The organism is Cupriavidus phytorum (genome assembly GCF_003254285.1).
Lineage (GTDB): Bacteria > Pseudomonadota > Gammaproteobacteria > Burkholderiales > Burkholderiaceae > Cupriavidus > Cupriavidus phytorum.
Genome location: NZ_QKZN01000001.1, coordinates 267392 through 324848, shown reverse-complemented (window position 1 = coordinate 324848; position 57457 = coordinate 267392). Strand labels below are relative to the sequence as shown.

Sequence of the window (57457 nt, the reverse complement as noted above, 5' to 3'; positions counted from 1 at the left end):
CCCAACCAGCAGGGCATCGCGATCATGGCCAATGTCAGCCGTGAAACCGTGTCGCGCGCGATCCACGCCCTGGTCAGCACCGGTATCGTCCAGAAAGACCTGCGCCGGCTGATCGTGCGCGAGCCGGTCATCCTGGAAAAGCTGGCCAAGGGCGAAGCCGAGATTCAGGTACGCAAGAAGCCCGAGGCAAAGGCGGCGTAGCGCTCGCCGATCTTGCGCCAGTCGCCGCTCGCGGCGACCTTGGCGCGCGCCGAGCCGACCAGCGCGTCCTGGCGGGCGGGGTCGAGCGCGCGCGCGGCGCACAGGGCGCCGGCAAGGTCGTCGGCCTCGATCGGCACGAAATCTTGCCACGCCGACAGGCCGCTGCCGCGCGCGCCGAACGCCGTGCTCAGCACCAGCAGGCCGCTGGCCGCGTACTCGGCCAGCTTAAGGTTGGTGCCGGAGCCGGCCCGCACGGGATTTAGCCCGTAGTCGGCCAGGCCGAGCCACAGCGACTTCTCGGCCGCATCGACCACCCCGAGCATGGCGACATTGCCGGGTCGCGCCTCGGCGTCGATCATGCCGCAGACCGAACCCATGATGGCAAAGTCGAGCGCCCGGCTGCGCGCGGCCGCCGCCAGCACCAGCATGGCGGCTTCAAGATTGGGGCCGTGCGCACTGCCCATGAACAAGGCCAGCGGCCGCTCCTTGCCCAGGCGGCGCCCGCGTGCCTTGCGTTCGGCGAGCGCCACGAACGGCGTCTCGGCAATCTCGATGCCGTTGGCCAGCACCGCCACCGGCGTTCGGTCGAGCTGGTACAGCTCGCGCAGCCGCTCGGCGTCGAGCTCGCTGCAAGCGGTCACGCCGCACGCCTGCTCGGCACACTGGCGCTCGAAGTGCCGCACCAGCTGTGCCGCCCACGCGTGCCGGCCATACATGCCCGCCTTCAGGTCGTACTCGACATTGTGCGCCTCGTACAGGTGCGGACGCGGCGCGCCGGCAGCCTGCAAGGCAGGGAAGCCGTACGGATGCGCGCAAACCGCCAGCTCCGCGGTGCGCAGTTGCTCGCGCAGCGCCTCGAGCCACTGCGGCACGCTGTCGGGGTGCATCGCTGCGGCCAAGTCGCCCGCCGACACGCCAAGCTTTTGTTCGAGGTCCCGGGCCTGCTCGCGCAGGCGCGGCGTCACCGGCACCACCTCCTCCACCACCCCCGGTGCCAGCGGCCTGGCATGGCGCGGCATGGCGGTGTCCGCCAGGTTGACGAAGCGCACCTCGAATGCCTGCGCCAGGTGGCGGTACAGGCCGAACAGCCGCAGCTTGCCGCCGCTGACCACCGGTTCGACCGGGAACGTGTTGACGACCACGATGCGTGGCTTGGCCGGCCGTGCCACATGCGCCGCGCAGGGCGCCGGAGCGCACGCCGACGCAGCAGCGGGGGCAGTACCTGACAGCAGCCAGTCGCCAAAGGCCTGCCAGTGAATCGCCGCCGCGCATTCGCGCGCGCGCCCGCCCATGGCCGCGACACCGGCCGGGTCCGCTGCCAGCCGCGCGATGGCCGCGCCGAGCGACTGCGCGTCGGGGGCCGCGATCACGCCATTGACGCCATCCTCGATCAGCTCGGTGGGTCCGCCGCTGTCGCTGACGGTCAGCACCGGCCGGCCGCACAGCATCGCCTCCAGCGTGATCAGGCCATAGTCCTCCTGGTACGGCACGAAAGGGACGAATGCCGCGCGAGCATAGGCCTGTGCCAGTTCCGCATCGGTGAGCCTGCCCAGAAACTGAATCCCGTCGTGACTCGCCGCGCGCGCGCGCAGAGCCTTTTCTTCCGGGCCGGCGCCGGCGATGCGCAGCGGCAGCGTCGCACCGCTGCGCAGATAAGCATCGATCAGCAAGTCGATACGCTTGCCCCCCACCAGCCGACTCGCGGTAAAGATGCCGGCGTCTTCCGGCAGCGCGGCGGGCGCCAGCCCCTCCAGCCCGGACGGGTGATGGCACACCTCGACATGGCAGCCGGCAGGAAAATGCGAAGCGCGCTCGCGCACCGTGCGCGAGATCGCCGCGTAGCGCCGGATATGGCCGGGCTGCATGCCGATGCGGTCGAGCAGGTGCACTACCGCGCGCGCGAACGTCCCGGGAAAATGCAGCAGTTCCGGCGGCGCATCAGCGCGCGTCAGCGCGGCCAGCAGCGTCTCGGCTACCTCCGCCGCATCCAGGCTTTCGCCGCCGTGGCCCGCCAGCAAGGCGGCCTCGAGCACCGGCGGCAGCCGCAGGCGCGCCACTGCGGCGGCGTCCGGCGGATGCGCCAGGTGCGCCGGGCACGTGTCATAGAGGCCGCGCAGCTTGTGCTGCAGGTAGACCATGTGGTTAGGGTGCCGGACCATCCACGCCGGGTACTTGGTGCTGATGACCAGGTCGAAGTGGCTCAGGTCCAGCCGCGCGAAGGTGCGGTAACTGCCGATCAGCTCGACCAGGTTGCGCTCCGGGCTTGGCAGCTTGATCAGCTCGGCCACCACGCCCGCGCGCCGGTTCAGCTCGCGCAGCATGCCCCACCACAGGTTCTCGGCGCCGCCGATGATGAAAGGCACCGGACTCGGTGCCACGATCGCTACTCTCATGTGTTCCGCCCTACCATGATGTGGTCAGTTGTCTGCGCGGCGCGCCGCTCACGACGTCAGCGTCGCGACCACGTGTTCCCAGCCGATGCCGCGCGCCAGCAGCATCTGCCGGCCCGCCACGCCCATCTCGGCGGCCTGCGCCGGGCGGGCCGCGATGGCTTCCAGCGTCGCGGCGAGCGCGTCCGGATCCGGCGGTACCACCCAGCCGTTCTCGCCATGCCGCACGAACTCGAGCGGTCCGCCGCCGTCGCTGCAGACCACCACCGGCTTGGACGAGAGCATCGCCTCGAGCGGCACATAGCCGTAGTCTTCGTCGCGCGCGGGGAAGCACACGGCCAGCGCGCGCGCATAGAAGTGCAGCTTTTCCTGTTCGCTGATCTCGCCCAGCAGCGCCACGCGGTGGCCAACGCCCAGCGCCTCGATCCGCTGGCGCAGCATTTCCATCTGCCCGCCGGTGCCGGCCAGCACGATCGACAGCCCGGCGCGCAGCCGCGCCGCGGCCTCGACCAGCAGCGCCTGGCGCTTGAGGGTCTCGAGCCGGCTCGGCATGAAGATGAACGGCAGCGCCGCTTCGCAGCGGAACTGCCCCGCCAGCGGCGGCGGGTGATAGAGCGGCTCGGCCTCGATCTGGTTGTACTGCCACAGCCGCTGCGCCACGCGCTGCGAGTTGGCAAAGCGCCGGCGCGCGCGGCCCAGGCCGGCGTTGTCGAAGGCAATCACGCGCTCGCGCAGGCGCCGCAGCGAGGGCGTGGCCGCGGCTTCGGTGTACAGGTCGTACACGGCGCGATGCTGGTGCATCACCCACACGTGGTGCTCCGGATGCGCGAGTCCCCAGCCCGGAAACTGCAGGCTGATCACGCGGTCGATCTCCACGCCGTTAGGGCGGTGCATGTCGATCGCCGCGGCATGCGCCATGGCCTGCTCGACGGCATCGTCCGGCCCGAAGCGGAACGGCAGCCGCAGCACCTCGAGCGCGTGGCCGGCTTCGCGCAGCGCGGCGGCGAGATTGGCGATGTGGTATTCAGCGCCGCCGTGCAGGAACGGCACCAGGTTCGCGGTCAGCAGGATCTTCACGATGCGGCGGCTGCGTGCAGCGTCGTCGGCGACGCCGGCGGCAGCAGCGGCTTGCGCGCGATCAGCGCGTAGTCCTGCGGTCCGCACAGGTGGCCGTTGACGCGCTCTGTCAAGGGGTCGTCGCCCGGCACCTTGGCCGATGCCGGATAGGGATTGAGCCGCAGCACCTGCGGCGCCTCGAAGCCATGGAAAGCCAGCAGGAACGACAGCGACGTCGGCGTGACCGGGTTGCGATGCGAGAAATCATGATAGAAGGTGTGGCTGCCCACCAGCAGGTTCTCGGGATTCGGCGTCTCGAGCAGGATCGAACCGCCCGGCGCCAGCACCCGCGCCGCATTGGCGATCATCGCGTACAGCACCTCGAACGGCAGGTGCTCGACCACATGGAAGGCCGTGATCGCGCCGAGAGCGGCGGCCGGCATGCGCGCCAGCGCTTCGACGCCGTCACAGGCGTCCACTTCCAGCCCGCGGCCGCGGCAGAACGCGACCATCGCGCTGTTGAGGTCGACGCCGCGCGCGGCAATGCCGCGTTCGGCCAGCAGTTCCAGCCATTCGCCCCGTCCGCAGCCGATATCGAGCACCGGGCCGGCTTGCGCCTCGCGCAGGGCCGCGATCCAGCCGTCATAGGCGCGCAGCTTGCGGCGGATCTCCTCGCGCGAGCCCCGGTTCGCGTCCTCGAAGGCCATGTAATAGGCCTCGATCTGCGCGCGCAGGTCCGCGCCGGATGCGGCCTCGCCGCGCGCGTCCGTGCCGGCGCCGTAGTGCGGCAACAGGCCCGGCGCCGGCGGCGCGGTACGGCGCTCGCCCATGCGCGACAGGCGCTCGTGGGTCAGCTCGGCCGAGAGCTTTTCCAGCTGGTCTTCCAGCGCGTCGATCCGCGCGCGCGCGTCGCGCTGTTCGCGCAGCGCATTCAGCACGCTGCCCGCAATAGCCTCGATCGGCTTGCGCCAGCCACGCTGCGCGCGCAGCATGCCGTCGCGTTGCCGCTGCAGCGCGTCGGCAAGCCAGATGCCCGCCGCCTCGCGCCGCGCCAGGCGCTGCTCGTAGCGGCAAAACGCATGCCGCGCCAGGGTGCCCAGCCCCAGTCGCTGCGCCAGCCGCGCCGCCAGGTACCGTGCCAGCAGCCCGCCGCCGCCGGCCAGGCGCACGCCGCGGCGGCGGCCCTCGGCCGAGCTGCGCAGCTGTGCCGCGATCCACAGCCGGCTGCCGGTAAGCGCCAGCACCGCGGCGTAGTGGGCGGCGCCGGCATCGTCCGGCTCGCGCCCCAGCAGCACCCGGTAGGCGTACCCGACAAACTCGGCCCGCGGGATCGAAAGCAGGTGCACCGGATGCAGCGCCCCGTCCGCGCCGGCATAGACCAGTTCGGGCAGTGCCGGCTCGGGCAGGCTCAGGTAGTCAGCGGACAACGGATCGAGCGCGCTTGCCTTGCCGTCGGCCGCGGCGGCCTCGGCGCGCACCCGTGCGACCAGCGCCTCCAGCGCCGCGCGCGCCTGCGCTCGCGCCTGCAAAGAGTCGGCGTCGCTCGCGGCGTGCCCGGGCCCTGCCGGCGCGCGCGGTTCGGACGGCTCGGATAACGCATGATGCTCATGAGGCAAAGGGAATCTCCTTGTCGGCGTCGGCACCGGCACGCGCGCGCTGCGGCGTCGCGCTGAAGCTGACCGGCAGCTCGCACAGCCCCGCAAAAGCGCGGGTGCCAAATGCCGACACTTCGAATTCGAGCGCGTTGTCCAGCCAGTGCTGGCAGTTGTGAAGGTGGGTCAGCTCCGAATGGACCGCGAGCGTGACCGAATAGTTGCCCGGCGCCAGCCGCACCGGGAAGTCAAAGCGGCATTCCGATACCGTGCTGCGGCTGAACGCGACACGGCGTCCCAGCAGGCCGGTATTGGTGCCGAAGATGTCCTGGCCGAACCGGTCGCGCAGCAGGAAGCCGACATTGAGCGCCACGTCGTCATCCGAGGCCACGGCAAGCCGCAGGCTGACCGCGTCGCCGCAGACGAACTTGCGCGTGTCCCGGCCTTGTCCGTCATGCAGCGTCGCGGCTACGATGCGCGTGCGCCGTTGGCCGTAGTCACCATCGCCATCGCCCTCGCGCACTGACATCTGCATGCCGGCGGGAACCCCGGCAATCAGCCGGAAATAGCGGCTCACGGCCTGCTCCGGCGGGCCATCGAACAGCAGCCGCCCCGCTTCCAGCACCACCGCGCGGTTGCAGACCAGCTTCACCGCGTTGACATCGTGCGAGACAAAAAGGATGCCACCACCCTGCTCACGGAACTCGCGGATCCTTGCGATGCACTTCTGCTGGAAGCGGGCGTCGCCGACCGACAGCGCTTCGTCGACGACAAAGCAGTCGGGGTCGGCGTGAATGGCGATGGCAAAGCCGAGTCGCATCGTCATGCCCGACGAATACGTGCGCACCGGCGCATCGATGAACGGCCCCAGCTCGGAGAAAGCGACGATGGCGTCCAGCTTGCGCCGCACTTCCGCCGCACCCATGCCCAGCAGCCTCGCATTGACCTCGATGTTGTCGCGCCCCGACAGGTTGGGGTCGAAACCGGTGCCCAGCTCCAGCAAGCCGGTAACGCGGCCCGCATGCCGGATCGTGCCGGCATCGGGCAGCAGCACCCCGGTCACCAGCTTGAGCAGGGTGGACTTCCCCGCACCGTTGCGCCCGATCACGCCGACCGCGTCGCCGGGCCTGACCTCCAGGCTGATGCCGTCGAGCGCCTGGTGGTCGCGATGGCAGGCGCGGCGCAGCAGCGCTTCCCTGAGCCGGTCCGCGGGCGATGCGTAGAGGCGGAACGCCTTGCTGACGCCCGTCAGCGCGAGCAGAGGCGCGGTGGATGCAGTGCCAGGCATGTCAGAGCAAATCCCGTAGTTCGCGTTCCAGCCGCCGCTTCATCCAGCGCGCGCCCAGCAGCAGAGCAGCCGCCAGCAGCGCCAGCGCCGCGAGCGGCGCCGGGGCCGGCAGCCGCGCGCCAAGGATGATGACGTGGACCGCGTCGATCGCCCAGTACGCCGGGTTGAGCGACAGCAAGCTGCGCGCCCACGGCGGCAGGATTTCGGGCAGGTAGACCACCGGCGTCATCCAGAAGCCGAACTGCAGCGCGACGGCGACGATATTGCGCACGTCCGGCAGGAACACCTCGAGCATGCCCAGCACGATGCCGGCGCCGTAGGCGAACGCGCCCAGCAGGCCGATCACCGCCGGCAGCGCCAGCCATGCCGGGTTGAACGGAAAACCGATCACGGCCAGGTACGCGGCATAGAGCGCCATCGATATGCCGTAGACCGCCAGCTCCACCGCAACCACGTGCAGCGGCATCAGCCCCAGGCTCACCGGGACCTTGCGGATCAGGTGTGCCTTGGCGGTATAGACCGTGGACAGGCGCGACAGCGTGTTGGCGAACAGGTTCCATGCCAGCATCCCGCCGATCAGATAGACGGTATAGGCGTAGGGGCTGGCATCGTTGCCGAGCCGCGCCCGCATCAGGTGCGAGAAAACGGTGCTGAACACGACGATCAGGCACAGCGGGTGAATGATCAGCCAGCCCATGCCGAACAGCTGCCCCTGCTGGCGGTCCACCAGCTCCTGCCGCGCGAACAACAGCATCGTTGAAAGTGCCTGGCGCCTAGCCATGGTATCGGTTCCCTCGTCTGCGATTGGCCGCTTCAGGCATGGCGAGCCGAGGCCTGCGCCGGCGCACGGCCATAGTTGTCTTCGAAGCGCACGATGTCGTCCTCGCCGAGATAGTTGCCGCACTGCACCTCGATCAGCACCAGCTCGCCGCTGCCGGGGTTGTGCAGCCGATGCTTCTGCCCCGCTGGAATGTAGGTGGACTGGTTGGCCAGCAGCCGCGCGCGCTGCGTGCCGTTCTCGACCAGCGCCTCGCCCGACACCACGATCCAGTGCTCGTAGCGATGCGCATGCAGCTGCAGCGACAGCGACTGGCCGGGCGCGACCACGATGCGCTTGACCTTGAAGCGCTCGCCCTCCACCAGCACGGAGTAGGCGCCCCAGGGCCGCCTGACCGTCCGATGGTGACGGTAGGCGTCGTGCCCCTTGCGCTGCAGCGCCGCGACGATATGGCGCACGTCCTCGGCATGCTCGCGGTGCGCCACCAGCAGCGCGTCCTCGGTGTCGACGATCATCAGGTTGTCCAGGCCGACGGCGCCGACCACGCGTTCGCTGCGGATATAGCAGCGGCGGCTGTTGTGCAGCACGGCGTCGCCACTGACGCTGTTGCCGTCGCCATCCTGCGGCAGCAGCGCGCTTACGCTCGACCACGAGCCGACATCGCTCCAGCGCATGGTATTGCGCACCACGGCAACGCGCTGGGAGCGCTCCATCAAGGCAAAATCCAGCGACTGCGCACGCACGGACTCGAACGCCGCCGGGTCGAGCTCGAGCGAAAGCTGGTCGCCGGCGCGCAGCTCGCGGCCGCTGCGGACGCTGCCGGCGGCCTGGTCGGCGATATCCGAGGCGTAGCGCTGCAGTTCCGCCAGCACGGCGCCGGCCGAGAAGCAGAACATGCCGGAATTCCACAGGTAGTCGCCACTGGCCAGATAGGTCCTGGCCAGCTCCAGCGCGGGCTTCTCGACGAAGCGGCACGCCAGGTGCGCCAGCTCGCCCGCCGCGCCGATTGGCGGTCCGGCCTGGATGTAGCCGTAGCCGGTCTCCGGCGCGGTAGGCGCCACGCCGAAGGTTGCCAGCCACCCCTGGCGCGCCACCTGCGCCGCCGCGGCCACGGCCTCGACAAAGCTCTCCAGCGGCTCGATCAGGTGGTCGGCGGGCAGCACCAGCATCAGCGCATGGTCGCCGTGCCGGCGCGCGACCCAGCTCGCGGCCGCGGCAATCGCGGCGGCGGTGTTGCGGCCCACCGGCTCGAGCAGGAAGCTGCACGGCATGGCGCGCGCCTCACTGCGCGCCAGGATGTCGCGTGCGAGAAAGTAGATTTCGCGGTTGATGACCGTCACCACCTCGCGCACGCCAGGCAGCGCCGCGACGCGATTGAACGTCTTCTGCAGCAGGCTCTCGCCATCCGCCAGCGTCATCATCGGCTTGGGGAAGGTTTCGCGCGACACCGGCCAGAGCCGGGTGCCGGCACCACCGGAAATCACCACCGGGACCAGTACCGGCAGGTCAGTGTTGTCCATGTCTGGGGTCTCCAAAGGGCTTCGTTCCTGCTGATACGTCCGGCAACCGGTTCGCGGCCACGCGTTCGCGCCGTCCGGGCCGCTCCGGCTGGGCCACGACGGCGTCGCCCGAAAACTGCCCACTGGCATCGCGCACGTCCTGCTCGGTCAGCTGGCCCGCCGCAAACAGCAGCCGCAATCGCGTGACGACGTTGGTATAGCGGGCGCGGGCCAGGTTGCGGCGCGCGGTATGGAGCTGCTGCTGCGCATTGAGCAGGTCCAGGTTGACGCGCATGCCCGCCGCGATGCTCAGGCGCGTCGCGCGCAGCAGTTCCCGCGCGGCCTGTTCCGCCTGCTCGTAGGCGCCGACCTTGACCACGCTGCTGAGGGCCAGGTCGAACTGCTTGCGCACCTCGTCCGTGACCTCGGTACGGCGCCCGTCGAACTCGGCCATCGCCTTGCGGTAGTTGGCTTCGGCCTGGCTGACCTGGGCGCTGACGGCACCGCCGCTGAACAGCGGCAAGGCCACCTGCAGTCCGACGTACGCGGTGTCGTATTTGGTATTCAGCGTGTTGACGGTTTCCGACTTGTTCTCGCCGTAGCTGGCCACCAGGTCGACCCTGGGCAGGTGGCCGGCACGCGCGCGGCCGATATCCTGCCGCGCCGCTTCCACGCCGTGCTCGCGCGACTGCAGCTCGGGATTGTTGGCGACGGCGGCATCGGTCCAGTACCCGATATCGGCCGGCGCCGGTCCTTGCGCGCGGAACCCCGGCGACAATGTCGCCAGCAGGCGGTCCTGGCCGCCCTGGCTGGCACCGAGAATCGCGTCCAGGCGCTTGCGCGCGGCCGTCAGGCCGTCGCGTGCCTCGATCACCTGCGCCGCCGCGAGGTCGAGCCGGGCCTGCGTCTCGACGATGTCAGTGCGGGTGCCTTCGCCCTTGTCGAAGAAGCGCCAGTTCTGTCTCAGCTGCTCTTGCAACGCGTCGCGCTCCGCCTCGGCCAGCGCGATCACGTCATGGGCCTCGAGCACCTCGGTGTAGGCTGTCACCACGCGCAGGGCCAGCTCCTGGCGGCGGCTGTCGAACAATGCCGCGCTGGCCTGCGACTGCGCTTCGCCCTGGCGGAAGCGCGACCAGTAGTCCCAGTTGAACAGCGGCTGGCGCAGCTGCACCGCGCCGCTGTAGCTGCGATAGAACTCGGTGGTGGTCTGGTCGCCGAGGCGTGGGCCGGCGTAGCGGGTGATGTCCGAACGGTTGCGCGCCCAGTTGTAGGTGAACTGGACCTGCGGCAACAGGAAGGAGCGCCCGATCACCCGGTACTGCTCGCCGGCGGCGGCCTCTTCAATCGCCGCGCGGTAGCGGGGATCCTGCGCGAGCGCCAGCTGATAGGCATCGAGCAGCGTCATGGCCTGCGCCGCGGCAAGCCCCGGCGCGCACAACAGGCAAGCGGCGGCGAGCGTGGCAAGCACGCCGGTTCCAGCGCGAACGACCCGCATCATTCCTCCGTCAGCGCCGTTCTCGCGCGATCGGCTACCGGCTTGAACAGGTAGCTGAGCATGGTGCGCTCGCCGGTCTTGATAAACACCTCCACCGGCATGCCGGGCCGGACCTGGTGGCCGGCAAGCCGGTTCATGCCATCCGGCGTCACTTGCGCGCGGATCTTGTAGTACGGCGCGCCCTCTTCCTCGGTCAGTCGGTCCGCCGAGACGACCGAGACCGCTGCCGGGATGCGCGGCGTGCGGCTCTGGTTGAACGCGGTGAACATCAGTTCCACCGGCAGGCCGCTGTTGACCTTGTCGATCAGGTTGACCGGCACCCGGGCCTCGACTTCGAGCGGCTCGCCGTCAGGCACCACATCCATCAGCCTGGCGCCGGGCGCGACCACGCCGCCCTGGGTAAAGATGGCAAGCCCCACCACCGAGCCGGACACCGGCGCACGCACCTGTGTGTTGGCCACGTCGAAGTCGAGTCCCTCCAGCCGGCTGCGCAGCATGCGCACATCGCGCTGTGCTTCGCCCAGCAGCGTCCGCACTTCCTTCTGTTCCTGCTCGCGGCGCAGGCTCGCGCGGATGCGCAGTTCGGTAAGCTGGCTCTGGGTGCGGCCGATGGTGCCCAGGTCCGCCGAGATTTCGCCGTTGACCTGCGCGTAGAGCCGTTCCGTGTCGAGCAAGCGGTTGCGCGGCAGGTAGCCTTCGTGCGCCAGCTCGCGCATGTTCTGCAATTGCTCGCGCAGCGCGGCCAGCTGCTGCTGCTTGTTCTGGCGCGCATCGCGCAGCCCGTTGAGCTGGGATTGCAGGCCCGTGATGCCCTCGGCAATGGTACCGAGCTCCTTCTGCAAGGCCTGCCGGCGCGAGGCAAAGAGCTGCCGCTGCACGGCGACCACCTCGGCCACGCCGGAATCCGATGCGGCCTCGCGTTCGAGCCCGCCGAAGTCGATCTCGGCAAGGCCGTCGCGCTCGGCCAGCAGGCGCGCCTCGACTGCAAGCGTGGTCAGCAACTGCGCCCGCGTCGCCTCGGCCTGGGCACGCGCCTGCGTATGGTTCATGGTGACCAGGACCTGCCCCGCCATGACCTTGTCACCGTCCTTGACCAGGATCTTCTCGACGATGCCGCCGCTCGGGTGCTGCACCACCTTTCGATTGCCCGAGACGATGACCGTGCCCGCCACCGGCACGCCCTTGTCCAGCGGCGCCAGCGCCGCCCACAGCAGAAAGCCGCCGAGGCCGCCGGCAATCACGGTCCAGCCGATGCGGCTGTAGCGGCGTGCCGGCGCCGCGGGTGCGGGTGCAGGCGGGAATGGCTGCGCGGCGGCGGCCGGCGGCAGCGACGATGCATGGTTGGAAGACATAGCGATTCAGATCAGGAATGGGTGCCGGTGGCGCGCGCGGGCTCGCCCTGCGCCGCCGCAACCGGCTTGCCGGCGTGTTGCGGCTGCGCGCGCTGTTGCATTGCGCGCAGCACCTCTTGCGTCGGACCGAACGCGTGCGAGGTGCCGTCCTGCAGCACCAGCAGCCGGGTCGTGACGGCCAGCACGCTGCTGCGGTGGCTGACGATGACGACGGTGGCGCCGCGTTCGCGGCACAGCGTGATCGCGCGCGCCAGCGCCGCCTCGCCGGCTTCGTCCAGGTTGGAGTTCGGTTCATCGAGCACGACCAGCGCCGGCGAGCCATACAGCGCACGCGCCAGCGCGATGCGTTGCTTCTGCCCGCCCGACAGCCCCGCGCCATCCGCGCCAAGTTCGGTGCCGTAGCCCTTGGGCAGCTTCAGCACCATGTCGTGCACACCGGCGAGGCGGGCGGCCTCGACCACCGCCTCGGCATCGATCTCGCCGAAGCGTGCGATGTTCTCCGCCACCGTCCCGGCGAACAGTTCGATGTCCTGCGGCAGATAGCCCACGAACGGTCCCAGTTCATCCTTGTTCCATTGCCAGACATCGGCACCGTCCAGCCGCACCTCGCCCGCGAACGGCGGCCAGACGCCAACCAGCAGGCGCGCCAGCGTGGATTTCCCCGAGGCGCTGGGGCCGATCACGCCAAGCACCTCGCCCGGCGGCAGTGCGAAGTTGACGTTCTTCAGCACCGGCGCCGTGCCCGGCGCGCCGGCGACCAGGCGCGACACGGCCAGCTGCCCGCGCGGGCGCGGCAGCGACATGGCGCTGCGCCGCGCCGGATTGGCCGCCAGCAGCTTGTGCAGGCGCTCGTGGGCCGCGCGCACCGCGCTCCACTGCTTCCACCCGCCGATCACGCCTTCGACCGGGCTCAGGGTCTTGCCCATCAGGATCGACGCCGCGATCATCATCCCGGCCGTGATCTGGTTATCGAGCACCAGCAAGGCACCGACGCCCAGCACCATCGACTGCAACGCGATGCGAGCGAAGCGGGCCCAAGCGCCGACCATCGACGCCTTCTCGCTCGCCTCGCCCTGCTTGCCGAGGAAGGCTTCATGAATGCGCAGCCAGCGCGCCTGCAACGGGCCCAGCATGCCCATCGCCTCGATCGCCTCGGCATTGCGCAGCGTCACCGTGGCAGACTCCGCCGAGCGCAGCGACAGGCGGCCGGCCTCGTCGAGCGGCTGGCGCGAGATGCGCTCGTTGACCACCGCCAACGCGATCAGCACGGCGGCGCCGCACAGCGCGAACATACCGAGATGGAAGTCGAACAGGAAGATCACGCCCAGATAGAGCGGGAACCAAGGCGCGTCGAAGAACGCAAACAGCGTCGAGCCGGAGATGAACTGACGCAGCGTGGTCAGGTCGTTGAGCGCCTGGCCGGCGATGTAGCCGCCCTGGCGCAGGTTGGTCTCGAAGGCGGCGGTATAGATGCGCCGGTTGAGCTGGGCATCGAGCTGGGCACCGACATGGATGGCAACCTGGCTGCGCACATACTCCAGCACCGAGATCAGGGCAAACAGTCCCAGCGTGATGGCGCTCAGCATCCACAGCGTGGTCTCGCTGCGGCTCTGCAGTACGCGGTCGTAGACCTGCAGCATGTAGAGCGACGGCACGAGCATCAGCAGGTTGATCACGGCACTGAACACGCCGATATTGCGCAAGGCACTCTTGTGCGCGCGCAGGGCTGTCAGGATTTCACTGCCGGGATGCGCGGATTGGCTCATATGGATTTGCGGATACACCTTAAGCACTGCGGGAGAACGGCACCTGCGGCGCCCGATCGCTTTGTGACGTGGTGTCACAAAGCAGGTGCGAATTCTGGATGAGGGCCGGGGCGGTGCTTGTGATGTCCATCACAAAATTGTGTGAGGTGGGTCACGGTGGCCCTTTGTCCTGCGTACGCTATTTCCGCAGCTCACCCGTACTCACCACCCCCGGAACTCCGGCTCCCCCGCGGGCGCGGCGGCGGCGCCGTCGCGCAGCACGCTCTCGTAGAGGGCGTGATAGCGTCGCCGCATCGTGCCGGCGCTGAACTTCTCGACAAAGCGGGCGCGGGCGTTGCGGCCGAGGGATTCGGCCAGCGCGGGGTCGGCATGCAGGCGCGCCAGTGCCGCGCGCAAGGCGTGCGGATCGGACGGCGGCACCACGTAGCCGGTGTGGCCATGCAGGTTGACGTAGCTGCTGCCGGTGCCGATCTCGGAAGACACCAGCGGCTTGCCGAACATCGCGCCTTCAAGCAGCGTGACGCCGAACGCTTCCGAGCGCAGGTGCGAGGGAAAGACGACACCCCGGCAAAGCGACAGCAGCGCATGCTTGTCGGCGTCCGGCAGCACGCCGAGGAAGCTCACGTTGTCCAGCCCCAACGCCGCCGCCTGCTGCCTCAAGGCGTCTTCCTGCGGCCCGGTGCCGAGGATGACGACGCGGAACGCGGCGTCGCGGCATGCCTGCATCAGGATATGCAGGCCCTTGTAGTAGCGGATCACGCCGACGAACAGGAAAAATCCCTCCCCCACCCGGCCGCGCCACATGTCGACGCGGCCGGGGTCGGCCTCGCACTCGGTCGCGTCGAGCCCGATCGGGATGGTATGCACGCGCCCGCGATGGCGGCGCAGCACGTCGCTGGTGTCGAGATAGTTGGGCGAGGTGGCGACGATGGCATGCATGCTGTCCAGGAAGCGATGCATCAGCGGCGCGTACACGGGCATCAGCAGCCGCTGGCGCACGATGTCCGAGTGATAGGTCACGATCGCCGGCACGCGTACGCCCGCGGCAAAATGCAGCACATCGCCGAAGGGCCAGGGGAAGTGGTACTGCACGACATCGGCCCGCGCGACCGCGCGCCTGAAATGCGCCAGCGCGCTGAACGAGATCGGCGTCGACGCCGGCGCCAGGTGCGTACGCGCGCGCGTAATGCGGACCCCGTCGATCTCCAGTTCGCGCTGCGCGCCGCGGGCGTGCCGGCTTAGCGTGAACACCTCGTGCGTGACGCCGTGGGTCTGGCTGCGCGCCAGTTGGCGGATGACCTGTTCGATGCCCCCGTACGAGTCCGGGTAATACACCTTGAAGACGTGAAGGATATGCATGGGCGTGGCTTGGCATCCGGCCTGGTCGGCGCTGGTGGCAGAGTCTCTCGTAGCACGCGCGGGCGCAGTGTGATGGCCGTCACAGAACGCCGGGGGCGGGATCGCTATGGTTGCGCCTCATGCCCCAGTCCTCTTTCCTCCTGGCCGAGCCGTTGCGCGTTGCGGTAGGCGCCGTTTCGCTGTCTTCCCCGCTGACCGGGATCGGCCAGTACACACGCCACCTGGTGCGCGAGCTGGCGGTGCTGGGCGCGGCACCGCACTGCTTCCTCGGGGCAGGCTGGAGCGAGCCGCCGGCAGCCGGCCCGCAACCCTGGGCCGATGGCCTGGCATCGTCCCACACCGGGCACGCGCCGGCGTGGCGCAGCGCGGCGCGCTGTCTGTTGCGGCGGTCCGGAGTGGCGCACCTGGCCTCGCGCGCGTGGCAGGCGCACCGGTTCCGCGCCGGCTTGCCGCGCGATGCGGCGCTCTACCATGAAACCAATTTCCTGCCGTTCTGCTTTGGCACGCTGCCGACCGTGCTCACCGCGCACGACGTGTCGTGGCTGCGCTATCCGGAGACCCATCCCGCTGCGCGGGTGAGCCTGCTGCACCGCTACTTCCCCCGCGCACTGGCCCGCGCCGACCGCGTCATCGTGGTGTCCGAGTTCGTGCGCGCCGAGCTGCTGGCGCTGTGCGAGATCGATCCCGGCAAGATTCGCGTGGTCCACAACGGCGTCGCGCCTGTATTCCAGCCGCGCGCCGCCGACGCGCTGCGGCCGGTACTGGCACGCCATGGGCTGCTGCCCGGCGGCTACCTGCTGGCACTGGGCACGCTGGAGCCGCGCAAGCGGCTATCGACCGCACTGCGTGCGCACCAGCGCCTGCCGGCCGCGCTGCGGCGCCATATGCCGCTGGTACTGGCCGGCATCAAGGGCTGGCTGACCAGCGCGCTGGAGCGCGAGATGGCGCCCGCCGTGGCGCGCGGCGAGGTGCGCGTGGCGGGCTACATCTCGGATGCCGATCTGCCGAGCGTCGTCGCCGGCGCCTGCGCCATGGTCTACCCGTCCATCTACGAAGGCTTCGGCCTGCCGCCGCTTGAAGCCATGGCCTGCGGCGTGCCGGTGATCTGCTCGGACCGCTCGGCGCTGCCCGGCGTGGTCGGCGATGGCGGCGTATTGCTGGACCCGGACGATATCGATGGCTTCAGCGCGGCGATGCTGCGCGCCTGCGAGGACACGCACTGGCGCTCCGCCATCGGCGCACGCGCGCTGCGCCGCGCCGCCGGCTTCAGCTGGCAGCGCTGCGCGCGCGAAACGCTCGATGTCTATGGCGAATTGCTCCGCACCAGGCGCGGGTGACGGCACGCTGAGGAATGTGACAGCCGTCACGGAGCAGGAAGAGTCTGCCAGCTACGCTTGCCGCTTTGACCCAGTGAGAAAGCAAGGCAGCCAGAGCATGAGCCACGCCATTCAGTTCGACATCGTCGTGGACGGGTTCCGCATTCCCTGCACGGCTTCCGCCGAGGCTGGCTCGCAGGCGCGCCGTTCGGCCGGCGGGCCGGCCGCGGACATCGATGCCGCGCTGGAACGGCTCCGGCATGCCGCGCGTTTGCGCTTCCTGCAGGGCGCAGCACCGCCGGTGGTGGTCCTGCGCGAGCACCTACATGCCACCGGAGCTTGTCTGTGACGGGTCAGCGTGGCCACGGCGGCGCACAAACGCTGCTGGTGCGCACGACGTTCGGCCGCTACGTGCTGACGGGTTGTGCCCTGTTGCTGGCGGATCTTGCACTGTTCCTTTTGCTTGCGCATGCCGGCATCGCACCCGCGGCAGCGCAGGCGGTGAGCCGCGGCGCCGGCGCGATCGTGGGCTTCATCGCGCACAAGCGCTATTCCTTTCGGCACGGCGGCGTCGATGCCCGCAGCCTCGTTTCCCAAGGCAGCGGCTATGGCGCGCTCACGCTCGCCGGCGTGGCGCTTTCGCCTTTGATCCTCACCTTGGCGCTGTGGCTCAGTGGCGAGCGCTTGCTGGTCGCCAAGCTGGCCGTGGAAGTCGTGCTGGCGGGCCTAAACTTCGTGGCGATGCGCTGGCTGTTCCGTCCGCACCCGCATCCCGCCGCTACGTCATGATGGCCAGCGTCATGCGCGTGGCTGTCCGGCATGTGTCCGCCGAACTGCCACTCGGCCGGCGCGTCGCCCTGGCGCTGCTGCTGGCGCTGATCCTTGCCCCCGCGGTATGGTCTCCGGCGGTCATGCTGGGCACGGATCCCGCGTTGCGCTTTCCGCAGGGGGACCAGGCACAGGCGCTCGCCGGCGCCTGGTATTACTACACCGATAGCCTGCGGCTCCCGTTGTTCTCGATGCGCGTGCCCGGCATCGACGGCCTGCGCAGCGTGATCTTCACCGACAGCATTCCGCTATTCGCCCTGGCCGGCAAGCTGTGGTACCGGTTGGGCGGCGCGGCGCCGGAACTGATGCCCGCCTGGCTGTGGCTCTGCGTGCTCGCGCAGGCCTGGGCCATGACCTTGCTGCTGGACCAGCTGGGCCTGCGCCATGCCATTCCCGTGGCCGCCGGCACCGTGCTGGCCCTGGTCATGCCTGCCCTGTTGTTCCGATACTGGATGTGGCATCTCGCGCTATGTGGCCAGTTTGTACTGATCCTGGCACTGGCGCTGGCACTGCGCCCGCCCGAAGCCATGGCGCGCGCCCCGCTGGACTGGCGGTGGCCCACGCTGCTGGTGGTGGCCCTCGGCATCCATCCCTACCTGCTCGCCATGAGCCTGCCCTTCTTCCTGCTGAGCGCGGCACGCTGCGCGTCCGCGCGCATGCCCGGCGCGCAGCGCGTTGCGCTGGGCGCCGTTGGCCTGGCCGTGGGCGTGCTCGCCATTGCGCTTTGGCTCGGTGGCTATCTCGGCCAGGGGCTGGTGCGCGGCAGCGAGGGCTTTGGCATCTACTCGATGAACCTGCTCGCCCCGTTCGGCGCGATGGGCAAGAGCGGCCTGCTGCCGGGCAGCGGGCACTTCGCACGTGGCACGCCCGGCCAGATGGAAGGGTTCAACTACCTTGGGCTGGGTGTGCTGGCGGGCCTGCTGCTGGTGGCGGGCGCCGCCTGCGCGGGGCGCGCGGCGCCGCTGCGCGCCGCGGCCTGCAGGCAATGGCCGCTGATGGTGCTGCTGGCCGGACTGTCGCTCTACGCCTTGTCCACCACTGTGTATGCCGGTGGCTATCGTCTGTTGCGCTACGACTGGCCGGCAGGCCTGCAGGGCCTGACCGCAACCTTCCGCGCCTCGGGCCGCTTCTTCTGGCCGGTGGGCTATGCCATCGCCGCCTTCGTGCTCTATGGACTGTCGCGCTGCTACCGCCCGCGCACGGCCGCCGCATTGATGGTGACGGTCGCCGCGCTGCAATGGCTCGATACTGCGGTACTGCGCACGGTGGTGGTCACCGAGAAGCCGATGGATCCGGTGTCGTCGGATCCGCTCGTCGGCGCGCTGGTCGGGCGCCATGCCGCGGTCGCGTTCCATCCGCCGGTGGGCTGTTCCGACGACCGCGCCGCGATGCATGGCGGCTTTGCCCTGCAACTGCTGGCCGCGCGCGGCGGCCTCGCCATCAACAGTCTCTCGGGCGCACGCCAGGACACCGACTGCAAGCGCGTCGCGGCAGACCTGTCCCTGCAGGTGCTCGCACCGGGCGTGCTGGTCGTGCTCGGGCCGCCGTATGACGCGCAGTACATCGCCGGGCGCGGGTGGACAGCCCGTTGCCTGGCCCGGCATGGCCTGCATTTCTGTAGCTCCGGCACCAGGTGATCCCCATGAAAGCCAGCGAACCGACGGAGCTGTCCGTCATCATCCCCGCGCACAACGAAGCGGCCAGCCTGCCGCTGGCGCTGCCCCGCATCGTCAACGAACTTGCACAGGTCGTGTCGCGCTTCGAGATCGTCATCGTGAATGACGGTTCCACCGACCAGACCGCGGCGGTTGCCGACGAACTCGCGCGGCGCCACCGCTTCGTGCGTGCCATTCACTTTTCGCGCAACTTCGGCAAGGAGGCGGCGCTGGAAGCGGGGCTGGCCTGCGCCCGCGGCCGCGGTCTGCTCTTCATCGATGCGGACCTCCAGCATCCACCCGCCCTGATCCCGCAGTTGGTCAATGCCTGGCGCGCCGGCGCCGACGTCGTCAATGCGCGCAAGCGGCATCGCGGCGAGGAACATGCCGCCTATGCCGCGGCGTCGCGCCTGTTCTACCGGATGTTTGAGCGCGCCACCGGCTTTGCCTTCGAAGGCGCAAGCGACTACAAGCTGCTCGACCGCCAGGTGGCCGATGCCTTGCTACGCTGTCCGGAACGGGACCGCTTCTTTCGCGGGCTGGTGGCGTGGGTGGGATTCCGCCAGGTCGATATTCCCTTCGACGTGGCGCCCCGGGAAGCGGGGCATTCTTCATGGTCGGCGGCGGGCCTGCTGCGCTATTCGCTGCGCAGCCTGGTGGCATTTTCCTCGCTGCCGCTGCAGGCAATTGCCATTGCTGGATTCGCGGGAGTGGCGCTGAGCCTCTTGCTGATCTTGCAGACCGCGGCGCGATATCTCACCGGCAATGCGCTGGACGGCTTTACCACCGTGATCATTGCCCAGGCGGCGTTCAGCAGTCTGTTGCTGCTTGCGGTCGGTGTGCTGGCCGTCTATCTGGCACGCGTCTATGATGCGCAAAAGCAGCGGCCTTCATTCTTTGTACGCGACCCTGATGAACGCATGCGGGGCGGTATCACGTTGCAGGAGATGGAAATCCAGCCGGCACCGCCGCGCGCGCGGACGCCCGTGGCGGCTTGTGATACCGATCACAGCCAGGTGGATCGCGAGCTTCTATAGTGGCTCCCGTTGGCGCAATGACCCCGCCAACTTTCCCGTTATCGCCAGGCTGCCCCCGCACGCCTGGCATCTTTTTTTGGCGGGCTTCGCGCGTGTTTTCTTCACTCTCGCGCAAGCGGGAAAGGGAATACACACCTGGTGTTAAAAATGCCTGTGATACATAGGGCGGGGGCGAGGGCCGGCGCATCGACGAAGTAATGCACCGGCCCCGACTCAATGTGAACCCCTCCGTATTCGCCGCGCAGGCCTGGGCTTGGCGGCCGGGCCGGAATGTGGATGCCGGCTGACCGGCGCGACCGTGACATGCTGATTCGGGAAGAGCCGCTCGGCCGCCTCTTTGGCCTGGGTGCAGCTCAAGTACTCCCCATTGAAGACGACGGCAAACTCTCCGACATGCTGCTCGATCGCCCAACCCGTTTCCGTACGAACCACTATTGTTATTCGTTCAACCACCTTCATTCCCCGTCGAGCCGTGCTTTGCATCACGGTCTATTTTCATTGGTAAAGCCAAAAGCTCAATGCATGGATCGAACCAATATTCCTGCCGATGGCCTCTTGCCTAGGGCCCTTCCTTTCAGACACTGCGGGTCTATGGTGCCCCCATTCGCGTATCCACTCATCACCCAAACATGGGTTGCCTGGGTTATTCCTGAAAAACGGCATGGAGCTGGCATGTTTGTCACATTCACCAGAATCGCGACAACAACGCAACAGAATTATTAAAGTCATTACGCTAGAAAGCAAGACAACTTTCGGCCAGTTCGACAGACACCCCACCAAAGGGGACTGCCGCAGCAATGCTGTGACACCTGTCACACCCCCGCCCGCATTCCGTCGGCTAGCCTTGCCTTTCGACAGGCACTCACCATCGGGTGCGCTTCTCAAGGCTAAGAAAAAGATGCATGACGTGGAGTTCATCGAGCACGAAGGCCGGCGCTTCGTATTGATCCCAGAACGGACATGGAAGGACATCAAGGAGAGCATCCAGCGACTGCTGGCGGAAGCCGGCAACGCTTCAGGCATGGCCTCTTCGTTCGCTCCGCCACTGCTCGTGCAGGCCGCGATATCGGCCGGCAGTTCGGAACTGCGCGCATGGCGCCGATTCCGTGGCTTTCCCAGTGCAGAGCTGGCCAAGCGTGTCGGCGTGACGCGGGCCTATATCTCGATGATCGAGACCGGCCGGCGCCGGCCCGCCGCACACTTGCTGCAACGGCTTGCGCATGAACTTGACATTCCTGTCTGCGCGCTGACAACCAGCCACGGCGACACGTAGCGCGTCACGCCGACGGCGCGTTGACACCAGGCTCCACCGCAAGCGCTTCGCCACACCGTTGCACAGCCACCGCTTTGCGCGTTTTTGTGGCCCCAGTCACTGTTTCGGTTTGCGCATTTCCGGATACTGCCCCCGACGCGTTATGCAGCGTGTCGCAGCCTGCACTGCCAATGCCGTTGGCAGTGCAGGCTGCAACGGAAGCGAGATCCGGATTTCCTACTGGCCCGCGCCGCGGGATGGCAGGCCGAAGTCCAGATCGCTTGTTTTTATTCCCAGGAGAACACTATGGCAGCATCTGCCTACTACGATCAGGTACAGAAGGTCTACGTCGCCTACTACGGCCGCCCGGCCGATCCGACGGGCCTGGAGTTCTGGGCCACCAAGCTGGACGGTGTCGGTGGCAATCTGAACGCGATCATCGATGCCTTCGGCAACTCGGCCGAGTCGACTGCCCTTTATGGCGGCCAGACCCACGGCGAGAAGATCAACGCGATTTATCAGCAGATGTTCGGCCGCGACGCCGAACCGGCTGGCCTCGCCTTCTATACCGGCCTGCTCGCAGCGAACCCGCCCAAGGCCACCCTGGCCAGCATCGCGCTGGACATCGTCAACGGCGCGCAAGGCAGCGACAAGGTCGCCATCGATGCCAAGCTGGCCGCGGCCGAAGGCTTCACCGCGGCGCTGAACACCACCACCGAAATCCTGAAGTACAGCGGCGACTGGGCCGCGCAGCAAGCGCGTGACTGGCTCAAGCCGGTCGACCAGCCTGGCGAGGGTGGCAACCCGCAAGCCGCGATCGACAAGATCGTCGCCGGTCCGGCACCGCAGCCGGGCAGCAAGGTACTGACCACCGCCATCGACGCCATCACGCTCGGCGCCGCCGACACCGTAACCGGCGGCACCGAAACCCTGACCCAGGGCGACTCGATCACCGGCCCGGGCAAGGTCGTGCTGAGCCTGGCTGCCAAGCAGGATCTCTACTCCGGCACCACCATCGCCGGTGCCGGCAAGGTCACCATCCAGCCGACCGGCGACGTGGCCGTCACGACCAAGAACTGGACCGACATCCAGCAGGTGGTGGTCGAGAAGGTCAAGGGCGACGTGAGCCTGGAAGACCTGCAGGGCGCCGCCACGCAGTATGACCTCGTCGACGCGATCCAGGCCGAAGACAAGATCACGCTGAACTTCGACGGCCAGCAGATCCAGGGCAAGGAAGCCAACGTCTCGGTCAAGGAAGTCAACGCGACGGTGGAGATCAACACCGATGCCGGCTTCGACGTCGAGACCATCAACCTGACCATCAACGATGACAAGGCTGGCTTCGAGTCGAACCTGACCGACCTGATCGGCGACGGCACCAAGACGCTGAACATCAAGGGCGGCCAGGCCGGCCTGAACTTCGGCATCAAGGGCGCGCTGGACTCGTCCCTGACCACCATCGACGCCTCGGGCGCGCTGGCCAACCTGAACCTGAACATCTCGGAATCCGACCAGCAGGTGAACGTCAAGCTGGGCTCGGGCAACGACGTGCTGAACGTCGGCGACTCGCTGCGCACGGGTGACGTGATCGACGGCGGCGCCGGTGCGGACAAGGTCGTCGCCGTGTTCGACGCCAACGCCACGGTGGCCGAAGCCAACCGCGCGCCGACCATGAGCCGCGTCGAGACGCTGGATGCCACGTTCCTGAACGCGGTCCACCTGGACGGCACCAACATCAACGACCTGGCCACCATCAACCTGAAGGCCTCGACCGGCCGTGCCGACTTCAACAACTTCGACAGCACGCTGAAGACCCTGAACATCCAGGGCAACCTGGCGCAGGGCGTCGAAGTGGACTACGACGGCCAAGCGCTGACCACGCTCGATATCAACATCGAAGGCACCACCAGCGTGATCGGCAACGCCGGCAATCCGTCGGGCATCCGCGTCATCAACGCCGACAAGGTGGCGCTGAGCCACAACGGCAGCGAGAGCGTCGTGATTTCGCGCGGCCTGCAGGTGGACGACTCGTTCTCGGGCCGCTACACCACCGACCTGTCGATCACCAACAACTCCGCCGGTAACCTGACCATCGATGGCAGCAACTACACGGAAAGCGTCATCCTCGACGGCAACACCGTGCAGCGCCTGAACATCAAGTCGACCGGCCTGGGCGACCTGTCGCTGGGCAACCAGTTCGAAAGCCTGATGGATGAAGCGACCAACCTGCAGCACCTGGTCGTGGAAGGCGCCACCGACAGCGACATCGAGATCGGCCGCGTGGGCGATTCCCGTGCCGCCGGCGACCTCGAAACCGTGAAGCTCAGCACCGGCATCAGCACCGAGTTCACCTCGTGGGGCATCGATGCCGCCGACGCCGACAAGCGCGCCACCATCACCAGCATCGACGTTGCTGCGGCGGCTTCGGGCCACATGCACCTGCTCGGCGGCTTCGAAAGCGGCGACTGGCTGCAGGCTGCCTCCGTCAACCTGATGAAGGTCGACGTGGCCGCCGGCGCATCGGTGAACGGCGACGCCGGCGGTACGGTGTGGGCAAATGGTCAAGGCTATGCCGGCCTCGACATCCCGGTCAGCTACTCCAGCCTGGTGCGCCTGGACCTGGACGAGCAGGCCGGTGCCGACAGCAAGCTGATTCTGTCGGGCGCCGGCGACGTCACCGGCTTTGCGTTCGAGGACAACAACTTCGCCACCATCGACGCATCGGCCCTTAAGGGCAGCGGTGTGACGATCGTGATGGAAGATCCGTCCGACGCGGCAGCGTTCACCTTCATCGGCTCGGGCCAGCGTGATGTGGTCTACGCCTCGAACAGCGCCGATACGCTCAACGGTGGCGCCGGCGACGACACGCTGTTTGGTAACGGCGGTGCCGACGTGATCAACGGCGAAGCGGGCAACGATGAGCTGTTCGGCGGTGAAGGCAACGACAAGGTCGACGGCGGTAGCGGCGACGACTTCATCGCCGGCGGCCTCCACGCCGACTTGCTGACCGGTGGCGCGGGCGCCGACTCGTTCTACTTCAACTTCGACCAGAACCACCTGGCGGAGGCAGGCAAGTCGACGAACCCGGGCGCGGCGGCCAAGCAGGACGTCATCACCGACTTCAAGGTTGCCGAGGACACCATCCTGGTCGACGTGTCGAATCCGCTGGCCCAGGGCGACTACGCCATGTACGTGACCAACGCCCCGGGCGGCAACGGCTTCCCGGCATTCGCCTACTACATCGGCGATGGCGTGGACCCGGTCAACGTGGTGATCCGTGTGGGTACGTACAACGAGGATGGCTCGTTCAACTACAACGCCAACGGCACCGACCTGCAGCTGCTGTTCAACACCGAAGGCGAAGCGTTCAACCCGCTCGACTTCACGCTGAACAACGGCGCCCAGGCCTTCGTGCAGGCCGAGCATGAAGTCGCGCTGCTCGGCGCGGCGAACCAGCTGGGCAGCCTGTCGACGTCGGACCTGGTTTGGGTCTGATCGTTACCCGTTAGTTGTAGCTTGCAGTGGGAAGGGCTGGCCGCGGGCCAGCCCTTTTTTTCCAGTCGGATTGCAGCACGCCACTGGTCCCGCCTGCGTCCCGCGACCGTCTGCGACCGCTCGCAATATCGTATGAATGTCCGCTTCACGATGCCCGATGCCGCTCCTCCCCGGCCCCCATTTGTACTGGTCCTGCGCGAAGACGACGGCGAATGGCACGTCCGGATGCTGACCGAAGGCTACATCGTCTCGTTGACCGAAACCTTCTCCACACGGCAAGACGCGGTCGCGGCCGCAGCGGAGGCTTTTCCCAGCCTCCATATCGATGTCGGCAGCCATGGCCCTGGCGGTTGAGGAGCCCCGACATCGGCGCGCCTGATTGGAAGCGCGACACCTTCTCCGGCGCACACGCCGTGACGAATCAAGGAGATATCATTCTTCGCAGTAACCCGGACGTGACGTTCTCCAGATGCATGCCCGGACCGGACATGGCATGTCAGACAGGATCGGACCTGAACAGTGGAAAGCATCAGGATGTTGCCCAAGACCATTGCTATCGCGCTCGACAATTATCTGCGCCAATGGTCACTTGTCCCGGCCGCCGAACCCTTCCTCACACCGACCAGCTGCCTGCAACCGGTGTCATACCGGGGCCAGCCGGCCATGCTCAAAATTGCCATGTGCGAGGAAGAGCGGCGCGGCAATGCCGTCATGGCATGGTGGAACGGCAGCGGAGCGGCTGCACGGATACTGGCTCGGTGTGACGACGCCGTCGTCATGGAGCGCGCGGAATCCGCAGGTTCGCTCGCGGATCTTGCGCGGACAGGACGGGACGACGACGCCATGCGGATCGCCTGCGCAGTGCTGGGCCGATTGCACGCCCATACCGCGCCTGACCAACCGCCCGTCGTCTCCTTGCACGACTGGTTTGCGCCGTTGACGAACCCGTCCTGGCCCCGCGGCAACATTCTCTGGCTAGCCGCGCTGGTGGCGAAAAAACTGTTGTCGGCTCCCGCCCTCGATCCGGTTGTGCTTCATGGCGATATGCACCACGGCAACATCCTCCATTTCGGCACGCAAGGCTGGCTTGCGATCGATCCGAAGGGGCTTGTCGGTGACCGCGTATTCGATTACGCGAATCTGCTGTGCAACCCGTCCCGCAGGATCGCGGTGGACCGGTTCCACGAGCGCATCGGAACGCTGGTCGAGGCTGCGCGACTTGATCGCCACAGGCTGCTGCAGTGGACGCTGGCGTGGTCGTGCCTTTCGGCGCTATGGATGATGGAAGACGGGCTTGCGCCCGAGACCCCACTGGCTATCGCCGCGCTGGCGGCGACCGAACTCGGGCTTCTGTGATGAATCCGGACCGCAGCAGCCCAGTGCTCAGGCGAGCGGCTGATGCCTGTCACCCCCCACCCCACCATGCACCGGCGCGCCCCCTTCCGGTACCCTCGCACCCAGGATCGATCCCGTCGTGGATTCCGTCATCAGCAGCGTCTTGCCGTCATCGCCGCCGAAGCACAGGTTGGTCAGCGACGCGCCCACCGGCGTGCGAATGACTTCGACCGGTTCGGCGCGATGGTTCAGTACCCAGACATAGCCGAGCCCTGGATTGGCGACCAGCAGGAACCCGTCGGCGCGCATGGCCAGCCCGTCCGGACCGCTCGGCCCGTATGACGTGAAGAACTGCCCCACCTTGCTGACGGAGCCGTCGGCCTGCAGCGGCGCGCGCCACACGCAGTTGCCGCGCGTCATGGCGACATACAGTACCTTCTCGTCGGGCGACAGCACCAGGCCATTCGGGCTTGGCGCATTGTTCAGCAGCACATCGAGCTTGCCCGCGGGCGACAGGCGGTAGACCCGGCCAGTGGGGTCATGCATGCCGGTCTGGCCCTGGTCCGTGAAGTACAGGTTGCCCGCCGAATCGAAGGTCAGGTCGTTGACACCACGGAAGCGTTCCGAATTCCGGCGTTCAAGGAATGGCGTCACCGCCCCGGTCTGCGGGTTCAGCCGCATCAGCCCGTTGCGGTAGTCGGTGATCAGGAAGTCGCCGCCGGCCAGGCGCTTCATGCCGTTGGGCTCGCCGTCGTATTCGGCCACCAGTTCCCAGTCGCCCTGCAGCGATACGCGGAACACGCGGCCATAGGGAATATCGGTGACCCACAGGTGGCCATCCGCCCAGACGGGGCCTTCCAGGAATGACTCCGTTACCGCGCCGCCGCGATTGGCCAGCGACCACGCATTGTCCCGGTCCTGCCGCCGAAACGATTCCGGCAGGCGGGTAAGCACCGTGGCGTCGCGGACGGTGGGTTGCTGGAGCAGCATCATCGTGGTCCCCGCTGTTACTGCTTTTCGATATTGGCCTTCTGTGCCACCGCTGCCCATTGCGCGGTTTCCCGCTGGATCAGCTGTGCGAACCCGCTGCTGTCCAGGTTGCCGGGCTGCGAACCCATTTGTGCCAGGAATTGCTTCATGTCAGGCGATAGTAGCGCTTTTTTAATTTCAGCCTGCAGGCGTGTGATCACCTCGGCCGGCGTTCCCTTCGGCGCCGCCAGGCCCGACCAGTTGAACAGGTTGAATGTCGGCAGTCCGGCTTCCGCGAAGGTCGGCACATTGGGGAACACCTCGAGCCGGCTTTTGCCGCTGATGCCAAGCAGCCGCATCTGGTTGCCCTTGACCTGGGCCAGCGCGGTCGGCGTCGACACCACCAGCAGATCGACGCTGCCGCCCAGCAGGCCCACCATGGCTTCGCCGGCACCCTTGTACGGCACGTGCATCAGCTTGATCCCGGCGGCCTGCTGGAAGGCCTCGGCCGAAAAATGCGGCGAGCTGCCCGGGCCGCCGGTACCGAATGTCACTTCACCCGGATGCGCCCTGGCGTAGCTGATCAGCGAAGCCAGGTCCTTGAAGCGCGAATCTGCCTTGACCCCAACCACCACCGGCGAGAACGCGAATGGCGCGATCGGTACCAGCGCGGTCTGATGATCCCAGTTCAGCTTCCTGAACACATAGGGCAGCGTGGTGTAGGAGTTGTCGTTGGCCAGCAGCGTATAACCGTCGGCCGGCGCCTGGACGACCAGCGTGGTGCCGATGGTGCCGGAAGCGCCCGGCTTGTTCTCGACCACGAAACTCTGGCCGGTCTGCTCAGTAAGCTTTTGCGCGACCTTGCGCGTAACCACGTCGACGGCGCCGCCAGGCGGATTCGGCACGACAATGCGCACCGGCTTGTCCGGGTAGGCTGCCCATGCCGGCGCCGCGCTGGCAGCGGCCATCGCCGCTGCCACTGCAAAGAGGATGAATTTGCGATGAATCATCGTTGTCTCCTGGCAGCGGCCGGTCCGGCTGCCAGCCGGCCGCGCTGCCTGTATTGTCTTGACCGGTGAGGCGTCGAAGCCTCTCCTAAACCGCCGCGGCAGATCCCTGCAGCACGGCAAGCACGTTCTGCGCGGCCCCCACGCCCATGTTCACGTAAGCCGCATCGCTGACGCCGCCGATATGCGGCGACAGGATGACGTTCGGGAGGTTCTGGAACGGATGCGGCACGGCGATCGGCTCGACGGCGAAGCTGTCGAGGCCCGCCGCGTAGAGCTTGCCGTCGAGCGCCTCGGCCAACGCAGGCTCGTCGATCAGGCCGCCGCGCGCAGTGTTGACCAGGATCGCGCCATGCTTGAACAGGGCCAGCGTCTCGCGGTTCAGCATGCCGCGGTTCTCATCGGTCAGGGGGCAGTGCAGCGACACCACGTCCGCTGCCTGGTATAGCTGCGGCAGTTCGCTGACCAACGTGACGCCGGCGGGCACTGCCTTCGCATAAGGATCGAAGGCGAGCACGCGCATGCCCATGGCCAGGCCCGTCACCGCGACGCGGCGACCGATCTCGCCCAGGCCGACGATGCCCAGGGTGCGGCTGTTGAGCTCAATGGTCTTGTGGCTCGACTTGTCCCAATGGCCCGCGTGCATGCGCGCGTTCAGCTGCGGCACCGACTTGGCACAGGCAAGGATCAGCGCCCAGGCATGTTCGGCTACGGCGGCGGCGTTGGCGCCGACCGCGGCCTTCACCGCGATGCCGCGTTCGGCCGCGGCCTTCTGGTCGATCACATCGATGCCGCTGCCGTGCTTCGAGATTACCTTCAAGGCCGGCGCCGCGCCCATGACCTCGGCCGTCACGCTGCCATAGCGCACGATGATGCCGACCGGGTTATGCTGCCGCGCCAGCGCGACCAGCTCCGCGGCCTGCGGCTTCTTGCCCGCGAAGACGATCTGGTAGTCGCCAAGCAGAGCGAGCGCTTCCGGTGCCAGGTCCGCACCCGTGACGATAATGACGTCCTTGGCGGTCACAGCGCTTCTCCCTGCTTCAGCACGCCGGCCGTCACCAGCGATGCCAGCAGCCAGGGCGCGGTGGTATTGCCCTCCTTGATCTGCGCGATGCGCATGGCTTCGGCCTCTTCCTTCTTCGCGGCGGCGTCGAGCAGCGCTTCGATCTTGTCGCGCTCGACCACGACCAGGCCGTCGGCGTCGCCGCAGATATAGTCGCCCGGGTTCACCGTGACGCCGCCAACGGAAATCGGGTGGCCGATGCGGCCGCCGACTTCCTTGGTCGGGCCGTTGGGATTGGTGCCGACCGAAAACACCGGGAACTGCATGTCCTCCAGCTCCAGGCTGTCACGCACGGCACCGTCGATCACGACCCCGGCCAGCCCGCGCTGGCGCGCGGCATGCATCATGATGGTTCCCATCAGCGCGGAGGTCTGGTCGCCCTTGCCGTCCACCACCAGCACGTCGCCGGGCTGCGCCAGCGCCAGCGCCGCGTGGATCATCAGGTTGTCGCCGGGACGGACTTCGACGGTGAATGCCGGGCCGGCGACCTTCATGGTCGGGCACAGGGCGCGGATGCGGCCATGCAGGGCGCCGCGGCGTCCGCCGACATCCGACAGGATCGCCGGCTGGAAGCGGGCGGCACGCTCGACCACGGCGGCGGGCACGCGCTCGAACGATTTGATGATGTTGGGCAAGCTCATGGAAAACTCCGGCAAGATGAAAGGGATAGGCGTCGGCAATCGATCAGTCCAGCTTGGCACCGGAGGTCTTGATGACCGCGGCCCAGCGTCCGATGTCCTGCCGGATCAGCGCGGTGAAGGCTTCGGGCGTGCCCGTCAGCACCGACGCGCCTTGCTCGTTCAGCTTCCTGGCCAGCGCCGGCGACTGCAGCGCCTTGTTGAACTCGGCATTGAGCCGCACCACGATGTCCTTCGGCGTCGCGGCCGGCGCGACAAAGCCGAACCAGGTCGCCGTCTCGAAGCCGGGATAGCCGGACTCGGCCACGGTCGGAACCTGCGGCAGGTCCGCCACGCGCTTCGCTGACGTCACGGCCAGCGGCCGCAGCTTGTTGTTCTTGATATGGCCGAGCAGGGTCGGCACGGACGCCATGTACAGGTCCACCTGCCCGCCCATCAGGTCGTTGACCGCCTGGGCCGCGCCCTTGTACGGGACATGGGTGAACCTGACTTTCGCGGTGCTTTGCAGCTGCTCGCCGCCAAGGTGGGCCACGGTGCCATTGCCGGGCGAGGCAAAGTTCAGCGATGCCGGTTTGGCCCGGGCGGCCTGGATCACGTCCTTCATGGTCTTGTACGGCGAGTTGACGTGCGTCACCAGCACCAGCGGCGCGGAGGCGACCAGGCTGATCGGCGCCAGGTCCTTCAACGGGTCATACGGCAGCCGCTCGTACAGCGAGGCGTTGATGGCCAGGTTGCTGGTCTGCCCCAGGGCGATGGTGTAGCCGTCGGCCGGCGCCTTGGCCGCAGCGTCGACGCCGAGGTTGCCGCCGGAGCCCGGCTTGTTTTCCACGACAAAGACCCAGCCGGTCGACTTGGCCACGGAATTGGTCACCTCGCGCGCGATGATGTCGGTGCCGCCGCCGGCCGGAAACGGCACGATCACGCGGATGGGCTTGGTGGGATAGGGCGACGCGGCGTGGACGCTGGCGGATGCCATCAGCAGGCCGGCAAGGGCCAGGATGACGCGGCGGGATCTGGACTGCATGGGTGTCTCCGAATCTGGTTTCGTTGTGATTCGGATTGTGGTGCATCGTTTCACGGCATACAATGCCGTTTCACACCGTGCACCGCATTTCGTGTCATGAACCCTAAAAGTGACTCCATCAACGCTCCAGCCGCTGACGAAGGCGCCGGCGCCGGCGCCGTGATCGCCGTGACGCGCGCGCTGCGCGTACTCGAAGCCTTCGGCGTCAACGATCCGCAGCTGTCGCTGGCCGAGCTGAGCCGGCGCACCGGCATCCACAAGACCACGGTGCTGCGGCTGGCGCGCACGCTCGCGGCGGACAACTACCTGGTGCAGAAGGAAGACGGCAGCTGGCGCCTCGGCCGCGCGGCTGGCTGGCTGGGCGCGTGCTACCAGGCCACCTTCAACGTGCAGGAAGTGGTCGAGCCGGTGCTGCGCGAACTGACGATCAAGACCGGTGAAAGCGCTTCGTTCTACGTGCGCGAGGGCCAGCAGCGAACCTGCCTGGTCCGTGTCGAGGGCCCGCAGGCGATCCGCCATCACGTCAGGATCGGCGCGGCGCTGCCGCTGGACAGCGGCTCGCCCGGGCGGGTGATCCTGGCGTTTTCCGGCGAGCCGGGCGAGCTTTACGAGATGATCCGGCGCCGCGGCTTCCACCTGTCGCTGGGCGAGCGCGAACCCGAAGTCTCCAGCGTGTCGGCGCCGGTGTTTGGACTGCACTGGCGCCTGCTGGGGTCGATGTGCATTTCCGGGCCGACTTCCCGGCTTGGCGAAGCGCGGCTGCTGGAACTGGCGCAGACCGTGGTCGACGCCGCGAACAAGCTTTCCTATGCGATGGCGGGCAGTCAGCGGCCCGCGCTGCCAGGCGACAGGCAGCCGGCAACCTGGCATCCCTGACCGGCCGGTCTTGCATTCCCGGCCGGCCATCGTGCCGGCTCCCCACGCACCCTCCCCGGGCTTGCCATGTCATTGCGCGCGGCCGCCGACATCCCGCGGCGCCAGCAACTTTTCCTGCATTTCCGCACGAATTCAGCAACAAATATCCCCGTTATCTGATTAACCTGCCGGCTCTTTTCCGTTTGCGTGCGCCGCAAACGTAAAAGTTCTCTGCCCCCGCCGGCCCCACAAGGACTGGCGCGGCCATTCAGATCACACGGAGACAACGAACAATGAGTGCAAGCGCAGAACATCTGCAACGCGGCCTGGGCGAACGCCATATCCGGCTGATGGCGCTGGGATCGGCCATCGGCGTGGGCCTGTTCCTGGGCGCGGGCAATGCCATCAAGATGGCCGGCCCGGCGATCATGCTGGCCTACCTGATCGGCGGCGCGGTGATCTTCCTGATCATGCGCGCGCTGGGCGAGATGGCCGTGCACAACCCGGTGGCCGGCTCGTTCTGCCGCTACGCGCAGGACCACATGGGCCCGCTGGCGGGCTACCTGACCGGCTGGAACTACTGGTTCCTGTGGCTGGTGACCTGCGTGGCCGAGATCACCGCCGTAGCCATCTACATGGGCATGTGGTTCCCCGACGTGCCGCGCTGGATCTGGGCGCTGGCGGCATTGGCGGCGATGGGCTCGGTCAACCTGATGGCGGTCAAGGCCTATGGCGAGTTCGAGTTCTGGTTCGCCATGATCAAGATCGTCACCATCGTGCTGATGCTGATCGGCGGCGGCGCGATGATCGTGTTCGGCTTCGGCAACGGCGGCGTCGCCACCGGCATCTCCAACCTGTGGGCGCACGGCGGCTTCATGCCCAACGGCGCCTCGGGCGTGCTGATGTCGCTGCAGATGGTGATGTTCGCCTACCTCGGCGTCGAGATGATCGGCCTGACCGCCGGCGAGGCGCGCAACCCGAAGAAGTCGATTCCCGACGCGATCAACTCGGTGTTCTGGCGCATCCTGATCTTCTACGTCGGCGCGCTGTTCGTGATCCTGGCGCTGTACCCGTGGAACGAGATCGGCGCGCAGGGCAGCCCGTTCGTGCTGACCTTCGAGCGCCTGGGCATCAAGACCGCCGCCGGCATCATCAACTTCGTGGTGCTGACCGCGGCGCTGTCGTCGTGCAACGGCGGCATCTTCAGCACCGGGCGCATGCTGTATAACCTGTCGCTGCAGGGCCAGGCGCCGGCGGCCTTCGCCAGGGTCGACCGCAACGGCGTGCCGCGCCGCGCGCTGCTGGTGTCGATCGCCGCGCTGCTGGCCGGCGTGCTGCTCAACTACCTGGTGCCGGAAAAGGTCTTTGTCTGGGTGACCGCAATCTCCACCTTCGGCGCGGTCTGGACCTGGGCCATCATCCTGGTCACGCAGATCCAGTTCCGGCGCTCGCTCGCGCCGGCGGCGCGCAAGGCGCTGGCGTTCCGCATGCCGTTCTGGCCGTATGGCTCGTATATCGCGCTGGCGTTCCTGGCGCTGGTGGTGGCACTGATGGCCTACTTCCCCGATACCCGCGTGGCGCTGTACGTGGGGCCGGGCTGGCTGGTGCTGCTGACGATCTGCTACTACGCGCTCGACATGCGCTCGCGCGGGCCGGTGAGCTACCGCGCCTGATACAACCTGCGACGTGAAAGGCCGGTGCCCGCCGGCCTCAGCCCTGCGCCAGCCGCGCCAGCCGGCTGGCATCCCGTACCGTGACGCGCCCGTAGTGATGGGCGATCACGCCGTCCTTCTCCCAGGCACGGAGAATCTGGCTGACCCGCTGCCGGGTCACCCCGACCAGCTGGGACAACAGTTCCTGCGACAGGGCCAGGTCGATCTCCATCCCTTGTGCCGTCTCGCTCCCGTATTGCCGGGCCAGCTCCAGCAAGCGCAGCGCAAAGCGCTGCTCGCCCGGCTGCATCAGGAATGCCTCGACCCCGGCCAGCAGGGCACGCACGCGCGCGCTCTGCAGCTGCAGCAGGTGGCGCGCCAGCGCCGGGTGGGCATCGAGCAGCGCGTGGAAATCGGCCGGCGCCACCTGCAGCAGCCGGGTGGCGCCGTGGGCGCAGGCGTCGTGCGCACGCGGCAGGCCATCGATCATCGACAGTTCGCCGAACCAGCTGCCCGGCTCCATCAGGCCGACCGTGGCCTCCTTGCCCGCCATCGACGTGCCGCTCAGGCGCACGGCCCCTTCCAGCACCCCGTACAGGCCATCGCCGCCGTCGCCGCGGCGATAGACCATGGCACCGGCGGCCACTTCGCGCGGACGGGCGCGCGCGGCGAGATCGCGCCGTACCGGCGCCGGCAACGCGGCAAACCAGGGGTTGGAAAGCAGGATCTGCTGCTGGGGCTGGCTGAGTTCAGGCATGGGAAGCGGGGCGGAACGCGCTGACGGCGGCTGTGCCGTCACGGACTGCAAATTCCTGACAGATTCGCGGGCGCATGGCGGGCATGATGCCCCCACAACGACGGAGACACGATCATGCCCCAAATCCCCCGCACGCACCACGGCAGCCGCTGACGGCGCGCATCCTGGCTGCTGCGCGATGGCAGCCTCTTTCTCGATCCCTGCACCGGCGCGGCGCGACACGCGCACCGCCATGTCCAGCCACCCGCGGCGCCCTCGCGCCGCGTGGGCGCGCCGCGCGCGCCCCCTTCCGGGACCTTGCATGCATGCACCAGCCAGCCAGCTTGCCGGCGCGACCGAACTCGCGCCGCAGGCACTGTCCGCCGCACAGGCCGACGCGGTCTTTGCGCGGGTATCGCGCCGCCTGATCCCGTTTCTGTTCCTGTGCTACCTCCTCAACTTTATCGACCGCGCCAACGTCGGCTACGCCCAGCTCCAGATGAAATCGTCGCTGGGCTTCAGCGACGCGGCGTACGGCATCGGCGCCACCATGTTCTTCGTTGGCTACGCGCTGTTCGAGGTGCCGAGCAACCTGCTGCTGCAGCGTATCGGCGCGCGCGCGACGCTGTTCCGCATCATGGTGCTGTGGGGGCTGGCGTCGGCCGGCACCATGCTGGTCAGCACGCCCGCGCAGTTCTACGCGGTGCGGTTCCTGCTCGGCGTGTTCGAGGCCGGCTTCTTCCCCGGCGTGCTGCTGTACCTGACTTACTGGTTCCCGCCCGAGCGCCGCGCCCGCGCGATCGCGCTGATCCTGTCGGCCAGCGTGGCGGCCGGCCTGGTCTCGGGGCCGCTGTCGGGCTGGATCCTCAACGCCATGGACGGCACGCACGGGCTGGCCGGCTGGCAGTGGATGTTCCTGCTCGAAGGGGCGCCGACCGTGCTGCTGGGCGCGCTGGTGTTCGCGGTGCTGCCCGACCGTCCCGACGACGCGCCCTGGCTCGACGCGCGCGAGAAGGCGCTGATCCGCGCCCTGGCCGGCTCCGCGAGCAAGCCACCGCAACGGCACAGCCTGATGCCCGTGCTGCGCGACCCGCGCATCTACCTGCTTGCCTTCGGCGCCTTCGTCAACGGTTGTGCCGGCTACTTCCTTGCGTTCTGGGTTCCGACCATGGTGCGCGAGCTGGGCGTCGAAGACCCGCAGGCGATCGGCCTGTACGCGGTGATCCCCAACCTGTTCGGCCTGGTGGCGATGATCCTGTACAGCCGCCATGCCGACCGCCACAACGAGCAGCGCCGGCACTGGGGACTTGCCTTCCTGGTGGCCGCGGCGGGCTTTGCCGCGCTGGGGCTGGCGGTGCCGCACAGCCTGCCGTGGACGCTTGCCGCGGTGGCGTTCGGCGGCTCGGCGCTGGTGTCATCGACGCCGGTGTTCTGGGCCATGGCGACGCGCTACCTGCCCGCGGCGCGGGCCGCCGCCGGCATTGCCTATATCAACTCGCTCGCCAGCCTGGCCGGCGCCACGCCCGCGGCGGTCGGCATCGCCAAGTCGTACACCGGCAGCCTGGCGTGGCCAAGCTGGACCATCGCCGCGCTGCTGCTGGCCGCCGCGCTGGCGGTCATGGCCGGCATGCGCAACGCGCTGCCGGACCATCGTGCCTGAATCGTTTCCCACTCTGAAAGGAATCCCATGTCTTCGTCCGCTGTCCGCGCCAACGTGTCGCCCGCCGAATGGCAAACCCGTGTCGATCTTGCCGCCGCCTACCGCCTGGTGGCGCTGTACGGGTGGGACGACCTGGTCTTCACGCATCTGTCGGCGCGCATCCCGGGCACCGAGAGCTTCCTGATCAATCCGTACGGCATGATGTTCGACGAGATCACTGCGTCGTCGCTGGTGAAGATCGACCTGGCCGGCAACAAGCTGGCGCCGTCGCCCTATGAAATCAACCCGGCCGGCTTCACCATCCACAGCGCGGTCCATGCCGCGCGCGCGGACGCCGGCTGTGTCATGCATACGCACTCGCTCAACGGCATCGCGGTGTCCGCGCAGGCTGAGGGCCTGCTGCCGCTGTCGCAGCAATCGCAATTCATCCTGCCCGCGCTCGCCTATCACGACTACGAGGGCATCGCCGTCAATGCCGACGAAAAGCCGCGCCTGGTGCGCGACCTCGGCGGCAAGCACGTGATGCTGCTGCGCAACCACGGCCTGCTGACGCTGGGCAGCACGATCGCCGATGCCTTCGTGGCGCTGTATTTCGCCGAAGCGGCCTGCGCGATTCAAGTGCGCGCGCAGGCCGGCGGCGGCGCGCTGCGGCCGATCCCCGGTGAAATCCAGCTGGGCATCGCCGCACAGGCGCGCGTCACCACGCTCGACCTGGGACCTGAGCGCCTGGTCTGGCCAGGCCTGCTGCGCCGGCTGGACCGCCGCAACCCGGGCTATGCGGACTGACCTGACCGACCAACCCGACCCAGAGCCCCCATGCACCCGTCCGCGCTGTTCTCCCAAACCTATGCCGAAGCCCGTTCCAAGTTTCTTTACGCCGCCCGCGACGCGGGGCTGCGGGTGGAAAGCACCGTCCACCCGCTGCGCGGGCGCCATGGCGAGGCCCTCGCCGTCGATGTCGCGCGCCATGGCCGCGGCGATGCCAGCCGGCTGCTGATCGTCAGCAGCGGCTGCCACGGCGTCGAAGGCTTTGCCGGCTCGGGTGTGCAGGCTGGCCTGCTGCTCGATGGCAGCTTCCACCGGCAGGCCAGCGCGGCGGATGTGGCGGTCCTGTATGTGCACGCCCTCAACCCGTGGGGCTTCTCCTGGTGGCGCCGCTGGACCGAGGACAACATCGACCTGAACCGCAATTTCCGCGACTTCGACGCGCCCGCGCCCGCCAACCCCGGCTATGCGCAACTGGCACAGGCCCTGGTGCCCGAGACCTGGCCCAGCGCCGAGGCCGACCAGGTGCTGTGGGACTATGTCGCCGCACATGGCATGCGCGCCATCGAAACCGCGGTCGCGGCCGGGCAATACAGCCATCCGGACGGGCTCTTCTTCGGCGGCGATGCGCCGACGTGGTCGCACCGCGCGCTGCTGGAGATCCTGCGCCAGCATGCCACGCAATGCCGCGAACTGGCCTGGCTCGACCTGCACACCGCGACCGGCGCGCAGGCGCAGGCCACGCCGGTGCTGATGTCGCCCGACGAGCCTGACGCGCTGGCACGGGCCCGCGCATGGTGGGGCAGCGGCGTGACGCAGCTGGAAGACGGCAACGGTCCGATGGTGCCGCGCCTGGGCACACTGGCCGTCGGCGTGCGCCCCGCCTTTGCCCAGGCGGCATACACCAACCTGGTGCTGGAGTTCGGCACCGAGACCGGCGAAGAGGTGCTCAACGCGCTGCGCGCGGCGCAATGGCTCGACCGCCAGCCGGACCCCGATGCGGCGGTGCGGGCGGCCATCGATCGCCGCATCCGGGATGCCTTCTACACCGACACCGACGCGTGGAAGCGGGCCACCCTGGCCCAGGGCCTCGATGCCGCCTGCCGGGCCGTGGCCGGACTGGCCGGCGGCATGAGCGTCCGGCGCGCCGTACCCGGCCTGCCCTGACACTGCGCGGGCCGCGGTGATGCATGTGCCGGCGGCTCTCGCTAGAATGGCCCCGGACCATCCCACCGCAGGCTTGGTGAAATAAGGGGCAATCCATGCGCATCGCCATGGCGCTGTCACTGCTGTCGCTCACGATCTGGGCCGTGCTGCTGTTCGGGCGTGCCGGCTTCTGGCGCGTGCGCAGGCCCCCACCCGCGCCGCCGCCGGCGCACTGGCCGGAAGTGGTCGCCATCATCCCCGCGCGCGACGAGGCCGAGGTCATCGGCAGCGCGGTGGCTGCAGTGCTGGGCCAGCGCTACCCGGGCCCACTCGCGCTGGTGGTGGTGGACGACCACAGCGCGGACGGCACCGCCGATATCGCCCGCGCCTCAGCGGCCACCACCGCACGCCCGCATGCGCTCACCGTCATCGGCGCGCGCGAACTGCCGGCCGGCTGGAGCGGCAAGGTCTGGGCGCAGTCCGAAGGCCTGGCCGCCGCCGACTGCATCGCGCCGCAGGCACGCTATGTCTGGCTGACCGATGCCGACATCCGCCACGGAGCGGGCGTGCTGGCCGGCCTGGTGGCGCGCGCGGAGGCGGAGCGGCGCGACCTGGTCTCGCTGATGGTGCGCCTGCGCTGCGTCTCGGCGTGGGAACGGCTGGTGGTGCCGGCCTTTGTCTTTTTCTTCGCCAAGCTCTACCCCTTTGCCCGCGTGCGCGATCCGCGCAGCCGCGTGGCCGCCGCGGCCGGCGGCTGCATGCTGGCGCGCCGCGCGGCGCTGGCGCGCATCGGCGGCTTTGCCGCGATCCGCGGCGAGCTGATCGACGACTGCAGCCTGGCCGCGCGCATCAAGCCCGGCGGTGCCATCCGGCTGGAGCTGGCCGACGACAGCGTGTCGCTGCGCCCCTATGACGACTGGCGCAGCCTGTGGGACATGATCGCGCGCAGCGCCTACACGCAGTTGCGTCATTCGCCGCTGTGGCTGGCGGGCGCGGTCGCCGGCATGGTGCTGACCTACCTGGTGCCGCCGGTGCTTGCGCTGGGCTGGCGCGTGTGGCCGGCCTGGCTGGCCTGGGCCGCGATGGCGCTGGCCTACCTGCCGATGCTGCGCGAATACCGGCAGCCGTGGTGGCTGGCGCCGCTGCTGCCGGCGACGGCGCTGTTCTACCTGGGCGCGACGCTCGACTCGGCGCGGCGCTATCGGCTGCGGCGCGGCGGCCAGTGGAAGGGCCGCAGCCAAGCCCCGGTGCGCCCCTGAGCCGGGGGCTCAGGATCGGCCCAGGTATCCGTGCGCGCGGAACCAGGCCAGCGCGTCGCGCAGCCCCTCCTGGTACGGGCGCGGCTGATACCCCAGTTCCTTGCGCGCCTTGTCCGAGGTAAAGAACATCCGGTAGCGGGACATATTGAGTCCATCGACAGTCAGGAACGGCTCCTTGCCGGTCAGCCGCGCCGCCGCTTCTGCGCCGTAGGCCAGCGGATACAGCGGCCAGCGCGGCAGCTGCAGGGTCGGCGGGCGCCGGCCGCACAGCTCGGCGATATCGCGCAGCATCTGCTGCAGCATCACGTCCTGCCCGCCCAGGATGTAGCGCTCGCCGGTGCGGCCGCGCTCCAGCGCCAGCAAATGCCCGTGGGCGACGTCGTCGACATGGGCCAGGTTCAGCCCGGTATCGACGAAGGCCGGGATCTTGCCGGTGGCGGCCTCGACGATGATGCGGCCGGTCGGCGTGGGCCGCACGTCGCGCGGGCCGATCGGGGTGGACGGATTGACGATGACTGCGGGCAGGCCGTGTTCGGCGATCCGTTGCTCGACCACGCGCTCGGCCAAGACCTTGCTGCGCTTGTAGGCGCCAATGGCTTCATGCGGGCGCATCGCCGCGGTCTCGTCCACCGGCGCCTGCGCGCCGGCGACGCGCAGCGTCGCCACGCTGCTGGTATAGACCACGCGCTCGACGCCGGCCCGCTGCGCGGCTTCCATCACCGCCAGCGTGCCGTCCACATTGGTGCGCACGATGTCTTCCGGATCGCGCGCCCACAGCCGGTAGTCGGCGGCCACGTGGAACAGGTAGCGCACGCCCTGCAGCGCCGCGGCCACCGCGGCGGCATCGCGCATGTCGCCCTGGACCACGGTCAGCGGCAGCCCGGCAAGATTGGTGCGCGGGCTCTGCGGGCGCACCAGCACGCGCACGCGCCAGCCCCGCGCCAGCGCCTGGCGCGCCACCGCCGATCCCAGGAAACCCGCGGCACCGGTCACCAGCACGTCATCGTTTTTGCTCATCAGCCCGTTTCCTCGCAAGGCGGCGTCGCCTGGGCCGGCCCGGCGCCGATCATGGCGGCGCCAGACAAAGCCGGCGTGTCGGGTATATAGTAACCACCGTGCGAGGAAAATGTGATCCGCGGCGGATCTCCGGTGGGTCTGGCTGGATACCCGGCATCGTTTTCCGTTGCGCGATCCCAAACACTGAAACCCGTAGCAAAAGGGTCGGGGGCCTACTCCATGCAGGTGATTCTTGCTCAGCCCCGGGGCTTCTGTGCCGGCGTGGTGCGCGCGATCGAGATCGTCGACCGCGCCCTCGTGAAGCACGGTGCGCCGGTGTTCGTGCGGCATGAGATCGTGCATAACAAGCACGTGGTACAGGGACTGAAGGACAAGGGCGCGCGTTTCGTCGAGGAGCTGGACGAAGTGCCGCCCGGCGCGGTCACCATCTTCAGCGCGCACGGGGTCTCGCGCGAGGTCGTCGCCGATGCCCGCCAGCGCCAGCTGCATGCCATTGACGCCACCTGCCCGCTGGTGATCAAGGTCCACACCCAGGGCCGCCAGTACGCCGCCAGCGGCCGCACCGTGATCCTCATCGGCCATGCCGGCCACCCCGAGGTCGAAGGCACCATGGGCCAGATTCCCGGCAAGGTCATCCTGGTGCAGAACGAGGCCGACGTCGGCAAGCTCGACCTGCCCGACGACACCCCGGTCGCCTACGTCACCCAGACCACGCTGAGCGTGGACGACACCCGCAACATCATCGCCGCGCTCGGACGGCGCTTCAGCAACCTGGTCGGCCCCGATACGCGCGATATCTGCTACGCCACGCAGAACCGCCAGAGCGCGGTGCGCGACCTGTGCAAGCTGGCCGACGTGATCCTGGTGATCGGCGCGACCAACAGTTCCAACTCCAACCGCCTGCGCGAGATCGGCACCGAGAGCGGCGTGCCCAGCTACCTGATCGCCGAAGGCAGCGAGCTCGACCCGGCCTGGGTGCGCGACGCCAATGTGGTGGGCATCACCGCGGGCGCCTCGGCCCCCGAGGCCATGGTCGAAGACGTGATCGCGGCGCTGCGCCGGCTGGGCCCGGTCGAGGTCAGCACCATGGCCGGGCGCGAAGAGCATGCCGAGTTCCGGCTGCCGGCCGAGCTGGCCGACGTCAAGCTGCCATCGGCACCGGCCGGGGACGGCACGGACGCCGCGCCGGCCGACGCCAACGAGAACATTGCAGGCTGAACCAACCAGAGGAAGCTGTCGTGGCCATTCCGCTCCTGCAGGTTGCCCGCGTGGGTGCCTATATCGTCGGCAAGCACCTGTCGCGGCAGAAACGCTATCCGCTCGCGCTGATGCTGGAACCGCTGTTCCGCTGCAACCTGGCGTGCTCGGGCTGCGGCAAGATCGACTACCCGGATCCCATCCTGAACCAGCGCCTGTCGGTGCAGCAGTGCCTGGAGGCGGTGGACGAGTGCGGCGCGCCGGTGGTGTCGATTGCCGGCGGCGAGCCGCTGCTGCACAAGGACATGCCGCAGATCGTGCAAGGCATCATCCGGCGGCGCAAGTTCGTCTACCTGTGCACCAATGCGCTGCTGATGGAAAAGAAGCTGGACCAGTACCAGCCCAGCCCGTATTTCATCTGGTCGGTGCACCTGGACGGCGACCGCGAGATGCATGACCGCTCGGTGTGCCAGGAAGGCGTGTACGACCGCTGCGTCGAGGCGATCCGCGCGGCCAAGGCGCGCGGCTTCCGCATCAATATCAATTGCACGCTGTTCAACGACGCGCAGCCCGAGCGCGTGGCCAGGTTCTTCGATTCGGTCAAGGCGCTGGGCGTCGATGGCATCACCGTGTCGCCGGGCTATGCCTATGAGCGCGCGCCGGACCAGCAGCACTTCCTGAACCGCGGCAAGACCCGCCAGCTGTTCCGCGACATCCTCAGCCGCGGCCGCGCGGGCAAGAACTGGGCGTTCAGCCAGTCGACGCTGTTCCTCGACTTCCTCGCCGGCAACCAGACCTACCACTGCACCCCGTGGGGCAACCCGGCGCGCACGGTATTCGGCTGGCAGCGGCCGTGCTATCTGGTCGGGGAAGGCTATGCCGCGACCTTCCGCGAACTGATGGAAGAGACCGACTGGGACGCCTACGGCACCGGCAACTACGAAAAATGCGCCGACTGCATGGTGCACAGCGGCTACGAAGCCACTGCCGTGGCCGATACCTTTGCCCATCCGCTCAAGGCGCTCGGCGTCAGCCTGCGCGGCGTGCGCACCAGCGGCCCGATGGCGCCGGACATTGCGCTGGACCGGCAGCGGCCGGCCGAATACGTGTTCTCGCGCCACGTCGAGATCAAGCTCGAGGAAATCCAGCGCACCCGGCCGCCCGCGCAGCAGCCGCGGCCGGCCGAGGCGCCTGCCAGCGCCGCCACGCACTGAAGCCATTGCCATGGCCGCCGGACTTGCCAGCATCCTGCCCGGCGCAGCGCTGGTCTGCGTGGCGGCTGGCTATGCACTGGCCGCGGCCTGGCTGTCGCGACGCAAGCCCGCGCCACGCGGCGCCATGGCCGCCACGCCGGTCAGCGTGCTCAAGCCGCTGTGCGGCGCCGAACCCCGGCTCTACGCCAACCTGGCGACCTTCTGCCGGCAGCGGCATCCGTGCTTCCAGCTGGTGTTCGGCGTGCGTGCCCCGGACGATCCCGCCATCGCGGTGGTGGAGCGGCTGCGCCGCGACTTCCCGGCCTGCGACATCGCACTGGTGATCGACCCGCGGGTGCATGGCAGCAACCTCAAGGTCAGCAACCTGATCAACCTGTCCGGCACGGCCCGGCACGATGCGCTGGTCATCGCCGACAGCGACGTCGCAGTGGCGCCGGACTACCTGGCCCGCGTGACGGCGCCGCTGGCGGATGCCGGCGTGGGCGTGGTCACCTGCCTGTACCGTGGCCATGCCATCGGCGGCTTCTGGGCGCGCCTGGGCGCGCAGTTCATCGACGACTGGTTTGTGCCGGCGGTGCGCATCGCCCACGCGGGCGGCTCGCGGCGCTTTGCCTTTGGCGCGACCATCGCGTTGCGCCGCGATGCGCTGGCGGCCGTCGGCGGCTTCGCGGCCTTGCGCGACCGGTTGGCGGACGATTTCTGGCTGGGCGAACTGACGCGGCGACTGGGCTTGCGCACGGTGTTGTCGGAGGTGGTGGTGACGACCGACATCACCGAAGACCGCTTTACGCTGCTGTGGCGGCATGAGCTGCGCTGGATGCGCACGATCGCCTCGCTGAACCCGGCGGGCTATGCGTTCAGCTTCGTCACCTTCACCTGGCCGATGCTGGCGCTGGGCATGTGGCTGGCGCCGCTGCCGCTGGTGATCGCCACGGCGGCCGTCGGCGCGATGGCGCGCAGCGTGCTTGCGGGCAGCGTCGCGGCGGCACTGCGGGCGCCGTTGCGCGATGGCTTGCTGCTGGCGTGCTGGGCGCTGGCATTGGTGGGCAAGCGCGTGTGGTGGCGGGAGCAGGTGCTGTCGGTAGGTGAAGGGCGGCACTCCGGTCGAACGCCGGCCCTCTCCCCCGCCCCTCTCCCGCAAGCGGGAGAGGAGAGAACACCGGCAGGCGCGGAAATCCCGAGGGTTCGCTCCCCTCTCCCGCGCGCGGGAGAGGGGCTGGGGGAGAGGGCCAGCGCCGCCACGAAGTCCTCACCTGACACCCCACCTTTCACCGGCATCCATACCGAGAGGCCGCTATGAAAAAAACCCTGTTCCTGCAGGCCCCGTCCTTCGACGGCTTCGATGGCGGCGCCGGTTCGCGCTACCAGGCCAAGCGCGAGATCAAGTCGTTCTGGTACCCCACCTGGCTGGCGCAGCCTGCAGCACTGGTCCCCGGCAGCCGCGTGCTCGATGCACCGGCCGACGGCCTGACCGTGCAGCAGGCGCTGGAGATCGCCACGGACTATGAGCTGGTGATCATCCACACCAGCACGCCGTCGTTCCCCACCGACGCCAAATTTGCCGAGGCGCTCAAGCAGCGCCATCCCGGCGTGATGGTCGGCATGGTCGGCGCCAAGCCCGCGGTCGATCCCGGCGGCACGCTGGGCGCGAGCGACGCCATCGACTTCGTCTGCCGCGAGGAATTCGACTACACCTGCCTGGATGTCGCCGCGGGCAAGCCGCTCAAGGACATTCTCGGGCTGTCCTATCGGCTGCCGGACGGCTCGTTCGAGCACAACGGCCAGCGCCCGATGATCGAGGACATGGACGCGCTGCCGTTCGTGGCGCCGGTCTACCAGCGCGACCTCAAGATCGAGAACTACTTCATCGGCTACCTGAAGCATCCTTACGTGTCGATCTACACAGGGCGCGGCTGCCGTTCGCGCTGCACCTTCTGCCTGTGGCCGCAGACCGTGGGCGGGCACCGCTACCGCACCCGCTCGGCGGCCAGCGTGATTGCCGAGGTGAAATGGATCAAGGAGAACATGCCCGAGGTCAAGGAGATCATGTTCGACGACGACACCTTCACCGACTTCAAGCCGCGCGTCGAAGAGATCGCGCGCGGCCTGGGCCAGCTGGGGGTGACGTGGTCGTGCAACGCCAAGGCCAACGTGCCGTACAGCACGCTCAAGATCATGAAGGAAAATGGGCTGCGCCTGCTGCTGGTGGGCTACGAGTCCGGCGACGACCAGATCCTGCTGAACATCAAGAAGGGCCTGCGCACCGACATCGCGCGCCGCTTTACCGAAGACTGCCGCAAGCTCGGCATCCAGATCCACGGCACCTTCATCCTGGGCCTGCCGGGCGAGACCCGCGAGACCATCGAGAAGACCATCGAGTACGCCAAGGAAATCAACCCGCACACCATCCAGGTCTCGCTGGCCGCGCCCTACCCCGGCACCGCGCTGTACCGCCAGGCGGTGGAGAACGGCTGGCTCGAGGAGAACAAGGTCATCAACCTGGTCAACGACCAGGGCGTGCAGCTGGCGGCGATCAGCTACCCGCACCTGTCGAAGGAGGACATCTACCACGGCGTCGAAACCTTCTACAAGCGCTTCTACTTCCGCCCCGGCAAGATCTGGGAGATCGTGCGCGAGATGCTCGGCAGCTGGGACATGATGAAGCGGCGCCTGCGCGAAGGCGTGGAGTTCTTCCGCTTCCTGCGCTCGCACGAGGCCTGATCCTGGCCGGGTCGCTTTCCGCTGCGGCACCCAGTGCGGCACCCGCCGCGGCACACTGCGCGCTGATCGTCACCGCCGACGACTTCGGGCTGCACCCGGCCGTCAACGAAGCGGTCGAGCTGGCCCACCGCGACGGCGTGCTCAACGCCGCCAGCCTGATGGTGGGCGCGCCTGCGGTGGCGGATGCGGTGGCGCGCGCGCGCCGGTTGCCGGCGCTGCGCGTGGGCCTGCACGTGGTGCTGGCCGATGGCCCGGCCACGCTGCCGCGCGCGCGCATCCCGGCGCTGGTCGATGCGCAAGGCCGCTTCGGCTCGGCCATGGCGCGGGACGGTTGCCGCTTCTTCTTCCTGCCTGCAGTGCGCCGCCAGCTCGCCACGGAAATCCGCGCGCAGTTCGAGGCCTTCGCCGCCACCGGCCTGGCGCTGGACCACGTCAATACGCACAAGCATTTCCACCTGCATCCCACCGTGCTGTCGCTGATCCTGTCGATCGGTCGCGAGTACGGGCTGCGCGCGATGCGGCTGCCGCGCGAGGCGGGCGCGCCCTGGCTGCTGCGCCCGTGGCTGGCGTTGCTGCGCCGCCGGCTGGACCGCGCCGGCATTGCGCACAACGACTACGTGGTCGGCATCGCGCGCAGCGGCCAGATGGACGAGGCTGCGCTGCTGCAGGCGCTGGCGCAACTGCCCGCGGGCGTGGGCGAGATCTACCTGCATCCGGCGGTGGTGTCCGGCGCCGCCATCGCTCCATCTATGCATGGCTACCGCCACGCCGACGAACTCGCCGCGCTGCTGTCGCCGCGCGTGCGCGCCGCGCTGGAGCAGGCATCCCAGCGGCGCGGCGGCTTTGCCGATGTGCTCGGCGGCAGGACCTTCCGCTGACGCTTGCCGATGAAACGCCTGGCCTACCTGACCGGACTGCTCGGGCTGCTGGCGCTGACCGCGCTGGTGATCCACCAGGGCGCCGGCGATATCGCCGCCGTGATGGCCCGGGGCGGCTGGCCGCTGTTGCTGCTGGTGCCGCTGCACGCGCTGCCGCTGCTGCTCGACGCGCAGGGCTGGCGCGTGCTGCTGACCTCCGCCGATCCCGATGAACGAGCCGGCGTCGGCTTCCTGTGGTGGGTCGCCGCGGTGCGCGAGGCGGTGGGCCGCCTGCTGCCCACGGTCGGCGTGGGCGGCGAGCTGGTCGGCATCCGCCTGACCCGGCTGCGCATCCATGACACCACCGCGGTCACCGCCAGCGTGGTGGTCGAAGTGATGGTGACGATGTTCTCGCAATACCTGTTCGCCGCCACCGGCGTGCTGATGCTGGTGGTCGCGCTGCAGCAGCGCGCCGGCGCGTGGATCATCCTGGCCGGCCTGCTGCTGTCGCTGCCGGTGCCGGTGCTGTTCGCGCTGTCGCTGCGCCACGCCGCCTTGTTCGAGAAGCTGGAGGGCGCCGCGCGCCGGCTGTTCGGCGCCGACCACCGCATCGTCGCGCTGATCGACGGCGCGCGCCTGGACGCGCATATCCGCGCGCTCAACCGGCGCCACCGCGAACTGGCGAAGGCCCTCGGATGGCAACTGGCCGGGCTGCTCAGCGGCACGCTGGAAATCTGGCTGGCGCTGTGGCTGCTGGGCCATCCGGTGCCGTTCTGGCAAGCACTGGCGATCGAGTCGCTGACGCAGGCCGCGCGCCATGTGGCGTTCTTCGTGCCGGCGGGGCTGGGCGTGCAGGAAGCGGTGGTGATGCTGCTGGGCCAGGTGCTGGGGATGAGCGCGGAGGTGGCGCTGGCGCTGGCGCTGGTCAGGCGCGCGCGCGAGATCCTGTTCGGGGTGCCGGCGCTGCTGTCATGGCAGTGGGTGGAACTGCGCCTCTGGCGGCGCGGCAGCGATAGCAGCAGCGATGGCGGACAGCCTGCGCGCTAGCTTGCGGCAGCGGCCGCAGGGGTGGCTCAGATCTCCGACGCCTGGCGCGCGTTGTGCGTGGTCAGGTACTTCACCAGCCCGTCGACCCCGTTGCGCGCGACGATGTCGGCAAACTGCTTGCGGTACACCTCGATCAGCCACGCCCCCATCATGTTGATGTCATAGATCTTCCAGCCGGTCGCGGTGCGCTGCAGCCGGTAGTCGATCTGCATCTCGTCGGCGTTGTTGATCACGCGCGTCTGCACCACCACATCGGTGGCGCCGCTGGCGGCCTTGCCCGGCTGGTAGCGGAACCTGACGTTCTGCTCGCGCAGTTGCGCCAGCGAGACCGCATAGCTGCGCACCAGCAGGGTCTGGAACTGCTCGTAAAGTTGTTGCTGCTGCTCCGGCGTGGCCGTGCGCCAGGCGCCGCCCAGCGCCAGCCGCGTGGTGCGCTGGAAATCGGTGTAAGGCAGGAATTGCTTCTGCACGACCGCGGTGATCTTGCCGAGGTCGCCGGCGCGGGTCTCCGGCTGGGACTGGATCGTGCCGATCACGCCCTCCACCGCGGCCTGCACCAGCCGCTCGGGGCTGGCGCGCAGGTCGCCGGGCTGGACTGCCTGGGCGTGCACGACGGATGCCATGGCCATCGCTGCAAGCGGCGCCACGGAAAGCAAACGGGGAATCGTCATGGATGCAAGAGCGGGGAAATGACGGAAGGCGGTGTGGCGGCGGCGCCGTACTACACGGCGCCCCGGCCGGCACCGGCTGACAGTGTATAGCGGATCGGCCCGCCTCGCGGCGACGCTCGCGCCGCATGGCGCATGCCGCATACCGCATGGCGCCAGCCGATATACTCGCGGTTCGTGCTCCTTCCGGATCCGCCCATGCTGACCTCGCTGCTGACACGCATCGTCCGGCTTGCCACCGCCTGGCCGTGGCGCGTCATCCTGCTGGCGGCACTGCTGACGGCCGCCAGCGGCGTCTACGTGGCCCGCAACTTTGCCATCAACACCGACATCGGCCGCCTGCTGGATTCCGACGAGCCGTGGGCCCAGCGCGACGAGGCCATCGCCAGGGCCTTTCCGCAACGCGGCCAGATGATCCTGGCGGTAGTGCAGGCGCCGGCCGCGGAGCTGGCCGATGCCGCCGCCGATACGCTGGCCGAAGCCTTGCGCCGGCAGCCGGCGCGTTTCACCGCGGTCGGCCAGCCCGGCGGCGGCGCCTTCTTCGCGCGCAACGGGCTGCTGTTCGCCGGCACCGATGAAGTCAACCAGCTGACACAGCAACTGACGCAGGCGCGGCCGCTGGTCAACGCCCTCGCGCACGATCCGACGTTGCGCGGCCTGTCCGATGTGCTCACCACCACGCTGGCGCTGCCGCTGCAGATGGGGCAGGTCAAGCTGGGCGACATGACCGGGCTGATGGGCAGCAGCGCGCGCACGCTGGACCAGGTGCTGGCCGGCAAGCCCGCCGCGCTGTCGTGGGCGGGCCTGCTCGACGCCAGCCTCAAGCCCGGCCCCGACGGCCAGGTCTACCGCTATGTCGCGCTCAGCCCGGTGCTCGACTACAGCGACCTCAAGGCCGGCGCCGCGGCCGCGCGCGCGATCCGCCACGCCGCGGACGAACTGCAGCTGGTGCAGCGCTACCAGGCCTCGGTGCGCCTGACCGGCCCGCAGGCGCTGGCCGACGATGAATTCGCCTCGGTCAGCGACGGTGCCGTGCTCAACGGCGTGCTGACGGTGCTGGCGGTGGTGCTGATCCTGTGGCTGGCGCTGCGCTCGGCGCGGCTGATCGTGGCAGTGCTCGCGAGCCTGTTCGCCGGACTGCTGATCACCGCCGCGCTGGGGCTGGCCATGGTCGGCGCGCTGAACATGATCTCGGTGGCCTTCGCGGTGCTGTTCGTCGGGCTGGGCGTGGACTTCGGCATCCAGTTCGGCGTGCGCTACCGCGCCGAGCGCCACGACCGCGACCATATCGTCGATGCGCTGGGGCTGGCCGCGCGCGGCGTCGGCGCGCCGCTGGCGCTGGCCGCCGCGGCCACGGCGGCGGCGTTCTTCTGTTTCCTGCCCACCGACTACCGCGGCGTGGCCGAACTGGGCCTGATCGCCGGCGTCGGCATGGTGGTGGCGTTCGCCACCACCTTCACGCTGCTGCCGGCGCTGATCGCGGTGCTCCGGCCCGGCGGCGAATCCGCGTCGCCCGGCTTTGCCTGGCTGGCGCCGGCGGACCGCTTCTTCGACCGCTACCGCAAGCCGGTGCTGCTGGTGACGCTGCTCGCCATCCTCGCGGGCGCGCCGCTGCTGCCGCACCTGCGCTTCGACTTCGACCCGCTGCACCTGAAGGACCCGCAGTCCGAATCGATGGCCACGCTGCTGTCGCTGCAGGACGCGCCGCAGGCCGGCACCGACGATGTCAGCGTGCTGGCGCCGTCGCTGCCGGCCGCGCACACGCTTGCTGGCCAGCTCTCGGCGCTGCCCGAAGTCGCGCGCGCGGTCACGCTGCAGAGCTTTATCCCCGACGACCAGCCGCCCAAGCTGCAGGCAATCGGCCAGGCCTCGGCCGCGCTGATGCCGGCGCTGACGCAGCCCACCGCGGCGCCCGCAAGCGACAACGCGCGCGTCAATGCGCTGCGCAACGCCGCGCGGCAGCTGGCCATCGCCGCCGACGAACATCCCGGCCCCGGCGCCGCCGAAGCGGCGCATCTTTCCGCCACGCTGAAGAAGCTGGCCGCAGCCGATGCGCCCACGCGCGACCGCGCCGAGCGCGCCATCGCCCTGCCGCTGCGGCTGGCCCTGGCAAAACTGAAGCTCGCTCTGACGCCGCAACCGGTCAGCCAGCAGACGCTGCCACCCGAACTGGTGCGCGACTGGATTGCCCCGGACGGGCGCGCGCTGGTCAATGTCAGCCCGAAGCTGCCGCCTCCCTCCAGCGCGCAGCGCGAAGCCGCGCTGGCACGCTTTATCGCCGCGGTGCAGCGCGTGGCGCCCGCCGCCACCGGAGGGCCGATTTCGATCCGCGGCTCGGCCGACACCATCATGACCGCGTTTGCGCAGGCGGGGGGCTGGGCGGTGCTGTCGATCACCATCCTGCTGTGGATCACGCTGCGCCGCTTCGGCGACGTGCTGCGCACGCTGATCCCGCTGCTGGTATCGGCCATCGTCACGCTGGAGCTGTGCGTAGTGTTCGGCATTGCGCTGAACTTTGCCAACGTGATCGCGCTGCCGCTGCTGCTGGGCGTGGGCGTGGCCTTCAAGATCTACTACGTGATTGCCTGGCGGCACGGCAAGACCCAGCTGCTGCAGTCCAGCCTGACGCACGCCGTGCTGTACAGCGCCGCCACCACCGCGGTTGCCTTCGGCAGCCTGTGGCTGTCGCAGCATCCCGGCACCGCCAGCATGGGCAAGCTGCTGGCGCTGGCGCTGGTGTGCACGCTGGTCGGCGCGGTGTTCTTCCAGCCGATCCTGATGGGCCGTCCGCGCGAAGGCAGCGAGCACGAGCCGGAGCGGCCAGCCCGGCCCTGAACCGTTCTTCCCGCGCGACCGATCCTGTCTGCCTCGATGCCTGTTCCGCCTCGCTTTACGACGCTCGCCACAGCCGCCATTGCCGCGACCATGCTCGCGGGCTGCGCCACCGGCCCGCAAGCCAGTCCGGACGATCCGCTGGAGCCGATGAACCGCGCCATCTTCACCGTCAACGACAAGCTGGACCAGTATGTCGCGGTGCCGGTGGCCAAGGGCTACAAGGCGGTCACGCCGGAGCCGGTGCGCGCGGCGGTCAGCAACTTCTATTCGAACCTCGCGGACATCGGCAACTTTGCCAACAACCTGCTGCAGGGCAAGGGCGTGGCGGCGGCGGAGAGTTTTATGCGGGTGGCGATGAATTCCGTGCTGGGCCTGGGCGGGCTGATCGATATCGCCACGCCGGCGGGGCTGCCGAAGCACTCGCAGGACTTCGGGCTGACGCTGGGCACGTGGGGCGTGCCGTCAGGACCCTACCTGGTGCTGCCGCTGTTCGGCCCCAGCTCTTTCCGCGACGGCGCGGGCCTGTATGTGAATTTCTGGTTCGATCCCACCACCTATGCCGAGCCCGCGGTGCGCAACTCGGTGTACGGGATGAACGTGGTCGACGTGCGCACCAACCTGCTGGGCGCGACCGACCTGCTCAAGTTGGCGGCGCTGGACAAGTACGCCTTTGTGCGCGACGCGTACCTGCAGCGGCGGCGCTACCTGCTCGGCGAGAACACCGCGTTGCCGGACTACGGCGATGACGAGGACGCCGGCGCGGAGGCGGTGCCGGCCACACCCGCCGCGCCGGCAGCCCCCGCCGGCACGCCGGCGCCCGCGCAGCCGCAGGCGCCGCGCTAAAGCACTTAGCTGCCGATACCCAGCAGCACCACTTCGAAGGTCAGCGTGGCGTTCGGCGGGATCGTGCCCGGCACGCCGCGCGCGCCGTAGGCGGTGCCCGGCGGACAGGTCAGGCGGGCCTTGCCGCCCACCTGCATGGCCTGCACGCCTTCGGTCCAGCACGGGATCACGCGGTTGAGCGGAAACGAGATCGGCTGGCCGCGCTTGTACGAGCTGTCGAATTCGGTGCCGTCCGCGAGCGTGCCGCGGTAGTGCACCTGCACCGTGTCGGTGGCCTTGGGCGAGGCGCCGGTGCCCTTGATCAGGTGCTGGATGGTCATGCCCGACGCCAGCGTCTGCGGGGCCGCGGCAGGGGCGGCAGGGGCGGCGGAGGCGGCAGGCGCCGAAGCGGCCGGCCCGGCAGCGCAGGCGGCGCCGGCAAGGGTCAGGGTGCCAAGGAAAAGCGCGAGTGTTTTCATGGAAGGCCTGCTCTCGAGGTCGTGATTGGGGATGCGGCAGTTTAACCGACCCGCGCCGCCGGTATGGCGGCGGCGGCATATCGCGCACCGCGGCGGCGCCGCCCGCAGGCATGGTGCGCCGCACCGCGGCGCGCCCGTTACACCGGGCGTTTTGCCGTCTACGATGGTTCGTGACAGCCCGCTGCCGTGCGGGCGCACGGAGACGGTCATGGCACTGACGGATTCCAGGGACCTCGCGGTCTCGACCCTGAACACGCGCTCGGTGGCGCAGTACGAGACCGCCCTGCGCCTGCTGAACGGCTATTACGGCGACCCGCTCGCCGTGATCGACGCGGCGCTGGCCGACGACCCCGGCTTCGCCATGGGCCATGCGCTGCGCGCCGCGCTGATGGTGACCTCCGGCGACGGCACCGCCGAGCCCATGCTGCGCCAGAGCGTCGAGGCCGGCGAAGCGCAGCACGCCCGCGCCAACGAGCGCGAGCGCCGCCATATCGCCGCGGCGCGCGCCTGGCTCGATGGCGATTTCGAGCGCGCCGTGCGCTGCTATGGCGACATCGTGATCGATTATCCACGCGACCTGCTGGCGCTGCAGACCGCGCACCTTGGCGACTTCCTGCTGGGCCAGTCGACCATGCTGCGCGACCGCGTGGCGCAGGCACTGCCGCACTGGGACGCCGCCATGCCAGGCTACGGCTACGTGCTCGGCATGCACGCCTTCGGCCTGGAAGAGACCCAGCTCTACGAGCGCGCCGAGGAGGCCGGACGGCGCGCGCTGGAATGCCAGCCGCGCGATCCGTGGGCGGTGCACGCGGTGGCGCACGTGATGGAGATGCAGGGCCGGCTCGCCGACGGCATTGCCTGGCTGGAAGGCCGGCGCCAGGACTGGGCCGACGACAACATGCTGGCGGTGCATAACTGGTGGCACCTGGCGCTGTTCCTGCTGGAAGACGACCGCACCGACGAGGTGCTGGCGCTGTACGACCGCGCCATCAGCCGGCCCGCGCCGGCGATCGCGCTGGACCTGGTCGATGCTTCCGCGCTGCTGTGGCGGCTGCACCTGCGCGGCGTCGACGTCGGCCGGCGCTGGCATGCGGTGGCGGATGACTGGCTCAGCCGCGGCGCGGCCGGCTATTACGCCTTCAACGACGTGCATGCGGTGATGGCCAGCCTGGGCGCGCAGCGCCCCGCCGCGGCCGACCAGGTGCGCGCCGCACTGGAACGGGCCGCGCTGGGCAACGGCACCAACGCGATGATGTCGCGCGAGGTGGGGCTGCCGGTGGCCGATGCGCTGATCGCGTTCGCGCAGGGCGATTACGCCACCGCCATCGAGCTGCTGGTGCCGGTGCGCCTGGTGGCCCACCGCTTCGGCGGCAGCCACGCGCAGCGCGACGTGATCGGCCTGACCCTGCTCGAAGCGGCGCTGCGCAGCGGCAGTGGCAACCTGGCGCTCGCGCTCACCGCCGAGCGCGCCGCGCTCAAGCCCGTCAGTCCGAGCCTGCGCCGGCTGGTGCAGCGCGCCGACACCTGCCGCGCGCAAACCTGAGGTGCTGGCCAACGCGGCGGCAAGGGCCGCAAGGACGGAAACGGGCGCCTATACTGCACCTGTCCTGACCGGAGACCCGCCATGCCCAGCATCCGCGCCCTGTTCCGTCCCGCCCTGCTTCGCCCCATCCTTGGCGCCGCCGCCCTGGCCATGGCGGCCGTGCCGGCCGTCGCCCACCACGGCTGGTCCACCTATGACGAGACCAAACCGATGACGCTGACCGGCAAGATCGTCGAAAGCCATTACGAGAATCCGCACGCGCATATCCGCATCGACGCCGGCGGCAAGCGCTGGCTGGCGGTGCTGGCCCCCGTGTCGCGCATGGAAGCGCGCGGCGCGACCTCGGACAAGGTCGCGGTGGGCCGCGAAGTCACGCTGGTCGGTTACGCCAGCAAGGAAAAACCGGACGAACTGCGCGCCGAGCGCATCACCGTGGACGGCAAGACGGTCGAGCTGCGCTGAGCCGGCACGCCGCATGCCGGCGCTGTTCACTGCATGGACGGAATGGGCCAGCACGCTGGCGCGGCTGCCGTTCGCGGCCGCGCTACGCAGTTCGGCGTGGGCCTATCCCGCGGTGGAGATCGTCCACCTCGCCGGCATGGCGCTGCTGTTCGGCTCCATCTTCGTGGTCGACATGCGGCTGGCGGGGCTTGGCCGGCGCATACCGGTCAGCCTGCTGCTGCGCCATGCGCTGCCCTTCACCATCGGCGCCTTCATCGCCGTCGCGGCCAGCGGCGTGCTGCTGTTCGTGGCCCACGCCGACGAGCTGGCCGCCAACCCGGCGTTCCTCGCCAAGCTGGGCCTGATCGTGCTGGCGCTCGCCAACGTGCTGTGCTTCCACGCCGGACCAGGCCGCAACCTGCATGACCGCGAGCGCGGCTGGGACGCCGACGCAGCGCCGCCTGCCAGCGCACGCCTGAATGCGATCCTGTCCATGGCCGCCTGGCTGCTGGTGATCTGCGCCGGACGGCTGATCGCCTATGTCTGAAGCGGCACGCCGCCGCTGACCAATGCCCCCGCCAACTGCGCGTAAACGCCAATCCCCGGCGGTTTTACCGGCAAGCACAATGTATTCACAATGCCGATATTCGATTAAAGTGATACACATTGTCGTAAATGTGAATTTCACCGCCAGATATTATTTTTATTTAAATCTGGTTTGCCGATAAAAAGACCGGCGACGCTCTTGCCTGGCACTACCTGGCTCCCCGCGGATGCGGCCCGTCACGGGCTGCGGCGAGCCTTGCAGGCATGTCCGTATGCCGCGGCGCATGGGGAACCCCTTTGCATGGCGTTGGCCGGCAAGGGCGCGGGGTCATCATGAGGTCCGGTTTGCCATCACGGCCTTGCCGTGGTTTTCGTGGGGGAAACCTGGCGGCGCATCCGCGCCGCCAGGCCGGCTTCGGCCATCACCCAGGAAAGGCATCGGCACATGACCAAAGCCATGATCCAGACCGCGCGCGTCGCGGCGAACAGCCCGGACCAGATCCACGCGGCGCTGTCGCAGCTCTATCCCGGGGTTGCGGTGCATACGGCGTCGCCCGCGCTGGAGTTCGAACTGCAGCAGCACCAGTTCGGCGAACTGGCGGTGCTCCGGCTTTCGACCACCACGGCGATCCAGCTCGACCTGGTGCAGCGCCTTGACGGCTACCTGCTGCTGACCGCCGCACAAGGCGCCGGCCTCGAGACCGGCAAGACGCCGGCCGCACCGCTGTCGCCCATGCCGCCATCCTTTGTGCTCGACATGCAGCAGGTCGGGGTCTGGCGCTGGCAGCCGGGCAGCTACGACATGGTCATGATCGACGGCGCGCGCCTGCACAACCGGTTGCGGCACCTGCTGGAACGACCGCTGGTGCAGCGCGTGAAATTCCACCAGTCGATCCCGGCCGATGCCCCGGCGCTGCAGCTGGCGCGGGCACTGGCCGGCGCCGCGCCCGGCTTGCGGCGCGACGACGCGCGCATGCGCGCGTGCGCGGCGGAGCTGGCGCTGAGCCTGGCCGATGCCCTCGCCTACGCCGTGCTGGACGATATCCCGCACAACTACTCGCTGCAGCTGGAGCAGCGCCACGCGGGCCCGTCGCCGCGCCACGTCAAGCGCGCGATCGACTATATCCATGCCAATGCCCACGCCGTACTGGCGCTGGACGACATCGCCCGCGCGGCGCGCGTCAGCGTGCGCACGCTGCAGGCCGGGTTCGCGCGCTTCCAGGGCTGCTCGCCGATGCAGTATGCCAAGCGCGTGCGGCTGGAGGGCGTCTACAGCGCCCTGCGCGGCGGCGAACTCGAGCATTCGGTGGCGCAGATCGCGCGGCAATGGGGCTTCAGCCACCTCGGCCAGTTCGCCCATGACTACCGCCTGGCGTTCGGCGAAACACCGTCGGAAACGCGGCGCACGCGCCAGAGCGCGTCGAACGACGAGGCCTTCGCCAGCCGCGGCGGCATGCCCGGCTGAGCCGCGCGCGCGCCGTATCGGGCCTGCCGCTATCGGGATTGCGCAGCGCCTATCAAACCGGCGCACTGTATCGAATCTGAAACAGATCACGCATGGACGAACGTGTGTGCGCGCGAATACTGTGCATGCACTACCTACCGGTCACTCAGGATGAAGGAGACTCAGCATGGCTTCGTCAGGCGTTCTGCTCAACCACACGGATGTTCCTGTTGCCCCCGGCACCCGCACCGTTGCATCACCTGACGGCCCCGCCAACTTCCTGATCGCGGCGCAGCGCGACAGCGTCGCCAACTTCGCGCGCGAAGGCAACGACCTGCTGCTGACGATGCGCGATGGCAGCACGCTGCGCATCCAGGGCTTCTTCACCAACGGCGCCCAGTACAACAACCTGGTGTTCGTGCAGGAAGACGGCCAATGGCTGGCCGACTTCAGCCAGGCGCTGGGCACGCAGGGCGATGGCGTGGCCGAGGCGGCCATGTTGTTCGAGCCGATCGGCGACAGCGCGTCCACGGCCTTGCTGCTGGGTCTGCTGGGCGCCGCTGCCGGTGCCGGCATTATCGCGGCCGCTGCCAGCGGTGGCGGCGGGGATGGCGGCGGCGGCGGCGTTGGCGGCGGCACCCCGCTGGCCACGCCTAAGGTGGTGCCCACCAACGGCGCTACGCTGTCCGGCACGGCCCCGGCCGGCAGCACGGTCGGCATCGACTTCAACGGCGACGGCAAGGCCGATGCCACCGTCACCGCCGACGCCGCGGGCAACTGGACCTATACCCCGGCGCAGCCGCTGGCCGACGGCACTGTGGTCAGCGTGACCGCCACCGACGGCTCCGGCAACACCAGCCCGCCGGCCACAGTGACCGTCGACGGCGCGGCCCCGGCAGCGCCCGCGATCAGCGCGGCCAGCAACGATGCCGGCACGGCGATCGTTGCCGGAGGCAGCACCAGCGACACCACGCCCACGCTTTCCGGCAGCGCCGAGGCCGGCAGCACCGTCAGCATCTACAGCGGCACCACCTTGCTCGGCACCGCCATCGCCGATGCGAACGGCCGCTGGAGCTTCACGCCGCCGTCCGGCCTGGCCGACGGCAACCATGCGCTGACGGTCACCGCTACCGACGCGGTCGGCAATACCGGCCCGGCGAGCGCGCCTTTCCTGCTGACGGTTGATACCGCAGCGCCCGCGGCGCCCACGATCACGCCCAGCGACGGCAGCGTCATCGCCGGCACCGCCGAGCCCGGCAGCACCATCCATATCGACCTGAACGGCGACGGGGCGCCCGATGCCACCGTCACCGCCAACGACAGCGGCGACTGGACCTACACCCCCTCGCCGGCGCTGGCCGACGGCGCCGTGGTCAGCGTCACCGCCACCGACGCCGCGGGCAATACCAGTCCGCCAGCCACCGCCACCATCGATACCAGCGCACCGGCCGCGCCGGTGATTGGCAGCGTCACGGACGACGCCACCCCGTCGACTGGCCCGCTCGCCGACGGCGACAGCACCAACGACGCCACCCCGACCCTGTCCGGCACCGCCGAAGCCGGCAGCACCATCAGCATCTACAACGGCACCACGCTGATCGGCACCACCACAGCCGACGCCACCACCGGCGCCTGGACCTTCACGCCCACGTCACCGCTACCTGACGGCGCCGTGAGCCTGACCGTCACCGCTACCGACGCCGCGGGCAATACCAGCGCACCGAGCACCGCCTTCACGCTGACGCTGGATGCCACGCCGCCGGCGATCCCGGCCATCACCGGCGCGACCGATGACAACCCGGTCAGCACCCCGCTGGCTTCCGGCGACAGCACCAACGATTCCACGCCTACCCTGGCGGGCACTGCCGATGCCGGCAGCACCATCAGCATCTACAACGGTGCCACGTTGATCGGCACTACCGTTGCCGATGCCACCACGGGCGCGTGGAGCTTCACCCCGACCACACCGCTGACCGACGGCCCGTATGCGCTGACCGCTACCGCTACCGATGCGGCGGGCAACACCAGCGCGCCGACCGCTGCCTTCAACCTCACTGTCGACACCGCCGCACCCGGCACGCCGAGCATCACGCAGGCCAGCGGCACCACGATCTCCGGCACCGCCGAAGCCGGCAGCACCATCGCTATCGACCTCGAT

At 68.9% G+C, this 57457-nt stretch carries 48 protein-coding genes (1 of these 48 only partly in view); 29 read left to right on the top strand and 19 right to left on the bottom strand.

Annotated elements, in window-relative coordinates:
* On the top strand, positions 1–201 hold the end of the coding sequence (locus C7416_RS01435; protein ID WP_111516780.1) for a Crp/Fnr family transcriptional regulator. 519 nt of this gene lie to the left of the window's left edge; the window shows 201 of its 720 coding nt (coding positions 520–720); the start codon falls outside the window, past its left edge; the stop codon is at positions 199–201.
* Here the strand turns inward: C7416_RS01435 and C7416_RS01430 are convergent.
* The 10 genes from C7416_RS01430 to C7416_RS01385 form a co-directional block, all read right to left on the bottom strand.
* Positions 165–2594, bottom strand: a complete 2430-nt coding sequence (locus tag C7416_RS01430; protein WP_111516779.1) for a glycosyltransferase family 4 protein — start codon at positions 2592–2594, stop codon at positions 165–167. The genes C7416_RS01435 and C7416_RS01430 overlap by 37 nt on opposite strands.
* A 48-nt stretch (positions 2595–2642) precedes the next feature.
* Positions 2643–3668, bottom strand: a complete 1026-nt coding sequence (locus C7416_RS01425) for a glycosyltransferase family 4 protein (protein WP_111516778.1) — start codon at positions 3666–3668, stop codon at positions 2643–2645.
* The gene (locus tag C7416_RS01420; RefSeq protein ID WP_111516777.1) at positions 3665–5176 is read right to left on the bottom strand and encodes a methyltransferase domain-containing protein; all 1512 of its coding nucleotides are present in this window, start codon (positions 5174–5176) and stop codon (positions 3665–3667) included. Before C7416_RS01420 ends, C7416_RS01425 begins: the two co-directional genes overlap by 4 nt.
* A gap of 76 nt (positions 5177–5252) precedes the next feature.
* A complete protein-coding gene (locus C7416_RS01415; RefSeq protein WP_111516776.1) occupies positions 5253–6527 on the bottom strand; it encodes an ABC transporter ATP-binding protein in 1275 nt (424 codons plus the stop codon).
* A 1-nt stretch (position 6528) separates the two neighbouring features.
* Complete coding sequence (locus tag C7416_RS01410; protein WP_111516775.1) at positions 6529–7308, bottom strand: ABC transporter permease; 780 nt, start codon at positions 7306–7308, stop codon at positions 6529–6531.
* 32 nt (positions 7309–7340) lie between these two features.
* Positions 7341–8825 carry a mannose-1-phosphate guanylyltransferase/mannose-6-phosphate isomerase gene (locus C7416_RS01405; protein WP_111516774.1) on the bottom strand — a complete coding sequence of 495 codons (1485 nt, stop codon included), beginning with the start codon at positions 8823–8825 and terminating at the stop codon, positions 7341–7343.
* Positions 8812–10272 carry a TolC family outer membrane protein gene (locus tag C7416_RS01400; protein WP_181461120.1) on the bottom strand — a complete coding sequence of 487 codons (1461 nt, stop codon included), beginning with the start codon at positions 10270–10272 and terminating at the stop codon, positions 8812–8814. The genes C7416_RS01405 and C7416_RS01400 overlap by 14 nt, the downstream gene beginning before the upstream one ends.
* A 26-nt stretch (positions 10273–10298) precedes the next feature.
* Positions 10299–11651, bottom strand: a complete 1353-nt coding sequence (locus tag C7416_RS01395) for an HlyD family type I secretion periplasmic adaptor subunit (protein WP_111516772.1) — start codon at positions 11649–11651, stop codon at positions 10299–10301.
* A gap of 11 nt (positions 11652–11662) precedes the next feature.
* Positions 11663–13417, bottom strand: a complete 1755-nt coding sequence (locus C7416_RS01390) for a type I secretion system permease/ATPase (RefSeq protein WP_240988216.1) — start codon at positions 13415–13417, stop codon at positions 11663–11665.
* A 201-nt stretch (positions 13418–13618) separates the two neighbouring features.
* On the bottom strand, positions 13619–14776 hold the full coding sequence (locus C7416_RS01385; RefSeq protein WP_111516771.1) for a glycosyltransferase: 1158 nt from the start codon (positions 14774–14776) through the stop codon (positions 13619–13621).
* Between the two features lie 119 nt (positions 14777–14895).
* Between C7416_RS01385 and C7416_RS01380 the strand changes: the two genes are divergently transcribed.
* The 9 genes from C7416_RS01380 to C7416_RS01345 all read left to right on the top strand — a co-directional run bounded on the left by C7416_RS01380 (position 14896) and on the right by C7416_RS01345 (position 25715).
* Positions 14896–16113 carry a glycosyltransferase family 4 protein gene (locus tag C7416_RS01380; protein WP_111516770.1) on the top strand — a complete coding sequence of 406 codons (1218 nt, stop codon included), beginning with the start codon at positions 14896–14898 and terminating at the stop codon, positions 16111–16113.
* Between the two features lie 97 nt (positions 16114–16210).
* The gene (locus C7416_RS29035; RefSeq protein ID WP_181461119.1) at positions 16211–16441 is read left to right on the top strand and encodes a DUF1488 family protein; all 231 of its coding nucleotides are present in this window, start codon (positions 16211–16213) and stop codon (positions 16439–16441) included.
* Entirely contained in the window at positions 16438–16881 is a 444-nt protein-coding gene (locus C7416_RS01375; protein ID WP_181461118.1) for a GtrA family protein, read from the top strand. Before C7416_RS29035 ends, C7416_RS01375 begins: the two co-directional genes overlap by 4 nt.
* Positions 16878–18557 carry a DUF6311 domain-containing protein gene (locus C7416_RS01370; protein WP_111516768.1) on the top strand — a complete coding sequence of 560 codons (1680 nt, stop codon included), beginning with the start codon at positions 16878–16880 and terminating at the stop codon, positions 18555–18557. The genes C7416_RS01375 and C7416_RS01370 overlap by 4 nt, the downstream gene beginning before the upstream one ends.
* A 5-nt stretch (positions 18558–18562) precedes the next feature.
* Positions 18563–19612: a glycosyltransferase family 2 protein gene (locus tag C7416_RS01365; RefSeq protein WP_111516767.1), complete on the top strand. Its 1050-nt coding sequence runs from the start codon at positions 18563–18565 to the stop codon at positions 19610–19612.
* 898 nt (positions 19613–20510) lie between these two features.
* Positions 20511–20885 (top strand): helix-turn-helix domain-containing protein, encoded by a 375-nt coding sequence (locus tag C7416_RS29030; protein WP_181461117.1) that lies wholly within the window; start codon positions 20511–20513, stop codon positions 20883–20885.
* 285 nt (positions 20886–21170) lie between these two features.
* Entirely contained in the window at positions 21171–24359 is a 3189-nt protein-coding gene (locus C7416_RS01355) for a hypothetical protein (protein WP_111516765.1), read from the top strand.
* A gap of 132 nt (positions 24360–24491) precedes the next feature.
* Positions 24492–24713: a hypothetical protein gene (locus C7416_RS01350; RefSeq protein ID WP_111516764.1), complete on the top strand. Its 222-nt coding sequence runs from the start codon at positions 24492–24494 to the stop codon at positions 24711–24713.
* A 180-nt stretch (positions 24714–24893) separates the two neighbouring features.
* On the top strand, positions 24894–25715 hold the full coding sequence (locus tag C7416_RS01345) for an aminoglycoside phosphotransferase family protein (protein ID WP_111516763.1): 822 nt from the start codon (positions 24894–24896) through the stop codon (positions 25713–25715).
* A gap of 27 nt (positions 25716–25742) precedes the next feature.
* On the opposite strand, the gene C7416_RS01340 is transcribed toward C7416_RS01345, so the two are convergent.
* From C7416_RS01340 to C7416_RS01320, 5 genes are all read right to left on the bottom strand, one after another.
* Positions 25743–26687: an SMP-30/gluconolactonase/LRE family protein gene (locus tag C7416_RS01340; protein ID WP_111516762.1), complete on the bottom strand. Its 945-nt coding sequence runs from the start codon at positions 26685–26687 to the stop codon at positions 25743–25745.
* A 14-nt stretch (positions 26688–26701) separates the two neighbouring features.
* Positions 26702–27631: a Bug family tripartite tricarboxylate transporter substrate binding protein gene (locus C7416_RS01335; protein ID WP_111517452.1), complete on the bottom strand. Its 930-nt coding sequence runs from the start codon at positions 27629–27631 to the stop codon at positions 26702–26704.
* Positions 27632–27758: 127 nt separating this feature from the next.
* A complete protein-coding gene (locus tag C7416_RS01330) occupies positions 27759–28694 on the bottom strand; it encodes an NAD(P)-dependent oxidoreductase (protein WP_111516761.1) in 936 nt (311 codons plus the stop codon).
* The gene (locus tag C7416_RS01325) at positions 28691–29374 is read right to left on the bottom strand and encodes an RraA family protein (protein WP_111516760.1); all 684 of its coding nucleotides are present in this window, start codon (positions 29372–29374) and stop codon (positions 28691–28693) included. The genes C7416_RS01330 and C7416_RS01325 overlap by 4 nt, the downstream gene beginning before the upstream one ends.
* A gap of 43 nt (positions 29375–29417) precedes the next feature.
* Positions 29418–30395 carry a Bug family tripartite tricarboxylate transporter substrate binding protein gene (locus C7416_RS01320; protein ID WP_111516759.1) on the bottom strand — a complete coding sequence of 326 codons (978 nt, stop codon included), beginning with the start codon at positions 30393–30395 and terminating at the stop codon, positions 29418–29420.
* Between the two features lie 96 nt (positions 30396–30491).
* On the opposite strand from C7416_RS01320, the gene C7416_RS01315 reads away from it, so the two are divergent.
* Together C7416_RS01315 and C7416_RS01310 are read left to right on the top strand one after the other, a co-directional pair.
* A complete protein-coding gene (locus C7416_RS01315) occupies positions 30492–31271 on the top strand; it encodes an IclR family transcriptional regulator (RefSeq protein ID WP_111516758.1) in 780 nt (259 codons plus the stop codon).
* A gap of 272 nt (positions 31272–31543) precedes the next feature.
* Positions 31544–32923 (top strand): amino acid permease, encoded by a 1380-nt coding sequence (locus C7416_RS01310; RefSeq protein WP_111516757.1) that lies wholly within the window; start codon positions 31544–31546, stop codon positions 32921–32923.
* A 37-nt stretch (positions 32924–32960) separates the two neighbouring features.
* Here C7416_RS01310 and C7416_RS01305 read toward each other — a convergent pair whose 3' ends face one another.
* Positions 32961–33659: a Crp/Fnr family transcriptional regulator gene (locus C7416_RS01305; protein ID WP_111516756.1), complete on the bottom strand. Its 699-nt coding sequence runs from the start codon at positions 33657–33659 to the stop codon at positions 32961–32963.
* Positions 33660–33960: 301 nt separating this feature from the next.
* On the opposite strand from C7416_RS01305, the gene C7416_RS01300 reads away from it, so the two are divergent.
* The 4 genes from C7416_RS01300 (at position 33961) to C7416_RS01285 (ending at position 38468) form a co-directional block, all read left to right on the top strand.
* Entirely contained in the window at positions 33961–35298 is a 1338-nt protein-coding gene (locus tag C7416_RS01300; RefSeq protein WP_111516755.1) for an MFS transporter, read from the top strand.
* Positions 35299–35325: 27 nt separating this feature from the next.
* Complete coding sequence (locus tag C7416_RS01295) at positions 35326–36084, top strand: class II aldolase/adducin family protein (RefSeq protein ID WP_111516754.1); 759 nt, start codon at positions 35326–35328, stop codon at positions 36082–36084.
* Positions 36085–36114: 30 nt separating this feature from the next.
* Positions 36115–37230 (top strand): M14 family metallopeptidase, encoded by a 1116-nt coding sequence (locus C7416_RS01290; protein ID WP_111516753.1) that lies wholly within the window; start codon positions 36115–36117, stop codon positions 37228–37230.
* 95 nt (positions 37231–37325) lie between these two features.
* Complete coding sequence (locus C7416_RS01285) at positions 37326–38468, top strand: glycosyltransferase (RefSeq protein WP_111516752.1); 1143 nt, start codon at positions 37326–37328, stop codon at positions 38466–38468.
* 9 nt (positions 38469–38477) lie between these two features.
* Here C7416_RS01285 and hpnA read toward each other — a convergent pair whose 3' ends face one another.
* Positions 38478–39485, bottom strand: coding sequence for a hopanoid-associated sugar epimerase (hpnA, locus tag C7416_RS01280; RefSeq protein ID WP_111516751.1), 1008 nt, complete (start codon positions 39483–39485; stop codon positions 38478–38480).
* A gap of 219 nt (positions 39486–39704) precedes the next feature.
* Here hpnA and ispH point away from each other — a divergent pair, with 219 nt between their 5' ends.
* The 6 genes from ispH to C7416_RS01250 all read left to right on the top strand — a co-directional run bounded on the left by ispH (position 39705) and on the right by C7416_RS01250 (position 46521).
* On the top strand, positions 39705–40703 hold the full coding sequence (ispH, locus tag C7416_RS01275; protein WP_111516750.1) for a 4-hydroxy-3-methylbut-2-enyl diphosphate reductase: 999 nt from the start codon (positions 39705–39707) through the stop codon (positions 40701–40703).
* Between the two features lie 20 nt (positions 40704–40723).
* Entirely contained in the window at positions 40724–41896 is a 1173-nt protein-coding gene (hpnH, locus tag C7416_RS01270) for an adenosyl-hopene transferase HpnH (protein ID WP_111516749.1), read from the top strand.
* A gap of 10 nt (positions 41897–41906) precedes the next feature.
* Positions 41907–43196 carry a bacteriohopanetetrol glucosamine biosynthesis glycosyltransferase HpnI gene (hpnI, locus tag C7416_RS01265; protein WP_111516748.1) on the top strand — a complete coding sequence of 430 codons (1290 nt, stop codon included), beginning with the start codon at positions 41907–41909 and terminating at the stop codon, positions 43194–43196.
* Complete coding sequence (gene hpnJ / locus C7416_RS01260; RefSeq protein ID WP_111516747.1) at positions 43193–44617, top strand: hopanoid biosynthesis associated radical SAM protein HpnJ; 1425 nt, start codon at positions 43193–43195, stop codon at positions 44615–44617. The genes hpnI and hpnJ overlap by 4 nt, the downstream gene beginning before the upstream one ends.
* 62 nt (positions 44618–44679) lie before the next feature.
* A complete protein-coding gene (gene hpnK, locus C7416_RS01255; RefSeq protein ID WP_111517451.1) occupies positions 44680–45495 on the top strand; it encodes a hopanoid biosynthesis-associated protein HpnK in 816 nt (271 codons plus the stop codon).
* Between the two features lie 9 nt (positions 45496–45504).
* A complete protein-coding gene (locus C7416_RS01250; protein WP_111516746.1) occupies positions 45505–46521 on the top strand; it encodes a lysylphosphatidylglycerol synthase domain-containing protein in 1017 nt (338 codons plus the stop codon).
* A 26-nt stretch (positions 46522–46547) separates the two neighbouring features.
* Here the strand turns inward: C7416_RS01250 and C7416_RS01245 are convergent, their stop codons facing one another.
* Positions 46548–47192 carry an MlaC/ttg2D family ABC transporter substrate-binding protein gene (locus C7416_RS01245; protein ID WP_111516745.1) on the bottom strand — a complete coding sequence of 215 codons (645 nt, stop codon included), beginning with the start codon at positions 47190–47192 and terminating at the stop codon, positions 46548–46550.
* 195 nt (positions 47193–47387) lie between these two features.
* On the opposite strand from C7416_RS01245, the gene hpnN reads away from it, so the two are divergent.
* Both hpnN and C7416_RS01235 read left to right on the top strand, forming a co-directional pair.
* Complete coding sequence (gene hpnN / locus C7416_RS01240) at positions 47388–50024, top strand: hopanoid transporter HpnN (RefSeq protein WP_111517450.1); 2637 nt, start codon at positions 47388–47390, stop codon at positions 50022–50024.
* 36 nt (positions 50025–50060) lie between these two features.
* Positions 50061–50867, top strand: coding sequence for an MlaA family lipoprotein (locus tag C7416_RS01235; protein ID WP_111516744.1), 807 nt, complete (start codon positions 50061–50063; stop codon positions 50865–50867).
* Positions 50868–50872: 5 nt separating this feature from the next.
* On the opposite strand, the gene C7416_RS01230 is transcribed toward C7416_RS01235, so the two are convergent.
* The gene (locus tag C7416_RS01230; protein WP_111516743.1) at positions 50873–51325 is read right to left on the bottom strand and encodes an FKBP-type peptidyl-prolyl cis-trans isomerase; all 453 of its coding nucleotides are present in this window, start codon (positions 51323–51325) and stop codon (positions 50873–50875) included.
* A gap of 208 nt (positions 51326–51533) precedes the next feature.
* Between C7416_RS01230 and C7416_RS01225 the strand changes: the two genes are divergently transcribed.
* The 5 genes from C7416_RS01225 to C7416_RS01205 all read left to right on the top strand — a co-directional run.
* A complete protein-coding gene (locus tag C7416_RS01225) occupies positions 51534–52868 on the top strand; it encodes a tetratricopeptide repeat protein (RefSeq protein ID WP_111516742.1) in 1335 nt (444 codons plus the stop codon).
* Between the two features lie 81 nt (positions 52869–52949).
* Positions 52950–53330, top strand: a complete 381-nt coding sequence (locus tag C7416_RS01220; protein WP_111516741.1) for a DUF6152 family protein — start codon at positions 52950–52952, stop codon at positions 53328–53330.
* A gap of 13 nt (positions 53331–53343) precedes the next feature.
* Positions 53344–53856 (top strand): DUF6644 family protein, encoded by a 513-nt coding sequence (locus tag C7416_RS01215; protein WP_111516740.1) that lies wholly within the window; start codon positions 53344–53346, stop codon positions 53854–53856.
* Positions 53857–54300: 444 nt separating this feature from the next.
* The gene (locus tag C7416_RS01210; protein WP_111516739.1) at positions 54301–55320 is read left to right on the top strand and encodes a helix-turn-helix transcriptional regulator; all 1020 of its coding nucleotides are present in this window, start codon (positions 54301–54303) and stop codon (positions 55318–55320) included.
* A 166-nt stretch (positions 55321–55486) separates the two neighbouring features.
* A partial coding sequence (locus tag C7416_RS01205; RefSeq protein ID WP_146604247.1) for an Ig-like domain-containing protein occupies positions 55487–57457 on the top strand: 1971 nt, incomplete at its 3' end.

What these genes read in the sequence shown, in the direction of transcription:
- C7416_RS01245 (WP_111516745.1), bottom strand. Translation starts at nt 47,192, where the DNA reads ATGACGATTCCCCGTTTGCTTTCCGTGGCGCCGCTTGCAGCGATGGCC.
- C7416_RS01345 (WP_111516763.1), top strand. Translation starts at nt 24,894, where the DNA reads ATGTTGCCCAAGACCATTGCTATCGCGCTCGACAATTATCTGCGCCAA.
- C7416_RS01285 (WP_111516752.1), top strand. Translation starts at nt 37,326, where the DNA reads ATGCGCATCGCCATGGCGCTGTCACTGCTGTCGCTCACGATCTGGGCC.
- C7416_RS01430 (WP_111516779.1), bottom strand. Translation starts at nt 2,594, where the DNA reads ATGAGAGTAGCGATCGTGGCACCGAGTCCGGTGCCTTTCATCATCGGC.
- C7416_RS01315 (WP_111516758.1), top strand. Translation starts at nt 30,492, where the DNA reads ATGAACCCTAAAAGTGACTCCATCAACGCTCCAGCCGCTGACGAAGGC.
- C7416_RS01390 (WP_240988216.1), bottom strand. Translation starts at nt 13,417, where the DNA reads ATGAGCCAATCCGCGCATCCCGGCAGTGAAATCCTGACAGCCCTGCGC.
- C7416_RS01410 (WP_111516775.1), bottom strand. Translation starts at nt 7,308, where the DNA reads ATGGCTAGGCGCCAGGCACTTTCAACGATGCTGTTGTTCGCGCGGCAG.
- C7416_RS01295 (WP_111516754.1), top strand. Translation starts at nt 35,326, where the DNA reads ATGTCTTCGTCCGCTGTCCGCGCCAACGTGTCGCCCGCCGAATGGCAA.
- C7416_RS01370 (WP_111516768.1), top strand. Translation starts at nt 16,878, where the DNA reads ATGATGGCCAGCGTCATGCGCGTGGCTGTCCGGCATGTGTCCGCCGAA.
- C7416_RS01310 (WP_111516757.1), top strand. Translation starts at nt 31,544, where the DNA reads ATGAGTGCAAGCGCAGAACATCTGCAACGCGGCCTGGGCGAACGCCAT.
- hpnA (WP_111516751.1), bottom strand. Translation starts at nt 39,485, where the DNA reads ATGAGCAAAAACGATGACGTGCTGGTGACCGGTGCCGCGGGTTTCCTG.
- C7416_RS01305 (WP_111516756.1), bottom strand. Translation starts at nt 33,659, where the DNA reads ATGCCTGAACTCAGCCAGCCCCAGCAGCAGATCCTGCTTTCCAACCCC.
- C7416_RS29035 (WP_181461119.1), top strand. Translation starts at nt 16,211, where the DNA reads ATGAGCCACGCCATTCAGTTCGACATCGTCGTGGACGGGTTCCGCATT.
- C7416_RS01380 (WP_111516770.1), top strand. Translation starts at nt 14,896, where the DNA reads ATGCCCCAGTCCTCTTTCCTCCTGGCCGAGCCGTTGCGCGTTGCGGTA.
- C7416_RS01385 (WP_111516771.1), bottom strand. Translation starts at nt 14,776, where the DNA reads ATGCATATCCTTCACGTCTTCAAGGTGTATTACCCGGACTCGTACGGG.
- C7416_RS01300 (WP_111516755.1), top strand. Translation starts at nt 33,961, where the DNA reads ATGCATGCACCAGCCAGCCAGCTTGCCGGCGCGACCGAACTCGCGCCG.
- C7416_RS01220 (WP_111516741.1), top strand. Translation starts at nt 52,950, where the DNA reads ATGCCCAGCATCCGCGCCCTGTTCCGTCCCGCCCTGCTTCGCCCCATC.
- C7416_RS01215 (WP_111516740.1), top strand. Translation starts at nt 53,344, where the DNA reads ATGCCGGCGCTGTTCACTGCATGGACGGAATGGGCCAGCACGCTGGCG.
- C7416_RS01405 (WP_111516774.1), bottom strand. Translation starts at nt 8,825, where the DNA reads ATGGACAACACTGACCTGCCGGTACTGGTCCCGGTGGTGATTTCCGGT.
- C7416_RS01325 (WP_111516760.1), bottom strand. Translation starts at nt 29,374, where the DNA reads ATGAGCTTGCCCAACATCATCAAATCGTTCGAGCGCGTGCCCGCCGCC.
- C7416_RS01210 (WP_111516739.1), top strand. Translation starts at nt 54,301, where the DNA reads ATGACCAAAGCCATGATCCAGACCGCGCGCGTCGCGGCGAACAGCCCG.
- C7416_RS01350 (WP_111516764.1), top strand. Translation starts at nt 24,492, where the DNA reads ATGAATGTCCGCTTCACGATGCCCGATGCCGCTCCTCCCCGGCCCCCA.
- C7416_RS01335 (WP_111517452.1), bottom strand. Translation starts at nt 27,631, where the DNA reads ATGGCCGCTGCCAGCGCGGCGCCGGCATGGGCAGCCTACCCGGACAAG.
- C7416_RS01225 (WP_111516742.1), top strand. Translation starts at nt 51,534, where the DNA reads ATGGCACTGACGGATTCCAGGGACCTCGCGGTCTCGACCCTGAACACG.
- C7416_RS01340 (WP_111516762.1), bottom strand. Translation starts at nt 26,687, where the DNA reads ATGATGCTGCTCCAGCAACCCACCGTCCGCGACGCCACGGTGCTTACC.
- C7416_RS01415 (WP_111516776.1), bottom strand. Translation starts at nt 6,527, where the DNA reads ATGCCTGGCACTGCATCCACCGCGCCTCTGCTCGCGCTGACGGGCGTC.
- hpnN (WP_111517450.1), top strand. Translation starts at nt 47,388, where the DNA reads ATGCTGACCTCGCTGCTGACACGCATCGTCCGGCTTGCCACCGCCTGG.
- hpnJ (WP_111516747.1), top strand. Translation starts at nt 43,193, where the DNA reads ATGAAAAAAACCCTGTTCCTGCAGGCCCCGTCCTTCGACGGCTTCGAT.
- ispH (WP_111516750.1), top strand. Translation starts at nt 39,705, where the DNA reads ATGCAGGTGATTCTTGCTCAGCCCCGGGGCTTCTGTGCCGGCGTGGTG.
- hpnI (WP_111516748.1), top strand. Translation starts at nt 41,907, where the DNA reads ATGGCCGCCGGACTTGCCAGCATCCTGCCCGGCGCAGCGCTGGTCTGC.
- C7416_RS01290 (WP_111516753.1), top strand. Translation starts at nt 36,115, where the DNA reads ATGCACCCGTCCGCGCTGTTCTCCCAAACCTATGCCGAAGCCCGTTCC.
- C7416_RS01395 (WP_111516772.1), bottom strand. Translation starts at nt 11,651, where the DNA reads ATGTCTTCCAACCATGCATCGTCGCTGCCGCCGGCCGCCGCCGCGCAG.
- C7416_RS29030 (WP_181461117.1), top strand. Translation starts at nt 20,511, where the DNA reads ATGCATGACGTGGAGTTCATCGAGCACGAAGGCCGGCGCTTCGTATTG.
- C7416_RS01235 (WP_111516744.1), top strand. Translation starts at nt 50,061, where the DNA reads ATGCCTGTTCCGCCTCGCTTTACGACGCTCGCCACAGCCGCCATTGCC.
- C7416_RS01320 (WP_111516759.1), bottom strand. Translation starts at nt 30,395, where the DNA reads ATGCAGTCCAGATCCCGCCGCGTCATCCTGGCCCTTGCCGGCCTGCTG.
- C7416_RS01365 (WP_111516767.1), top strand. Translation starts at nt 18,563, where the DNA reads ATGAAAGCCAGCGAACCGACGGAGCTGTCCGTCATCATCCCCGCGCAC.
- C7416_RS01355 (WP_111516765.1), top strand. Translation starts at nt 21,171, where the DNA reads ATGGCAGCATCTGCCTACTACGATCAGGTACAGAAGGTCTACGTCGCC.
- C7416_RS01250 (WP_111516746.1), top strand. Translation starts at nt 45,505, where the DNA reads ATGAAACGCCTGGCCTACCTGACCGGACTGCTCGGGCTGCTGGCGCTG.
- C7416_RS01230 (WP_111516743.1), bottom strand. Translation starts at nt 51,325, where the DNA reads ATGAAAACACTCGCGCTTTTCCTTGGCACCCTGACCCTTGCCGGCGCC.